The organism is Pseudomonas sp. K2I15 (genome assembly GCF_002204795.1).
Taxonomy (GTDB): Bacteria; Pseudomonadota; Gammaproteobacteria; order Pseudomonadales; family Pseudomonadaceae; genus Aquipseudomonas.
The window spans coordinates 57,672-115,342 of record NZ_NIXO01000013.1; the positions used below are offsets into that span (position 1 = coordinate 57,672).

44 protein-coding genes and 2 pseudogenes (2 of these 46 cut by a window edge) are annotated in these 57,671 nt (G+C 57.8%); 21 read left to right on the forward strand and 25 right to left on the reverse strand.

All coding sequences use genetic code 11. The features are described from left to right. The 3 genes from CEC48_RS10925 to CEC48_RS10935 all read left to right on the forward strand — a co-directional run. Positions 1-167, forward strand: partial view of a hybrid sensor histidine kinase/response regulator gene (locus tag CEC48_RS10925; protein WP_088423747.1) — the 3' end only. 1,027 nt of this gene lie to the left of the window's left edge; the window shows 167 of its 1,194 coding nt (coding positions 1,028-1,194); its start codon lies beyond the left edge, outside the window; the stop codon is at positions 165-167. 78 nt (positions 168-245) lie between these two features. After that, positions 246-623 carry a response regulator gene (locus tag CEC48_RS10930; RefSeq protein WP_010171103.1) on the forward strand — a complete coding sequence of 126 codons (378 nt, stop codon included), beginning with the start codon at positions 246-248 and terminating at the stop codon, positions 621-623. Positions 624-756: 133 nt separating this feature from the next. Beyond that, positions 757-4,878 carry a YopT-type cysteine protease domain-containing protein gene (locus CEC48_RS10935; protein WP_088423748.1) on the forward strand — a complete coding sequence of 1,374 codons (4,122 nt, stop codon included), beginning with the start codon at positions 757-759 and terminating at the stop codon, positions 4,876-4,878. A 27-nt stretch (positions 4,879-4,905) separates the two neighbouring features. On the opposite strand, the gene CEC48_RS10940 is transcribed toward CEC48_RS10935, so the two are convergent. The 4 genes from CEC48_RS10940 to CEC48_RS10955 form a co-directional block, all read right to left on the reverse strand. After that, positions 4,906-6,588: a response regulator gene (locus CEC48_RS10940; RefSeq protein WP_088423749.1), complete on the reverse strand. Its 1,683-nt coding sequence runs from the start codon at positions 6,586-6,588 to the stop codon at positions 4,906-4,908. Then, on the reverse strand, positions 6,585-8,087 hold the full coding sequence (locus CEC48_RS10945) for an ATPase domain-containing protein (RefSeq protein ID WP_088423750.1): 1,503 nt from the start codon (positions 8,085-8,087) through the stop codon (positions 6,585-6,587). The genes CEC48_RS10940 and CEC48_RS10945 overlap by 4 nt, the downstream gene beginning before the upstream one ends. A gap of 121 nt (positions 8,088-8,208) precedes the next feature. Continuing rightward, positions 8,209-9,267 carry a lipopolysaccharide assembly protein LapB gene (locus CEC48_RS10950; protein WP_088423751.1) on the reverse strand — a complete coding sequence of 353 codons (1,059 nt, stop codon included), beginning with the start codon at positions 9,265-9,267 and terminating at the stop codon, positions 8,209-8,211. 75 nt (positions 9,268-9,342) lie between these two features. Beyond that, the gene (locus CEC48_RS10955; RefSeq protein WP_088423752.1) at positions 9,343-10,233 is read right to left on the reverse strand and encodes a bestrophin family protein; all 891 of its coding nucleotides are present in this window, start codon (positions 10,231-10,233) and stop codon (positions 9,343-9,345) included. 869 nt (positions 10,234-11,102) lie between these two features. Here CEC48_RS10955 and CEC48_RS10960 point away from each other — a divergent pair. Genes CEC48_RS10960 through CEC48_RS10980 form a run of 5 tightly spaced genes read left to right on the forward strand, consistent with a single transcriptional unit; the run spans position 11,103 to position 16,658 of the window. After that, positions 11,103-12,752, forward strand: a complete 1,650-nt coding sequence (locus CEC48_RS10960; protein ID WP_088423753.1) for an AMP-binding protein — start codon at positions 11,103-11,105, stop codon at positions 12,750-12,752. 22 nt (positions 12,753-12,774) lie between these two features. Beyond that, positions 12,775-13,542, forward strand: coding sequence for an SDR family NAD(P)-dependent oxidoreductase (locus CEC48_RS10965; protein ID WP_088423754.1), 768 nt, complete (start codon positions 12,775-12,777; stop codon positions 13,540-13,542). Between the two features lie 11 nt (positions 13,543-13,553). Continuing rightward, a complete protein-coding gene (locus tag CEC48_RS10970; protein ID WP_088423755.1) occupies positions 13,554-14,738 on the forward strand; it encodes an acetyl-CoA C-acyltransferase in 1,185 nt (394 codons plus the stop codon). A 9-nt stretch (positions 14,739-14,747) separates the two neighbouring features. Next, positions 14,748-15,875, forward strand: a complete 1,128-nt coding sequence (locus CEC48_RS10975) for an acyl-CoA dehydrogenase (RefSeq protein ID WP_088423756.1) — start codon at positions 14,748-14,750, stop codon at positions 15,873-15,875. A gap of 9 nt (positions 15,876-15,884) precedes the next feature. Continuing rightward, entirely contained in the window at positions 15,885-16,658 is a 774-nt protein-coding gene (locus tag CEC48_RS10980) for an enoyl-CoA hydratase (protein ID WP_010171088.1), read from the forward strand. 141 nt (positions 16,659-16,799) lie between these two features. On the opposite strand, the gene CEC48_RS10985 is transcribed toward CEC48_RS10980, so the two are convergent. From CEC48_RS10985 to arnC, 12 genes are all read right to left on the reverse strand, one after another. Beyond that, on the reverse strand, positions 16,800-17,951 hold the full coding sequence (locus CEC48_RS10985; RefSeq protein WP_088423757.1) for an acyl-CoA dehydrogenase family protein: 1,152 nt from the start codon (positions 17,949-17,951) through the stop codon (positions 16,800-16,802). Between the two features lie 3 nt (positions 17,952-17,954). Continuing rightward, complete coding sequence (locus CEC48_RS10990; protein WP_088423758.1) at positions 17,955-19,058, reverse strand: enoyl-CoA hydratase/isomerase family protein; 1,104 nt, start codon at positions 19,056-19,058, stop codon at positions 17,955-17,957. A gap of 142 nt (positions 19,059-19,200) precedes the next feature. Beyond that, positions 19,201-19,899 (reverse strand): HPP family protein, encoded by a 699-nt coding sequence (locus CEC48_RS10995; protein ID WP_088423759.1) that lies wholly within the window; start codon positions 19,897-19,899, stop codon positions 19,201-19,203. A gap of 176 nt (positions 19,900-20,075) precedes the next feature. Beyond that, positions 20,076-20,270, reverse strand: coding sequence for a type VI secretion system contractile sheath small subunit (locus tag CEC48_RS31540; RefSeq protein WP_256579698.1), 195 nt, complete (start codon positions 20,268-20,270; stop codon positions 20,076-20,078). Between the two features lie 512 nt (positions 20,271-20,782). After that, a complete protein-coding gene (locus CEC48_RS11005; protein WP_088423760.1) occupies positions 20,783-22,405 on the reverse strand; it encodes a glycosyltransferase family 39 protein in 1,623 nt (540 codons plus the stop codon). Between the two features lie 3 nt (positions 22,406-22,408). After that, positions 22,409-23,788, reverse strand: coding sequence for a UDP-glucose/GDP-mannose dehydrogenase family protein (locus CEC48_RS11010; RefSeq protein ID WP_088423761.1), 1,380 nt, complete (start codon positions 23,786-23,788; stop codon positions 22,409-22,411). Further along, positions 23,785-24,198 carry a 4-amino-4-deoxy-L-arabinose-phosphoundecaprenol flippase subunit ArnF gene (gene arnF / locus CEC48_RS11015; protein WP_088423762.1) on the reverse strand — a complete coding sequence of 138 codons (414 nt, stop codon included), beginning with the start codon at positions 24,196-24,198 and terminating at the stop codon, positions 23,785-23,787. Before arnF ends, CEC48_RS11010 begins: the two co-directional genes overlap by 4 nt. After that, positions 24,195-24,542 (reverse strand): 4-amino-4-deoxy-L-arabinose-phosphoundecaprenol flippase subunit ArnE, encoded by a 348-nt coding sequence (arnE, locus tag CEC48_RS11020; RefSeq protein ID WP_088423763.1) that lies wholly within the window; start codon positions 24,540-24,542, stop codon positions 24,195-24,197. Before arnE ends, arnF begins: the two co-directional genes overlap by 4 nt. Beyond that, a complete protein-coding gene (gene arnT, locus CEC48_RS11025) occupies positions 24,539-26,194 on the reverse strand; it encodes a lipid IV(A) 4-amino-4-deoxy-L-arabinosyltransferase (RefSeq protein WP_088423764.1) in 1,656 nt (551 codons plus the stop codon). Before arnT ends, arnE begins: the two co-directional genes overlap by 4 nt. After that, positions 26,191-27,075, reverse strand: a complete 885-nt coding sequence (gene arnD, locus CEC48_RS11030) for a 4-deoxy-4-formamido-L-arabinose-phosphoundecaprenol deformylase (RefSeq protein WP_088423765.1) — start codon at positions 27,073-27,075, stop codon at positions 26,191-26,193. The genes arnT and arnD overlap by 4 nt, the downstream gene beginning before the upstream one ends. Continuing rightward, positions 27,075-29,066 carry a bifunctional UDP-4-amino-4-deoxy-L-arabinose formyltransferase/UDP-glucuronic acid oxidase ArnA gene (gene arnA / locus CEC48_RS11035; protein WP_088423766.1) on the reverse strand — a complete coding sequence of 664 codons (1,992 nt, stop codon included), beginning with the start codon at positions 29,064-29,066 and terminating at the stop codon, positions 27,075-27,077. The genes arnD and arnA overlap by 1 nt, the downstream gene beginning before the upstream one ends. Next, positions 29,063-30,097, reverse strand: a complete 1,035-nt coding sequence (arnC, locus tag CEC48_RS11040) for an undecaprenyl-phosphate 4-deoxy-4-formamido-L-arabinose transferase (RefSeq protein WP_088423767.1) — start codon at positions 30,095-30,097, stop codon at positions 29,063-29,065. The genes arnA and arnC overlap by 4 nt, the downstream gene beginning before the upstream one ends. Before the next feature lie 469 nt (positions 30,098-30,566). Between arnC and CEC48_RS11045 the strand changes: the two genes are divergently transcribed. From CEC48_RS11045 to CEC48_RS11055, 3 genes are all read left to right on the forward strand, one after another. Further along, positions 30,567-31,355, forward strand: coding sequence for a M949_RS01915 family surface polysaccharide biosynthesis protein (locus CEC48_RS11045; RefSeq protein ID WP_088423768.1), 789 nt, complete (start codon positions 30,567-30,569; stop codon positions 31,353-31,355). 103 nt (positions 31,356-31,458) lie between these two features. Beyond that, positions 31,459-32,373 (forward strand): tyrosine recombinase XerC, encoded by a 915-nt coding sequence (gene xerC / locus CEC48_RS11050; protein WP_088423769.1) that lies wholly within the window; start codon positions 31,459-31,461, stop codon positions 32,371-32,373. 115 nt (positions 32,374-32,488) lie between these two features. Next, the gene (locus tag CEC48_RS11055) at positions 32,489-32,713 is read left to right on the forward strand and encodes a DUF2188 domain-containing protein (protein WP_088423770.1); all 225 of its coding nucleotides are present in this window, start codon (positions 32,489-32,491) and stop codon (positions 32,711-32,713) included. A 94-nt stretch (positions 32,714-32,807) separates the two neighbouring features. Here the strand turns inward: CEC48_RS11055 and CEC48_RS11060 are convergent, their stop codons facing one another. From CEC48_RS11060 to CEC48_RS11070, 3 genes are all read right to left on the reverse strand, one after another. Continuing rightward, entirely contained in the window at positions 32,808-33,080 is a 273-nt protein-coding gene (locus tag CEC48_RS11060; protein WP_088423771.1) for a DUF2790 domain-containing protein, read from the reverse strand. Positions 33,081-33,384: 304 nt separating this feature from the next. Then, complete coding sequence (locus CEC48_RS11065) at positions 33,385-34,587, reverse strand: multidrug effflux MFS transporter (RefSeq protein WP_088423772.1); 1,203 nt, start codon at positions 34,585-34,587, stop codon at positions 33,385-33,387. A 264-nt stretch (positions 34,588-34,851) separates the two neighbouring features. Further along, the gene (locus CEC48_RS11070) at positions 34,852-35,364 is read right to left on the reverse strand and encodes a cupin domain-containing protein (protein ID WP_088423773.1); all 513 of its coding nucleotides are present in this window, start codon (positions 35,362-35,364) and stop codon (positions 34,852-34,854) included. Positions 35,365-36,065: 701 nt separating this feature from the next. Here CEC48_RS11070 and CEC48_RS11075 point away from each other — a divergent pair. Next, positions 36,066-37,235, forward strand: a complete 1,170-nt coding sequence (locus CEC48_RS11075; RefSeq protein ID WP_088423774.1) for a hypothetical protein — start codon at positions 36,066-36,068, stop codon at positions 37,233-37,235. 274 nt (positions 37,236-37,509) lie between these two features. On the opposite strand, the pseudogene CEC48_RS11080 reads toward CEC48_RS11075, so the two are convergent. Continuing rightward, positions 37,510-38,422, reverse strand: a pseudogene (locus tag CEC48_RS11080) (IS3 family transposase). Between the two features lie 189 nt (positions 38,423-38,611). Then, a complete protein-coding gene (locus CEC48_RS11085) occupies positions 38,612-38,893 on the reverse strand; it encodes a helix-turn-helix domain-containing protein (RefSeq protein ID WP_088423775.1) in 282 nt (93 codons plus the stop codon). A gap of 1,681 nt (positions 38,894-40,574) precedes the next feature. Between CEC48_RS11085 and CEC48_RS32030 the strand changes: the two genes are divergently transcribed. Further along, on the forward strand, positions 40,575-40,844 hold the full coding sequence (locus tag CEC48_RS32030) for a BPSL0761 family protein (protein ID WP_305883179.1): 270 nt from the start codon (positions 40,575-40,577) through the stop codon (positions 40,842-40,844). 1 nt (position 40,845) lies between these two features. Beyond that, a pseudogene (locus CEC48_RS32165) lies at positions 40,846-40,962 on the forward strand (hypothetical protein); the annotation flags it as partial. Between the two features lie 195 nt (positions 40,963-41,157). On the opposite strand, the gene nhaA reads toward CEC48_RS32165, so the two are convergent. Continuing rightward, positions 41,158-42,351, reverse strand: coding sequence for a Na+/H+ antiporter NhaA (gene nhaA / locus CEC48_RS11105; RefSeq protein ID WP_088423778.1), 1,194 nt, complete (start codon positions 42,349-42,351; stop codon positions 41,158-41,160). 385 nt (positions 42,352-42,736) lie between these two features. Here nhaA and CEC48_RS11110 point away from each other — a divergent pair, with 385 nt between their 5' ends. From CEC48_RS11110 to CEC48_RS11120, 3 genes are all read left to right on the forward strand, one after another. Next, positions 42,737-44,224, forward strand: coding sequence for a SulP family inorganic anion transporter (locus CEC48_RS11110; RefSeq protein ID WP_088423779.1), 1,488 nt, complete (start codon positions 42,737-42,739; stop codon positions 44,222-44,224). Positions 44,225-44,452: 228 nt separating this feature from the next. Continuing rightward, a complete protein-coding gene (locus CEC48_RS11115) occupies positions 44,453-46,120 on the forward strand; it encodes a BCCT family transporter (RefSeq protein WP_088423780.1) in 1,668 nt (555 codons plus the stop codon). A gap of 342 nt (positions 46,121-46,462) precedes the next feature. Next, on the forward strand, positions 46,463-48,082 hold the full coding sequence (locus tag CEC48_RS11120) for a methyl-accepting chemotaxis protein (protein ID WP_088423781.1): 1,620 nt from the start codon (positions 46,463-46,465) through the stop codon (positions 48,080-48,082). A gap of 282 nt (positions 48,083-48,364) precedes the next feature. Here the strand turns inward: CEC48_RS11120 and CEC48_RS11130 are convergent, their stop codons facing one another. Both CEC48_RS11130 and CEC48_RS11135 read right to left on the reverse strand, forming a co-directional pair. Further along, positions 48,365-49,087 carry a 3'-5' exonuclease gene (locus CEC48_RS11130; RefSeq protein ID WP_088423782.1) on the reverse strand — a complete coding sequence of 241 codons (723 nt, stop codon included), beginning with the start codon at positions 49,085-49,087 and terminating at the stop codon, positions 48,365-48,367. Continuing rightward, positions 49,084-50,964: a DUF294 nucleotidyltransferase-like domain-containing protein gene (locus CEC48_RS11135; RefSeq protein ID WP_088423783.1), complete on the reverse strand. Its 1,881-nt coding sequence runs from the start codon at positions 50,962-50,964 to the stop codon at positions 49,084-49,086. The genes CEC48_RS11130 and CEC48_RS11135 overlap by 4 nt, the downstream gene beginning before the upstream one ends. Positions 50,965-51,264: 300 nt before the next feature. Here CEC48_RS11135 and CEC48_RS11140 point away from each other — a divergent pair, with 300 nt between their 5' ends. Beyond that, a complete protein-coding gene (locus CEC48_RS11140) occupies positions 51,265-52,518 on the forward strand; it encodes a sodium:proton antiporter (RefSeq protein WP_088423784.1) in 1,254 nt (417 codons plus the stop codon). 107 nt (positions 52,519-52,625) lie between these two features. Beyond that, positions 52,626-53,903: a DUF2254 domain-containing protein gene (locus tag CEC48_RS11145; protein WP_088423785.1), complete on the forward strand. Its 1,278-nt coding sequence runs from the start codon at positions 52,626-52,628 to the stop codon at positions 53,901-53,903. 6 nt (positions 53,904-53,909) lie between these two features. Here CEC48_RS11145 and CEC48_RS11150 read toward each other — a convergent pair whose 3' ends face one another. After that, positions 53,910-55,232 (reverse strand): chloride channel protein, encoded by a 1,323-nt coding sequence (locus tag CEC48_RS11150; RefSeq protein ID WP_088423786.1) that lies wholly within the window; start codon positions 55,230-55,232, stop codon positions 53,910-53,912. Between the two features lie 404 nt (positions 55,233-55,636). On the opposite strand from CEC48_RS11150, the gene CEC48_RS11155 reads away from it, so the two are divergent. After that, positions 55,637-56,317, forward strand: coding sequence for a response regulator transcription factor (locus tag CEC48_RS11155; RefSeq protein WP_088423796.1), 681 nt, complete (start codon positions 55,637-55,639; stop codon positions 56,315-56,317). Next, on the forward strand, positions 56,295-57,671 hold the 5' portion of the coding sequence (locus tag CEC48_RS11160; protein ID WP_088423787.1) for a HAMP domain-containing sensor histidine kinase. 39 nt of this gene lie beyond the right edge of the window; only the first 1,377 of its 1,416 coding nucleotides appear in the window; it begins with the start codon at positions 56,295-56,297; the stop codon falls past the right edge of the window. The genes CEC48_RS11155 and CEC48_RS11160 overlap by 23 nt, the downstream gene beginning before the upstream one ends.

Genomic DNA, 57,671 nt, shown 5'->3' on the forward strand with positions numbered 1-57,671 from the left:
AGCAGTTCGAACGCGTGTCGGCCAACCACGCTGTCGCGGGCCTGGGCCTGGGGTTGTTTATCTCCGAGCAGATTATCGCGGCCCATGGGGGTAGTATCGAAGTCGAGAGCCGGATAGGCGAGGGCGCCTTGTTCCGCGTCTGCCTGCCGCTGGCGCCTGCGGCATGAAATCAATCGTGAATCCGACGCAACCTCTGCGTGACCCTATGGTCGTATCAGCAGCAATTGACCGGACAAAGGCTTCCCATGAGTGAAGATGCACAAGATGTTGTACTGATCGTCGAAGATGACGAGTCGATTATGTTTGTGTTGGGCGAGTACCTGTCGGGCCTGGGGTATCGGGTGTTGAAGGCGATCGACGGTGAGCAGGCGTTTGAAATCCTTGCCACCAAGCCGCACCTGGACCTGATGGTGACCGACTATCGCCTGCCCGGCGGCATTTCCGGTGTGCAGATCGCCGAGCCTGCGATCAAGCTGCGACCGGAATTGAAGGTGATCTTCATCAGCGGTTATCCGCAGGAAATCCTCGACTGCAACAGCCCGATCACCCGCAACGCTCCGATCCTGGCCAAGCCGTTTGATCTGGATACGTTGCAGGAGCACATTCAGCGGTTGTTGGCCTGATACACGCCCTGTAATTATCTGCCCTCGCAAAAATGGAATCGAGGGGCCTGTTCCCGGTACGAAAGGTTATCCCGCAGCAGACGAAATCGTCGCTGCGTAGCGATATCCAAACGTATCGAAGGAGTAGGACTTTTTGACCATTGCCAACGCCAGTCTGCGCCAGCCTCATGACCCTGCTGTGCAACCAGGTTCGACGTTAACCACGTCGGCCGCACCTGCGCTTCAGAGCGTCAGCGCGAATGAACCGCCGATCAACGATGCCCCCCTTGATTCACCCCGCGCCAACGCCGATCGCGAGTTGGCGCTTAATTACGCCCAGGGGTTGCGTCAGGCCACAGGGGCGCCGGGTACGCATGGATCGATCATGCTGGACATACCCCCCAATTCAACGTTCGGGCTGTGGTGGGCACAGTTGGCGCGCGCGTTCAAATCGCCGGATGTCGTGCAGTGGATGGCGCACATCGGTCTGGACCCCTCATCGGTCAGCATCGAACCGTTTACCGGTCGACTGTATGGCCGGATCAACGGAGTTCTTGATGTGCTGACGCCCGGGCCGGGGGATCGCGGTTGGTCGTCCGTCAATGGCCCTATTCAACAGGCAGTCGAAAACCTGGCCGGCAACAACCCACGGCGTATCAAACCTGCGATGACCGAGAACAGCCAGCGGGCGTCGTTTGAACAGGTCAAGGGCTTCTACTTTGAACCTAATCTGTCGGATTCTGAACGGGCTCGACGCGCGGAGGAAATTGAGCGTAACAACGCGCCTTTGGTCCTGCATGACAAGGTTTTCGGCGCACTGAATGAGGCCCGATCCGAGCAATCGCTTGATGTTCAGCAGGTCGTACTGGGCAATATCGCGCTCAAGCAGACGTTGCTGGGCAAATTGCGGGGCTTGAAGCCCAATGAAGCCCGCCAACTAACCGAAAACATGAAGCGCATTACCATGAACGTCCATCCGGATTCTTCGTATGGGCGCCAGACGGGTGTGAAAGAGGCAACCCTGGAAGATGTGCTGGAGGGCAATGGCTGGAGCCTGCCTGAAAACAGTGACCCGACGATTCAGCTACAGCTCCTTATCAACGGGCTGACCCTGCCCAAATTGCCCGAGCAACGTGATGGCAACCTCGGCGGGGCCTTGTCATGGCCAGAACCGGTGTCTGTAGAGGATCAAAAAGTCGTCTATAGCCTTATTACCCGAAACAACTTGGGCCTGCCCGGTCTGGATGGGCCGACCGAGGGGTACACGGAGCGGGGGGATAAGGGCGCGTTGGGCTACCTGACAAAAGGCCGGCACTGGACGCCTGCCCAACTCAATAACCCACGCAACGTACTTGATCAGATCCTCGAATCCGGCAAGGCGCAGGAGCTGGGGAAGGTCGTGCAAAGCAAGATGGGCGCGGTCGAGACGTACACCAGCGCCAGGGAATGGGCGTTGACCGCGATTGTGGCCACCCTGGATTCTGAGAGTATTTATTCACCGAAGCCGCACCACGTCGCCGGGTTTGACCTGTCGGCCGGCGCGAATTATGGCCAGCCCGCCAGCGTGATAAAACAAAGGCTGATTGATCATTTGGTGCGCACGCGCAAAGCGACCGCCGAAATGGCGCCTATCGCGGCAATGATATTACTTTCGCGTGTCGCGCCCGAGTTGCAGATAAAAGACACCCCGCCAAACGTGACGTACGGTTCTTTTGCCTGGGCGAGCCTCAAGGCGGCAGTGGCGCGCATTGAAGCGCTGAGCCCTGGGGCCTCGGCGCAGATGACCTTCGCTCAGGTGGTGCAGTTCGATGCCGTTGATCCTGTTCCGGATGAGGAGCGTGACATCCAGGACCAGGCGCAATTGTCGGCGGTGACCGAATGGGGAGTGGTCAATGGCACCCTGTCCAAATTCCCTCCCCATTCGCCTGCGCAGATCAAAGCCAGCCAGGACGCAATGGCGTTGCAGGGACAGGCATTGGCCGACGCCGACGACGCCCTCCAAAGCCCGCTGCCGACACAGCGCAGCGTTGCCTTGGCAGCGCTCAGGACCGAGTTTGGTGATGGTATTCCCTTTGAAGAAAAGTCGATTCGCAGCAATCGTGTGAACACCGATTCCCATAGGCTGACCCCGTCGATTGTCACGGATTCGCGTGGCACGTATTCGCTGCTGGATATCTACCTGTCGGGCAAAATCGATGAAGATACCGGCTGGCACTGGCCGAATAAAAATATCAATCTCAACAACGTGCTGGCACGCATCAAAAAGTTACCGGACCCGAAAGCAAAACACGCTGAAAAATTTGCGGGGTATAAAAGCGCTATCGAAAAAGCCTACGTGTCGATCACCAAGAACCTGATTGCCAACTTGCCGCTGGAAGATCGAAAAAATATCGAGTGGGGGGAAATAACGGCCTATAGGCAGGGGAAGGTAGAGCGTAGTGAGTCCAGCACGCACATAGGCACCCTACACAATGAACGGCCTTACCCGGTGCAGCCTGACGATAATCGAAGCCTGCTGATCAAGACCACCCGTAATGGCCAGGTGGCGTATTACGAGTTTAATCCCCAGAAAAATACCATCGCCCGCCAGGACAAGTTCAAGGACACGTTCAAAACCGGTGTTCAGGGCGAATGGGTGCTGCAACCAAGTAACGAGACGCTGCGCAAGACTTACACCAACACCTCGATCGTCGAAGTGCCTCCTGGGGAAGATGGCAAGGTCCAACAGCAGGCCGGGATCAGCTCAGCCGATAACCCTGCGTCGTTCAGCAGTGCCCGAAGTGAATACCTTGGGCAGTTGCTTTCGCGTAATGTCAGCGTGTCTCACCGGTTTGGTGAGCAAGAGGCTGCAGCGAAAGCGGTCACGACCTTTGATGAGGAGCAAGAGCAGCAAAAAATGTGGCGCGAAACCATTCTGGGGTTCATACCCGGGCTTTCAGTGATTAGGAACATAGCCAAGGGGGATTATGTCGGCGCACTGGGGGACGTCATATTTGATGGTGTGATGTATGCGGTAACGGCTGGCTTTGGCAAAGGTGCGAGCGCCTTGAAAGGCTCGCGCTTTTCTGCAGCCCGGCGTTTCGGTCAATCACTGTTCAAACGGATCACACCCAAGTTGGGCTCCTACAACGGATTTTCGAGCGGCGGTTCGCCGTTACGTACAGCTGTGCCAAGTGCACAAGCGGTAAAGGGTGCACGCTTTACCAAGGCGCAATTACAGGAGATTGCCCAGCGCACTGATTTGTATGTGGGGACGTACAAGGTACCCGGTGGCAACGCCACGGGCAGGACGGTGGCGAAGTTTGATGAAGCAACCGGCAAGTGGCTTCCTTACAACCCTGCGACCAAAAAGCCCTACGGCCGGCCCTTGGACGACTTTAAACCGATTGAATCGACCCACCTCGATATCAACTGGAACAACGTCACACGCAAGGCTGAAAACGGACCTGACGCCCTCGGTTTTCGTGACGGCTACGTCAATGGCGATCCAGGCAAGGTTCCCGGTTATTCGCCGAAGATGAAGTCTGAGCAAGTAAAAAAACTGGCAACCAACGGAAAGTTATCAGCCCGCGATATAGGCACGCTGGTCAGGCAGCGGGAACGGCTGGCGGTCCAGGCCAGCTTGAATGGCGCCAATACATTCAACAACATCGTGCGCACTGCCGGCGGACGCATCACCCCCATGCCGCAGCTGTTTTACTTGAGCCAGACTCAGCCGTTGTCGAAGGGTGAATGTGCAGCGCTTTCGCACCTCATGGCGCAGGCGATCAAGAAGGGCAAGTCTCAGGTACTGATTGATAACTTTTACAAGGCCGCGACCAACCCTACGGCGGCCTCATCCAAAAAGTTCATCGCGACCCTGACGGACCTGCAACGCAAAGTTCAGAGCCCTACCGCGTTCCATGGCGGGCCCAACGTCAAGGCTCAACCCTACACAACGGTTGCTTCAGAACTGTCGAGTGCCACGCAATCGAAGACGCTGATGTTTGGTGATGAAGGCCATGCGATGACTGCTGGCGTCGTCATCGACGGTAATGCCAAATCGTTCTTCTTTTATGAGCCCAATTATGGGGTGGCTCATTTTCCGGACGCGGACAGCTTCGAGCGTGGGGTGAGCCACATTTTTACCTCCAAGGACTTTGGGCGCAGGTATGCGACGGCGGGGGATAACCCCAAAGTACTGGAGTTCAAAATCAGCGCCCAGGACGACAGCGTCCTGCGCAATATGGGTGTTAATCCTCGAGCATTGGAAGAGCTGTATACCGTTCCATTGTGAGTGGTTGATAGGCCTGCGCCTCCCGCTTTACTGCGGGGGGCTTGCCTGAATCATCTCCCGCACCTTCGCCGTCAACAAATCAAAGGTAAACGGCTTGGTGATCATCTGCATTCCCGGGTCCAGGAATCCTCCGCGCACAGCCGCATGCTCTGCATAGCCGGTAATAAACAACACCTTCAGATCCGGGCGTACCTGCCGCCCGATTTCCGCCAGTTGCCGGCCATTCATACCCGGCAGCCCCACGTCGCTGATCAACAGGTCAATCCGCTGGCTGGACTCGATAATCGGCATGGCGCTGTCGGCATCACCGGCCTCTACAAACGCATAGCCCAATTCACTCAACACAGCGCTCACCAACACCCGCACGGCCGGGTCGTCCTCGACGATCAGCACGGTTTCGCCAGGGTTGGCAAACGGCAGTAATGCAGGGTTTAGCGGTTCATCCGTGACCATCTCGCCGATAAAACGCGGCAGGAACAGGCTGACCGTGGTGCCTTTGCCAACCACGCTGTGGATCGTCACATGGCCATGGGATTGCCGGGCAAAGCCGTAGATCATCGACAGCCCCAGGCCGGTGCCCTGGCCGATAGGCTTGGTGGTGAAGAACGGATCGAACGCCCGGCTGATCACACTGTCCGGCATGCCGCAGCCGGTGTCGCTGACGCTCAGTTCCACGTAGTCGCCAGGGGTAAGAGTGCCGTAGGCCGCCGTGAATACGCTGTCCAGGTGACGATTGGTGGTCTCCACGATCAGTTGGCCACCGTCGGGCATCGCATCCCGGGCGTTGATGGCCAGGTTGAGCAGGGCGCTTTCCAGTTGATTGGGGTCGGCTTCGGCGGTCCACAGTTTCTCGGTCAGCCGGATGTCCAGGCCAATGCTCTCATTGAGGCTGCGTTGCAGCAGTTCGCCCATGGAGCTCACCAACTGATTGATCTGCACCGGTTTTGAATCCAGCGACTGGCGGCGGGAAAACGCCAGCAGGCGGTGAGTCAGGGCGGCGGCGCGGTTGGCCGAGGTGACACCCAGGTCGATCAGGCTGTCGAGGTCTTCGGTCCGGCCCCGGGCCAAGCGGCGGCGCAGCAATTCCAGGCTGCCAATGATGCCGGTGAGCATGTTGTTGAAGTCATGGGCAATACCGCCGGTCAATTGGCCGACGGCTTCCATTTTCTGCGACTGGCGCAAGGCTTCTTCGTTATTGCGCAGCTGTGCGGTGCGTTCTTCCACCTGTTGTTCGAGGGTTTCCAGGGTGCTTTGCAGGCGCTGTTCACTCTGGCTCAGGTCGATCAAGCGATCGCGGGCTTCGTATTGCCGACGACGACCGCGCAGCGCGGTCGTCACCAGGCTGATCAGGGTGATTGGATGGAAGGGCCGTTCCAGGAAGGTGACGTTGCCCAGCAGCGTACTCAAGCGCGAGGAACCGTTCTGCCCACTGCCGCCGTGATGGGTCATCAGTACGATAGGCAGGTCTGACCACGCCGGCTGTTGGTGCAGGTGGCTGAGTATCGGTTCCAGGTCGACGCCATGCATGGCCTCGGCCGCGATGATCAGCAGTCCGGCGCCACGTTCCAGCTCCTCGCAAAGCATCTGCAAATGAGTGGCGATGATGCCGTTGAAACCAGCCTCGTTGAGCATCATCAGCGCCAGGGAGCTGTCGCGCCCCAAGGGCGCCAAAATGATCGCCCGTTCGGAGATGGCGGGTGCGCCACTCATGAACTTTCATCCTTGAGCAGCGGGTTGTCGGTGCCCATGTAGGTGGGGACGCCACGCAGCACGCCCTGGAACGCATTAAGGGGTTCGCCGATGGTCATGCCACGTCCGCCGATGCGGTATTCGCGGATCGTCGACTCGTGGCTGCCGGTGCGTTTCTTGATGATGGAGATGGCCCGGCGGACTTTGCCGAGGGCTTCGAAGTAGCGCAGCAGAATGACCGTGTCGGCGAGGTAGGTGATGTCTACCGGCGCCTGCATGTCGCCCACCAGCCCGTGCTGGGCCACGGTCATGAAGGTCGCGGCGCCACGGCGGTTGAGGTACAGCAGCAGTTCGTGCATGTGCAGGATCAGTGCGTTCTCTTCCGGCATCGCGGCCTGGTAGCCGTTGATGCTGTCGATCACCACGGTCTTGATCCCACGCTTATCCACGCAGCGCCGCACCCGGTGGGAGAACTCACCGGGGGATAGCTCCGCGGCGTCCACTTGTTCGATCAGCAGGTTGCCGGTGGCTTGCAGGGCTTCGAGGTCGATGCCCATGTTCTTCATGCGCTCGAACAGCAGCCCCAACTCTTCATCAAAAATGAACAGCGCGGCTTTTTCGCCACGGGCGACGGCCGCTGCGGCGAAGATCATCGAGATCAGCGATTTGCCGGTACCGGCAGGGCCCAGGATCAAGGTGCTGGAACCGGTCTCGATCCCGCCGCCCAGCAGTGCGTCCATCTCGCGGATGCCGCTGGTCAAGGTCTGGCGGTTGTAGCCGCCACGGTGTTCGGCCGCTACCAGACGTGGGAACACGTGCACGCCGTCTTCCATGATGGTGAAGTCGTGAAAGCCGCCGCGGTACTTCTGGCCACGGTACTTAACCACCCGCACCCGACGGCGTTCGGCGCCGTAGTTGGGGGTCAGTTCTTCCAGGCGAATCACACCGTGGGCCACGCTGTGGACGGTTTTGTCGAGGGACTCGGTGGTCAGGTCGTCCAGCAACAGTACGGTGGCTTCGTAGCGCACGAAGTAGTGCTTGATCGCCAGGATCTGCCGGCGATAGCGCAACGAGCTTTGCGCCAGCAAGCGAATTTCGGAGAGGCTGTCGATGACGACGCGGGTGGGTTTGACCCGCTCCACCACTTCGAAAATCTGCCGCGTGGCTTCACCCAGCTCAAGGTCGGAGGAATACAGCAGGCTCTGCTGGTGCTCGGCGTTGAGCAGGCTTTCCGGCGGTGTCAGTTCAAAGATATGAATGTGTTCATCCAGGTCCCAGCCGTGGGACTTGGCACCCTGGCGCAGCTCACGCTCGGTTTCCGACAGCGTGATGTACAGCGATCGCTCGCCGTTCCTGGCGCCGGCCTGGAGAAAGTGCAGGGCCACCGTGGTTTTACCGGTGCCCGGCTCACCTTCGAGCAGGAACAGATGGCTGCGCGAAAGCCCGCCGGAAAGAATGTCATCCAGACCTTCAATACCGGTGGCCGCCTTTGCTGTGAACAGCTCTTTGGATGTAGACAAGAAGTGCCCTCGGGTCACGTACAAATAGAGGGGAACGCCCGGTAGGGCGCGCCATATTTACTTGACCGTGGCGCCGAGTGGCGGTTCAACGTTTTGTATTGATTACAGCTTTTTGCTATGCCTACAGCCCTTGCTGCAACGCCGGGTCGTCCGGATTTTGCTGCTCCAGTTGGGCCAGCAGCACCTGCACATTCTGCAACTGGCCGGTTTCCTTCCAGTAATTGACCAGCAACACCCGCGCCTTGCGATTGGCCGGGTTGCGCTGGACGATTTCTTCCAACTGGCGCTGGGCGGCTTCCAGTTCCTGCTGGGCGTGCAGGGTGGTTGCCAGGTCGTAGCGGTAATCCTGATTGTTCGGCTCAAGCTCCACCGCCCGGGACAGGCTGAGCAGCGCAAAAGCGCGTTCCCCGTGGTGCAGCAGCCACATGCCCAGGGCATGTTGCAGGTAGGCCGACTCGGGATGCGCTTGCAACTGTTTAGCCAGGAGTTGGCGGGATTCGTCGACCTTGCCCTGTTTGTCCAGCAGCTCAATTTGCGCGACGACGGCTTGCAGGTTGTCCGGTTGCAGGCGCATCGCCTGTTCCAGGGCATTTTGTGCGTCGGGCAACAGCGCGCTGTGAATGTACAGGCGGGCGAGTTGAATCCAGCCTTCGGGGCTTTCAGGTTGGGCCTTGAGCAATTTCACATATTCATCGAGCACTTGCTGCAACGGGCCGAAGTACAGGCCAAGGGTGTCGGGAGAGAGCCCAAGCAAGGCATTGGCAGCCGCAAACCGTACGCTTTGCTCCGGGTCATCCAGTAGCGGCCCGAGCAACAGTGTGCGTTGGCCGCTGGGCACCAGGCCGACAATGCTGTGAATCGCCGCCTCGCGCACCATCGGCGCATCGTTGGCCAGGTCCTTGTCCGCCAGCTTCAGGGCCTGGGGGCTGGGGTAGTTGGGCAGTTCGGCATGCAGGGCAGCGCGACGTACGTCGGACAGGTCCGGGCGGCCCAGTTGTTGATACAGCACACGGGCGGCGCCGGGTTCGCCGTTATGCGCCTGTTTCAGCGCCTTGGCGTAACCGTGGGCGATGGCCGGGGGCACAACCACCGGCGGCGTACGGGTGAAATACCAGGTGATCAGCACAATAAACAACAGGGCGCACAGGCCGACGATGGAGTAACGGCGTGACTTTGACATGCAGGCGTCCGAAAGCTTGGCAGCTAGGGCAAAGCCATCAGCTTCGGTCAGGTCACCGCGAGTGTCAAACCCGCATCATGTCAGCACGAACTCAATCGGCTCAAGGGCCGGCGGCAGCGCGGTTTCACCGAGGGCAGCCAGGATCTCGCGTTCCAGGGTGCGGACGATGGCGTTGCAGGGCAGGTCGTTTTCGTCGAAGCCGAAGGGATCTTCGAGGTCGTCGCCGATTTCGTCGAGGCCGAAGAAGGTGTAGCTGACGATCGCCGTGAAGACCGGCGTCAGCCAGCCCAGCGGTTCGGCCATGGCAAACGGCAGCAGGATGCAGAACAGGTAGATGGTGCGGTGAAGCAGCAAAGTGTAGGGGAAGGGCAGCGGGGTGTGTTTGATGCGTTCGCACGAGGCCTGGACCTGGCTGAGGCCGTACAGCCGGGTTTCCAGTTGGGTGTAGCGCCAGTCGCTGATGTGGCCTTGTTCGGCCAGTTTGGAGCAGCGGGCACCGAGTTGCTGCAGGATGCTGTCGGGTTGGTTGGGGTGGTTGGCCTCGACGTTGATCCAGGGCTTGATGGCGTGCGCCTCATTTTCCAGGCGCAAGCGTGCGATCAGGCCGTGGGCGAAACCGCACAGGCTACGCAGTATGCTTTCTCGTTCGGCGGGGCTGAAGACCTGGGTTTCGCGGATCAGCGAGCGTACTTCAATGATCATCTGGCCCAGTTGTTTACGGCCTTCCCACCAGCGGTCGTAGCAGGCGTTATTGCGAAAGCTCATGAAGATTGATAGTGACAGGCCGAGCAGTGTGAAGGGTGTGGCGTTGACTTTGGAGAAGTAGGCCGGGTGCAGGGTTTCTACCAGGACGATGACGGAAGCCAGCAGGGTGACCGCCAGGCTGCGCAAGGCGATGCGCTTGGCGATTGAGCCCTTGAGGGAGAACAGGATACCGAGCAGGTTGGGTTTGGGACGGACGATCATTGGTGGGCTTCTTGGGTGGTGCAGGTTGTCAGGTTAGAAGCATGTCTGGGCTGCGTCCAATCGCTTGGGCTGACTGGGTGATTGGTGGGGTCTATCGGGGGAGCTCTTGGTGTACATACCCGCTCCACCGTGCTACTTGCGGCCATCGTGGTTAACGGGGCGCCTAAGATCAAGATCAAAAGCAGATCAAGAGCACGGCGGCCTGAAAGCCGACCTGAGTGTTAGAAGCAAGGGCAAGGTCAAGGTCCAGAGCGAAAGCAGAACTGCTTTTATGTGGGAGCGGGCTTGCTCGCGAAAAACCTGAGGACGACGCGTTGAATCAGGATGCCAGCGTCATCGTTAACGACCTTCGCGAGCAAGCCCGCTCCCACATTTGAACCGTGCCCGCTTTTGCTTTTGATTTTGCTTCACCACACTCAAGCCGGCCGGTAGGCCGCTGTGTTCTTGATCTGCTTTTGATCTTGATCTTAGGCGCCCCGTTAAACCACGCTGGCCGAACGCAGGTAGTACGGAGCGGGTAAACCGGCAGGACGCCGGTTTAGCCGCGACGGGGCAGGGACGCCCCGTCGCGGCGGCCCGCGCAGTAATACCGGAGAGAGGGCACACCGAGCCCAAGCGAGGTGCCGAGTGGTGGGGCAAGAGCGTTTTGCTTACTTTTGCGCTGTTCAAAAGTGAGCCGCTGTAAGAGCGGAACCCTAAGTGGCCGTTACCGCAGCAACGGATATACCCCCCCAAAACGCAGCCCATTGGCCAAACCAGTCAACCAAGTTGAAAGCTTTGACCATTGCCCGCCCACCGCTCTAGAGCGACTATTTCACCGGTCTACGTACCCATCCTGAAAACAAAAAAACACACAGGGATTTGAAGCGATGCGTGATTACTCGGCTGCCACCACCCAGTTCAACTACCAGCACACCGTCGACACCGCCTTGTCGGGCAACCTAGAGACGCTGAACGCCTGCGTCGAATGCTGCGACCGCCACGCATTGCCCGGCCGCATCGCACTGTTCTGGGAAGGCAAGGACGGCCGCAGCGCCACCTCCACCTTCACCCAATTACAAGACCAGGCCGCACGCTTCGCCAACTTCCTGCTGGCCCAGGGCGTCAAACGCGCAGACAAGGTAGCAGGCCTCCTGCCCCGCACCGCCGAGCTGCTGGTGGTAGTGCTCGCCACCTGGCGCATCGGCGCGGTGTATCAGCCCTTGTTCACCGCCTTTGGCCCCAAGGCCATCGAACACCGCCTGAACAGCTCCGGCGCAGCGCTGGTGGTGACTGACGCCGTAAACCGCCCCAAGCTCAATGAAGTAGCCGACTGCCCAACCATCGTTACCGTCGCCGGCCCCAACGGTGAAGGCATCGTGCGTGGCGATTTCAGCTTCTGGGCCGAGCTGCCCAACTATTCCAATGTCTGCGAACCCGTATTGCTGGGCGCCGAAGACCCGTTCCTGCTGATGTTCACCTCCGGCACCACCGGCCCGTCGAAATCCCTGGCAGTACCCCTCAAGGCGATCGTCGCGTTCCAGAGCTACACCCGCGACGCCGTAGACCTGCGCCCCGAAGACGCATTCTGGAACGTCGCCGATCCGGGCTGGGCCTACGGCATCTATTTCGGCGTGACCGGCCCGCTGTCCATGGGCCACCCGATCACCTTCTACGACGGCCCGTTCACCCTCGAAAGCACCTGCCGCGTCATCAACAAATACGGCATCACCAACCTCACGGGCTCGCCCACGGCCTACCGCTTGCTGATTGCCGGCGGCGAGCAGTTCGCCAAGTCGATCAAAGGCAAGCTGCGCATTGTCAGCAGCGCCGGCGAGCCGTTGAACCCGGAAGTGATCCGCTGGTTCGCCGACAACCTCGGCGTGACCATCCATGACCACTACGGCCAGACCGAATTGGGCATGGTGCTGTGCAACCACCACGGCCTGGAACACCCGGTGCATATTGGCTCCGCCGGGTTTGCCTCGCCGGGCCATCGCATCGTGGTATTGGACGACAACCATCAGGAACTGCCCGCCGGCCAGCCGGGCATCCTCGCCATCGACCGCGAACAATCGCCGATGTGTTGGTTCGCCGGTTACGACGGCGTCAAGACCAAAGCCTTCGTCGGCAAGTACTACCTCAGCGGCGATACCGTGGAGCTGAACCCCGACGGCAGCATCAGCTTTGTCGGGCGCAGCGATGATGTGATCACCACCTCCGGCTACCGGGTCGGGCCGTTCGATGTGGAAAGCGCCTTGATCGAGCACCCGGCGGTCGTGGAAGCCGCGGTGGTGGGCAAGCCCTGCCCGGAACGCACCGAGATCGTCAAAGCCTTTGTGGTGCTCAGCGAGCAGTACCGCGCCGAGCCAGCCCTGGCCGAGGAGCTGCGCCAGCATGTGCGCAAGCGCCTGGCCGCGCACTCGTACCCACGGGAAATCGAATTTGTCAGCGAGCTGCCCAAGACCCCGAGCGGCAAGCTGCAACGCTTCATTTTGCGTAATCAGGAAATTGCCAAGGTCCAGGCGGCCACGGCGTAATCCCTCTTTCAAGGAAACAGTGATGCAGATTGAGAACAAGGTTTTTCTGGTCAGTGGCGGCGCTTCAGGCCTCGGTGCGGCAACGGCCGAGATGCTCGTAGCGGCGGGTGCCAAGGTGATGCTGGTGGACCTGAACGCCGACGCAGTCGCCGCGCAGGCGAAAAAACTCGGCGGGCAGGCGCGCAGCGTGGTCGCGGATATCAGCCAGGAAGCCGCCGCCGAAGCGGCGGTGCAGGCTACCGTTGCTGCCTTTGGTGGTTTGCACGGGCTGGTCAACTGCGCCGGTGTGGTGCGTGGCGAGAAAATCCTTGGCAAGAATGGCCCTCATGTTCTGGCCAACTTCGCCCAGGTGATCAACGTCAACCTGATCGGCAGTTTCAACCTGCTGCGCCTGGCAGCCGCGGCCATCGCTGAAACCGAGGCGAATGCCGATGGCGAGCGCGGCGTGATCATCAACACCGCCTCGGTGGCAGCCTTTGACGGCCAGATCGGTCAGGCGGCGTATGCCGCGTCCAAAGGCGCGATCGCCAGCCTGACTCTGCCTGCCGCCCGTGAACTGGCGCGCTACGGGATTCGGGTGATGACCATCGCTCCCGGCATTTTCGAAACACCGATGATGGCCGGCATGACCCCTGAAGTGCGCGAGTCGCTGGCCGCTGGCGTTCCATTCCCGCCTCGCCTGGGCAAGCCAAGTGAGTACGCCGCGCTGGTGCGGCATATCATTGAAAACAGCATGCTCAACGGCGAGGTGATCCGTCTCGACGGTGCCTTGCGCATGGCGGCTAAATAAGGAGATTTTGCATGACTGATCCAATCGTAATTGTCAGCGCGGTACGTACCCCTATGGGCGGGTTCCAGGGCGATCTCAAAGGCCTGACCGCACCACAGCTGGGTGCTGCGGCGATTCGTGCGGCCGTCGAGCGTGCCGGTATCGCCACCGATGCCGTGGATGAAGTGCTGTTCGGTTGCGTGCTGCCCGCCGGTCTCGGCCAGGCGCCTGCGCGCCAGGCTGCCCTGGGTGCTGGCCTGGACAAATCGACCCGCTGCACCACCCTCAACAAAATGTGCGGCTCAGGCATGGAAGCCACCATCCTGGCCCATGACTCGTTGCTGGCGGGCAGCGTTGATGTCGTCATCGCCGGTGGCATGGAGAGCATGTCCAACGCCCCATACCTGCTGGATCGCGCCCGCAGCGGTTACCGCATGGGCCACGGCCGGGTGCTCGACCACATGTTCCTCGACGGCCTCGAGGACGCCTACGACAAGGGCCGCCTGATGGGCACCTTTGCCGAAGACTGCGCCGAGCACAACGGCTTTTCCCGTGAGGCTCAGGACGCGTTCGCCATTGCTTCCCTGATCCGCGCGCAACAGGCGATCACCGACGGTAACTTCATCGCCGAAATCGTGCCGGTGCAGGTGACGGTGGGCAAGGAACAGAAAACCATCACCCACGACGAGCAGCCACCCAAAGCCAAGCTCGACAAGATCGCCACGCTCAAGCCTGCCTTCCGCGAAGGCGGCACCGTGACGGCAGCCAACTCCAGCTCGATTTCTGACGGTGCGGCAGCGCTGCTGCTGATGCGCGAATCTGAAGCCCACAAGCGCGGGCTCAAGCCGCTGGCGGTGATCCATGGCCACGCAGCCTTTGCCGATGAGCCGGGCCTGTTCCCGGTAGCGCCGGTAGGTGCGATCCGCAAGCTGATGAGCAAGACCGGCTGGAACCTCGATGAGGTCGACCTGTTTGAGATCAACGAAGCCTTTGCCGTGGTCAGCCTGGTAACCATGAGCAAGCTGGAAATCCCCCACAGCAAGGTCAATATCCACGGCGGCGCCTGCGCTCTGGGCCATCCGATTGGCGCGTCCGGCGCGCGGATCCTGGTGACCCTGCTTTCGGCCCTGCGCCAGAAAGGCCTCAAGCGCGGCGTTGCGGCGATCTGCATCGGCGGCGGTGAAGCCACGGCCATGGCCGTTGAATGCCTGTACTAAGGAACATCTATGCTCCCGAATGACGAACAACTGCAAATCAGCGAAGCCGCCCGGCAATTTGCCCAGGAACGCCTCAAGCCGTTCGCCGCCGAGTGGGACCGCGAGCATCGCTTTCCCAAGGAAGCCATCGGTGAAATGGCCGAGCTGGGCTTTTTCGGCATGCTGGTCCCGGAAGAATGGGGCGGTTGCGACACCGGCTACCTGGCCTACGCCATGGCCCTGGAAGAAATCGCCGCCGGCGACGGCGCCTGCTCAACCATCATGAGCGTGCACAACTCCGTGGGCTGCGTGCCGATCCTCAAGTTCGGCAACGATCAACAGAGAGAACAGTTCCTTAAACCCCTGGCCAGCGGCGCAATGCTCGGCGCGTTTGCCTTGACCGAGCCCCAGGCCGGTTCCGACGCCAGCGGCCTGAAAACCCGTGCCCGGCTGGAGGGCGATCACTATGTGTTAAATGGCTGCAAACAGTTCATCACCTCCGGGCAAAACGCCGGGATCGTGATTGTGTTTGCGGTCACCGACCCGGCCGCCGGCAAGCGCGGCATCAGCGCGTTTATCGTGCCCACCGATTCGCCGGGCTACAGCGTGGCGCGGGTCGAGGACAAGCTCGGCCAGCACGCCTCCGACACCTGCCAGATCCTGTTTGAAGACCTGAAAGTGCCGGTGGCCAACCGTTTGGGCGAGGAGGGCGAAGGTTACCGGATCGCCCTGGCCAACCTCGAAGGCGGGCGCGTCGGCATTGCCTCGCAAGCGGTGGGCATGGCGCGGGCGGCGTTTGAAGCGGCCCGGGATTACGCCCGTGAGCGGGAAAGCTTCGGTAAACCGATCATCGAGCACCAGGCCGCGGCCTTCCGCCTGGCAGATATGGCCACGCAAATCGCCGTCGCCCGGCAGATGGTGCATTACGCTGCCGCCCTGCGTGACAGTGGCAAGCCGGCGCTGGTGGAAGCGTCCATGGCCAAGCTGTTTGCTTCGGAAATGGCCGAAAAGGTCTGTTCGCAAGCATTGCAAACCCTCGGCGGTTACGGTTACCTGAGCGACTTTCCACTGGAGCGGATCTACCGCGATGTACGGGTCTGCCAGATTTACGAAGGCACCAGCGATATTCAACGCATGGTCATCTCACGCAATCTCTGAGGAGCACATATGAGTTACGAAACCATTTTGCTGGACGTCCAGGGCCGGGTCGGGCTGATCACCCTCAATCGCCCGCAAGCGCTGAACGCCTTGAACGCGCAGTTGGTCAGTGAGCTGAACCAGGCACTGGACAGCCTGGAAGCCAACCCGGAAATCGGCTGCATCGTGCTCACTGGCTCGAAAAAAGCCTTTGCCGCCGGTGCCGACATCAAGGAAATGGCTGAGCTGACCTACCCGCAAATCTATCTGGACGACCTGTTCAGCGACAGCGACCGCGTGGCTAACCGCCGCAAGCCGATCATCGCGGCGGTCAACGGCTTCGCCCTGGGCGGCGGTTGTGAGCTGGCCTTGATGTGCGACTTCATCCTGGCCGGTGACAACGCCAAGTTTGGCCAGCCGGAAATCAACCTCGGCGTGCTGCCGGGCATGGGCGGCACCCAGCGCCTTACCCGTGCCGTGGGCAAGGCCAAGGCCATGGAAATGTGCCTGACCGGGCGGTTTATCGATGCCGTGGAAGCGGAGCGCTGCGGGATTGTCGCGCGGATAGTGCCGGCGGATGAGCTGCTGGACGAAGCCTTGAAAGTCGCGACCCTGATCGCCAGCAAATCGGTGCCCATCAGCATGATGGTCAAGGAAAGCGTCAACCGCGCGTTTGAAGTGAGCCTGTCTGAAGGCGTGCGCTTTGAGCGCCGAGTGTTCCATGCGGCGTTTGCCACACTGGATCAGAAGGAAGGCATGGCGGCGTTTGTAGCCAAGCGCGCGCCGGAGTTCAAGGACAAATAACCCGGCACCTCAATATGCTGGAGATCTAAATGTGGGAGCGGGCTTGCTCGCGAAAGCGGAGTATCAGTCGCTGAATCTATCGACTGATCCAACGCTTTCGCGAGCAAGCCCGCTCCCACAATTAGTTTTGCGCTGTGCCAGTTATAGTTCGTAGTTCTTAAGCTCTCGAGCAATCACCATCCGCTGAATCTCGCTGGTGCCCTCGTAAATCTGGGTAATCCGCGCATCCCGGTAGTAACGCTCCACCGGGTAATCCTCCAGATAGCCGTAACCCCCATGAATCTGCATCGCCGACGAGCACACCTTCTCGGCCATTTCCGAGGCAAACAGCTTGGCCTGGGAGGCTTCCGACAGACACGGTTTGCCTGCGCTGCGCAGCCTGGCGGCATGCAGGATCAACAAGCGCGCGGCATTCAGGCGGGTTTGCATGTCGGCCAGCAGGTTGGCCACGCTCTGGTGCTCAATGATCGCCTTGTCGAACTGCACCCGGTCTCGGGCATAGGCCAGCGCCGCTTCAAACGCGGCACGGGCGATCCCCAGTGCCTGGGCGGCAATCCCGATGCGGCCGCCTTCCAGGTTGGACAGGGCGATGGCCAGGCCTTTACCGCGCTCACCCAGCAGGTTGGCTTCTGGCACCGTGCATTGGTTGAGGGTGACGGCGCAGGTGTCCGAGGCACGAATGCCCATTTTGTGTTCGGTACGGTCCACCACGAATCCCGGGGTGTTGGTAGGAACGAGGAAGGCCGAGATGCCTTTTTTGCCCAGGTCCGGGTCGGTCACCGCAAACACGATCGCCAGTTTGGCGCGCTTGCCGTTACTGACAAATTGCTTGGCGCCGTTGATCACCCACTGGCCGTCGCGCAGTTCGGCACGGGTGCGCAGGTTGTGCGCTTCGGAACCGGCCTGGGGTTCGGTCAGGCAGAAGCAGCCGATGGCTTGGCCGCTGGCCAGTTCAGCCAGCCAGGTTTCCTTTTGTGCTTGTGAGCCGTAGTTGAGGATTGGCCCGCAACCTACTGAATTATGGATACTCATCAGCGCGCCGGTAGCGCCGTCACCGGCAGAAATCTCTTCCACCGCCAAGGCGTAGGCCACGTAGTCGACGTAGGTGCCGCCCCATTCCTCGGGTACGACCATACCCAGCAGCCCCAGCTCGCCCATCTTGGCGACGAGGGCGTCGTCGATCCAGCCGGCTTTTTCCCAGGCCTGGGCATGGGGTGCAATTTCACCACGGGCAAAGTCCCGAGCCATGTCGCGAATCATGACTTGTTCTTCAGTGTATTCAATGTCTTGCATGATTTAGTTCCCGTTCTGCGCGAAGTCGTGGAAGAAGCTCTCGACATGGGCGGCGTCCAGCGCCTGCAGCGTCGGAGGGTTCCAGCGAGGGGTTTTGTCCTTGTCGATCAGCAGGGCGCGCACGCCTTCGATCAGGTCACCACGGGCGAACCATTGGCGGTCCAGGTGCAGTTCCAGGGCAAAGCACTGCTCCAGCGGCAAGTGGCGCCCGCGGCGCAGCATTTGCAGGGTCACGGCCATGGCCAGGGGCGAGCGGGTTTGCATCAGGCTGGCGGTGGTCAATGCCCAGTCATGGCTGTCGGCAACGGTGACTTGCTGCAACTGCTCGACGATGCTCGCCACATCCGGCAAGGCAAAGAAGTGGTCGATGGCCGGGCGCAGGGCTATCAGTGGCGCGTCGGGCAATTGCTGCACCGCCATGCTCGCCAGCAGACCTTGCAGGTCCTTGAGCGGTGTTTCGTGCCATTCCAGGCGGTCGAGTTGGTGGTCGAGGTCGGCGACTCTGGCGCTGTCGAGGTACCAGTCTGCAAGCCCGCAGTACAGGGCGTCGGCCGCGCGAATCTGCACGCCGGTCACGCCGAGGTAGATCCCCAGTTCCCCGGGAATACGCGGCAGGAAATAGCTGCCGCCCACGTCAGGGAAATAACCGATGGCCACTTCCGGCATCGCCAGGCGGCTGCGCTCGGTGACCACGCGCAGGTCGGCGCCTTGCACCAGGCCCATGCCGCCGCCCAGGACAAAGCCGTCCATCAGCGCCAGGACCGGCTTGCGGTAATTATGAATGGCCAGGTCGAGGGCGTATTCCTCGATGAAGAAGTCTTCGTGGAGTGTGTCGCCGTTCTTGAAGCTGTCGTACAGCGAGCGAATGTCACCGCCGGCGCAGAAGGCTTTTTCACCGGCACCGCGCAACACCACGGCATGTACGTTGGGATCGTCCGCCCACGCCTGCAACTGCCGGCTGAGGCTACGGACCATGTCCAGGGTAATGGCATTCAGGCCGGCGGGGCGATTGAGGGTCAGGTGGCCTATGTGGTTGCGTACGTGCGCCAGGACCTCGTCTTGCACAATCCCGGCGCTGCTTGCCTCGGATGAAACCTGAGCAGTCATCTCTAACTCCCTGCTTTTATTGTTCTTTATCAAGATGTTCGCGGGCGAACCTTCTCGCGATCCTACCAGTGCAAATTTGCCCAGTACAAGTCGGAATCATGCAGGTCGTTTTTGCATTTTTGCCTTAGGGACCGCGCTGGCCCTAGCGCTGGAAAACTGCGCCGATGGCACGTCGCCGGGCATACCGTTCGCTGGCCTGGATCAGTTCTTCCAGCTCCTGTGGGGTTACGTCCAGGAACTGCTCGCGCTCGGCCAGTGCCAGCTTCAGGTCTTCGGCGCTGATGCCGGGGTTTTCGACGGCCGTTGGCATGAAGCTCGGCGCAGCGGGTTCACTTGTTCCCTTGGGATAACGCGTGCGCGTGGCGTTATTGTAGGCCAGGGCGCACGCCAACATGACGGCGGCCCCCAGCATGACCGCGCCCATTTCCTGCCAGCCGAGGGCGATCGAGGCGGGATCAGCCAGTACCAGGCTCATGGCCAGCCCACCCGCAGGTGGATGCAGGCAGCGCAGCCAGCAGATCAGGATGACGGTCATCCCGGCCGCCAGGCACGCGCTGCCTAACGTACGTCCCAACACCCGCGCAACCAGCAGTGCGACGACTCCGGCACACAGGTAGCTGCCAATGATCGACCAGGGTTGGGCCAGCGCACCCGAAGACACGGCAAACAGCAGCACCGCCGATGCCCCCAGCGGGCCTATCAGGTGCAAGGCCACCTCCATCCCAAACACCTGGGCACACACCCAGACACTGAACATTGTGCCCAGGGCCATGCCGATGGCGGCACGACTCCACTCGGCGGGGCGGGTATTAATGGCAGCGGGTAACCAGCGAGCGAGCATTTACAGGCGATCCATAAAAAACGGGCGAAAAAAAAGGCTTGCCTGGTTTCCCGGAAAAGCCCTTCAAAAGTTCCTGCATTTGGGGGAGGAACCTGCGCAGTGTGCCAACCGAACAAAGTTGCCGCCAATGCATATTAATGCGGGTCAAGTGCAGTATTTTTGCAGTTAAATCGCCTTTAGCCAAAGGGTATCAGGCGGGTTGGGGGCGGCAGGGGGCTGCTGATTTTGCCCAGCACCCGATCATTGGTTTCCTCATTGATGAGCAGGTTCTGTACGTTTTCCCGCAGGGAGGGGTCGTTGGCCAGCGGGCCTTTGAGCACTACCAGCGCATCGCGCAGTTCCATCAGCCGGTCGAGTTTTGGTAGTGGGATGTAACCCACATTCACCTGTTCGCGGGATAAAGGTGCTGCGGATTCGGATAAGGGGGAGCCTGCCGGAAAAGAGGGGACGGACAATCGATGGTCGGACACGGAGCATTCCTCTAAATGAAATAAACGGCAGGATGATGTGCTGTTTAAAACTTACTTATTGTTATTCCAGCTCTTTTTAAATAGGCGCAGTGCGGTGGATGTTTTTTTGTTGAGGTTCCTGCAAGAGACACAGGAGGGCCCTGCACCGAGCCTTTGGTACGCCTGAAAATACTTGGAAGGTATTAAATAATTAACTCACTAGGCAGGCGAGTCTACAGTCGGGGACTTGGAGCGGGAAGGGGGGTTGCATCGGTAGTTGCGGATAGATGCGTAGGATCTTTCTCGATAGTTACTATCCGGAAAGTTTCGAAGTTGAACGGATAAAGAAGTTTCTTACATGCACTTGGATATATAACTACGGACAGTACTGGCGCGGGATAAGCGGTCTGCGCCGCTTATCCCATTGCCCGGTATCAAGGTTGTGCGGTTTTGGTCAAGTGCAGCAGCACATAGGGGTTCTTGTCGAACTGGCCGGTCAGCACCGGTTCCAGTGAGCGAAAACGCGGGTCGCTCAAGCCTTCATAGTCCGCCTGGCTCATGATCAGCCAGGCAGGGGCCTGGATCGGTGCCAGCTCGGCAGGCAACTGGGTAAACAGCGGTACCCGGTCGCAGTCGAGGTTGACCATGAACTTGATGGCTTTCGCGTCCTTGCCCAGCGCGTGCAGCACCAGTGGCGCGCGTTCTTTCAGGATCAGCGCCTGGGCCTGCAGGGTAAAGGTGCGCGTGTCATACAGGCGGCGCTCCAACGGCTCGACCATCACGATATAGGCCAGCCACACCGCCAGTACCGCGGCGAAGGCCGGGCCCAGGTAGCGCAGGCGCCGGTTGAACAGCAACCCGAGGGTAAGCGTCTGGATGCCTATCAGGATGCCGAACACCGGATTGAGGCTGCCGATCTGCTCAGGGAAGCGATGACGCGCCACGAACAAGCCTGCGATCAGCAGCCCCGGAATGACCGTCCAAAGCGCGAGCATCAGCCAGCGCAGCCCGGCGAACAGTTTGCCGCGTGACACCTGGAACGGATACGCGGCGATGATCGCCGCCATCGGCAGCATCGGCAGCACATAGCGGGCTTTCTTCGCCTGGGGCACCGACAAGCCGATCATCACGATCAGGCCCGCTGCCAGGCAGTACAGCACCAGTTTCAGCGCCGGGCCCTTGTCTTCGCGGCCACCGGCAACAATCGCAATCAGCGCCAGTATTGCCAGTGGAAAGGCAGGTGCGTAATTGCCCATCGAGCTGGTGAAGTAATACAGCTTGCTGCTAGAGCCTTCGGTACCGTCCATGCGGCCGAGGAACTGCATGCGGATCACGTCCTGCATGAACGTTTCACCGCCGCTGAGCTTGGCCAGCAGCAACAGAAGGCCGATACACGCGGCCAGCAACGCCAGCGCCAACAGGCCAAAGCTGAACAACTGCCGCCATTGGCGATTGATCAGGTAATAGCTGCAGAGCATGCCGGTGGGAATCACCAGGCCAATCGGCCCACGGATCGCGAACCCCAGGATCAGCAGCAGGAACAGCCAGTGCAGACGTTTGCCGGCACCGAAGTGGTCATGGGCATAACCCAGGTAAAACACTGCCAGGGCCACGGCGGCCAGCATCTGGTCCAGCGACACCGCACGGGTTTCGCTGATGAAGGTACTGCTGAGCAGCATTACAGCGATGCTCAGCAGCGCCCAGCGCAGGGAGTAGGGCGCCGTCAGCCGGTAGATCAGCACCACGACCAGCGCCGAAGCGATGGCCGTCGGCAGCCAGGCCGTGAGGCTGGTCACCTGCCCCAAAGGCAACGACAGCAGCCAGGTCAGCAGCGTCGAGGTGGCCAGGTAATCGGCGTAAGGTTGCCCGTACGTCGTCGGGAAGAACCCCGGCCCATGGCGCAGCATCTCCTGGGCGAACAGCACGAAGCGCGAGTCAAAACCGATGATTGCCTGGTTCCAGTTGCCTGCGATAAACAGGACCAGTGCCAGCAGCCCCAGCACCCATGAGTGTCGGCGGATCGTCGGGCTGAGCAGGGGCGGATGAACTTTGTCCACGTCTTAGGCTTCCTCGGCCTGAGGCACCCAGTTTTGCTGGGGGATCGGCAAGCTGCAGGAATCGCCGCGGCCCATCGGGAAGTACTGGATGCCCTTGCGCGCCAGGCGTTCGCCGTCGTACAGGTTGCGGCCGTCGAAGATCACCGGGGTTTTCAGGCGTTGTTGGATCAAGTCGAAGTCCGGTGCCTTGAACTGCTGCCATTCGGTGCAAATGATCAAGGCGTCGGAGCCGCTCAAGGTCGATTCCGGGGTGCCCATCAGCATCAGGCGCGGGTCATCGCCGTAGATACGCTGGGTTTCCTGCATGGCTTCCGGGTCAAACGCACGCACATTGGCGCCGGCGGCCCACAAGGCTTCCATCAGCACCCGGCTTGGCGCATCGCGCATGTCGTCGGTGTTGGGCTTGAACGCCAGGCCCCACAAGGCGAAGGTCTTGCCCTTGAGGTTGCCCTTGAAGAACGCATTGGCGCGTTCGAACAGTTTGCTCTTCTGGCGCTGGTTGATGGCTTCCACGGCTTCCAGCAGGTCGCTGGAGCAATTGGCGGCCTTGGCGCTGTGGATCAGGGCGCGCATGTCTTTGGGGAAGCACGAACCGCCATAACCGCAGCCCGGGTAGATGAAGTGGTAACCGATACGCGAGTCGGCACCAATGCCCAGGCGCACGGCTTCGATGTCGGCACCCAGGTGTTCGGCCAATTCGGCGATCTGGTTGATAAAGCTGATCTTGGTGGCCAGCATGCAGTTGGCGGCGTACTTGGTCAGTTCGGCGCTGCGCAGGTCCATGAAGATAATGCGGTCGTGGTTGCGGTTGAACGGCGCGTACAGCTCACGCATCACGTCACGCACTTCTTCACGCTCGCAGCCGATGACGATGCGGTCGGGGCGGCGGCAGTCGGCGACGGCCGAGCCTTCCTTGAGGAATTCCGGGTTGGAGACGATATCGAATTCCAGATGGCGGCCTGCCAGGTGCAGGGCCTTTTCCATGTGGGCGCGCAAGGTGTCACCGGTGCCGACGGGCACGGTGGATTTTTCCACCAGGATCACCGGCTGTACCCGGTGACGGGCCACGGCATCGCCTACGGACAATACGTATTTCAGGTCGGCCGAGCCGTCTTCATCCGAAGGCGTGCCCACGGCGATAAATAGCACTTCGCCGTGTTCGACAGCCAGTTTTTCGTCATAGGTAAACGTCAGGCGTCCGCCTTCGAGGTTCTCCTTGACCATCGCTGCCAGGCCCGGCTCGAAAATGCTCACGTGGCCCTGTTGCAGCAACTTGACCTTGTTCTCGTCAACGTCCATGCAGATGACATCGTGACCGACTTCGGCCAATACGGTGGCCTGCACCAGACCGACGTAACCACTACCAAATACACTGATTTTCATGGGGCATTCCTGGGACTTGTGGTGCTAGCACGACGAGAGTTGATAGTCAGGACTCCGAGGATGACCAAGGCCACTCCCGCAGTTTTTGAAAGCGAAAAATGTTCGTTGAACACCGGCAGGCTGGCGGCCAGCAGGTACACCAGCGCGTAGCTGATGCTGAGCAGCGAGTAGGCGCGCCCCAGCGGCAGGTCTTTCAGCGCGCCGAGCCAGCAGAGCATCGACAGGGCATAGGCGATAATCGCGAGGATCACCACGCCCAGTGCGCCGAGGTCGATGGCGCCACTGTTAAAGGCTGCCAGCCATTCGGTAGGCAGCGGCAGGCGCGTCATACTCCAGCGCATGCCCAACTGGGCACCGCTCACCAGCGCAACACTGCCCAGGGCCAGGGCAAAACCGCGAGCGCGACTCATACCTGACGCCCCAGCAGTACCACACCGGCAATCACCATCAGCACGCCGAACCAGTGGCGGCCATCGATGTGTTCGTGGAACACAAAGCGCGCGACCAGCGTGACCAGTACAAAATTCAGGCTGAGCATCGGGTAGGCGATGCCGACTTCCAGGCGTTGCAGCACCAGCAGCCACACCAGCAAACCCAGGCCCAGGCACACCAGCGCCGACCACAGCCACGGCGAGCGCAGCTTGAGGGCCCAGCCGTCGGGCTGGTCACGCCAGCCTTCCACGGCAAACTTCTGGGACACCTGGCCCATGCAGGTCAGCAAACAGGCGGATAACAACAGCAGCAGCGTGGTCATGGCGCACTCTGCGGGAAGATCAAAATCACGATATTGCCTTGCTCGTAGCGCTTGCCGTCTTTAGGCAGCAGGTCCACTTCCTGGCGCTCGTCGTCACCCTTGACGCGCATCACCACACCCACCGAACCTTGTTTGCGCGCATCGTTCATCCATTGCTCGACATGGGCGGCATCGATTTTGCGGTAGGCGGTGTCCGGGAAGGCGATGCCGTATTTCACTTCGCCAACGGTGTTGTAAAGCATCACTTCAGGGCGTTGCAGGCGCCAGGACAAGGCCGATGCGGCACCCAGGTCGTTACTCAGCAACGCGCTGGTGGGCTGCAGTTCCTGGAGGTGATCGATGATGAACTGGTCCGGGGTCTTGTTATAAACCACCGAGTGCGGCAACGCGGCCGGTACCAGCGCCACCAGCAACCAGCTGCCAATCACCGGCGCGGCCCACATATGCAGTGGGCGGGCGGCTTGCAGCAGGTTGGCGATGATCCAGCCGAACAAGAATACGAACACCAGCACCAGGCTTAAGGTTTCCTGGCCGTGCTCATACACTGGCTTCTTCAATTGGAACCAGGTCAGGGCCAACAGCCCCAGCACACCGATGATCAGGTTCAGCCAGCCGTTGATGCGCAGTACGCGGCCACGGGCCTGGGCCAGCTTGTCGGCCAGGGTATGACCCATCAGCAACGCCAGGGGCAGCAGGCACGGCATGATGTATGACGGCAGCTTGCCCTTAGCCAGGCTGAAAAACGCCAGCGGCATCAGCAGCCACAGCAGCAGGAAGGCTATTTTGGCGCCGCGCTTTTCCAGCCACGCCTGTTTCACGGTGGACGGCAGCAACGCCATCCACGGCAGGCTGAACGCGACCAGCAGTGGCAGGTAGTACCAGAACGGCTCGGCGTGTTGCGCATCGTCGCCGGCAAAGCGCTGGATGTGCTCGTGCCAGAAGAAGAAGTTCCAGTAATCCGGCTCCTGGGCATGCACCATCAGCGCCCAGGGCAGGCTCACGAGAATCGCCACCACCACGGCCACCAGGCCATAGGTGAGCAGCTCACGGATGCGTTTTTGCCAGACCATGTAGGGCAGGGCGATCAGCACCGGCAGCAACCAGGCGAGAAAGCCCTTGGTCATGAAGCCCATACCGCAGGCGAACCCGAGCAAGGCCCACGACCACAGGCGGCCACGGGTTGTAGTGCTGTCGAAGCAGAACCACAGCGCAGCCCCGGTCAGGTTGACCCAGAAGGTGAACTGCGGGTCGAGGTTGGCGTAGCCCGCCAAGAACGCCACGCTGACGAAACTCATGTACAGCACGGCGCTGACCAGGCTCTTGCGCGGGTCGTTCCACAAACGCCGGGCCACGACGTACACCAGCAGGATGCTCAGGCCGGTGCTCAAGGCAGAAGCAAAACGCACACCGAACAGGTTCTGGCCAAAGATCGCCTGGCCCAGCGCGATCATCCAGTACCCGGCCGCAGGTTTTTCGAAGTAGCGAATCCCCATGAAGTGCGGCGAGGCCCATTTGCCGGTCAGCAGCATTTCCTGGCTGATCTGCGCATAGCGGGTCTCGTCGGGAATCCACAGCCCGTGGGTGGCCAACGGGATCAGGTAGAACACCCCGAAAGCCAGCAAGAGCAGGGGCAGGGCCCAGCGCCGGATCATGCCTTTTGCACTCCGAGCCAGCCTTCACGGCCGCTCAGTACACCGCGCACCAGTTGTTGCTGGGGCAGGGTGGTCACGTCGGCGGGCAACAGGTCGCCCAACGGTTTGAACTCGATGCCGCGCTGCCCTGCCTGGGCGAGCAACTGGCGAAAATCATTGGCCATCAGAATCCCTTCTACTTCTGCGTGGATCGTATAAACGTTGAGCTTCGACGGCTTGAAGCGGTCGAGGATGTACGCATTGAAATCCTTGGCGGCCACCACCGGGCCCACGACTTCGTCGAAGGTCGGCATGTCCACCGGAATTTGTGGCGTGCCGGCACTGCCATCCGCCAGGGTTGGCCGGAACAGGCAGGTACCACGGCAATCGCTGTTGTAACGGAAGTTGAACTGTTGCTTGGCTTGCACCACACGCTCATCGGCACGCCAGCCGGCAGCGGCTGAACAGTCGATGCGCTCACCGAGGATGTCGCTCAGGGTGTCGACGCCACGGCGGATCTGCTCGATCAGCTGTGCGTCGCTCCAGCTTCCGGTGTTGGCTTGCCAGCCGTGGTGATCCCAGGCGTGCAGGCCGACTTCATGCCCGGCAGCCTTGGCCTGGCGCATCAGATGCCCCAGGTCGCGGCCGATGGGTTTGCCCGGCCAGGCAGTGCCGGCGAGCAAAATGTCCCAGCCGTACAAACCGGCAGCATTGGAGCGCAGCATCTTCCACAAAAATTGCGGGCGGATCAGGCGCCACAAGTGGCGCCCCATGTTGTCCGGCCCGACGCTGAAGAAGAAGGTCGCCTTGACCCCGGCTTCATCAAGCGACTCCAACAACCTTGGCACCCCTTCACGGGTGCCTCGGTAGGTGTCGACGTCGATGCGTAGACCCGCCTGCATTAGCGCTTGTCCGCGATTTCGAGCATGGCTTCACGCAGGAAGAAATCCAGGGTGTTGCCGATGGTTTCACTCATCTCAACGGTTGGCTCCCAGTTCAGCAGGCGCTTGGCGTTGTCGATGCTTGGCTTGCGGTGTGCCACGTCCTGGTAACCAGTGCCGTAGAACGCCTTGCTCTCTACGTCGCGGAAACCGGCGAACGGAGGGAAGTTGGCACGCAGCGGGTGAGCTTCGAACTGACGCAGCAGTTCTTCGCCCAGCTGACGGATGCTGGCTTCGTTTTCCGGGTTGCCGATGTTGATGATCTGACCGTTGCAGTTATCGTTGTCGTTATCAATGATGCGGGCCAGGGCTTCGATGCCGTCGGCGATGTCAGTGAAGCAACGCTTCTGCTCGCCACCGTCGAACAGGCGGATTGGCGTACCTTCCACCAGGTTCAGGATCAGTTGGGTGATGGCGCGCGAACTGCCGATACGGGCCGAGTCCAGGCGGTCGAGGCGCGGGCCCATCCAGTTGAATGGACGGAACAGGGTGAACTTCAGGCCTTTGTCGCCGTAAGCCCAGATCACGCGGTCCAGCAGTTGCTTGGAGACCGAGTAGATCCAGCGCTGCTTGTTGACCGGGCCCACCACCAGGTTGGAGGTGTCTTCGTCGAAGTACTGGTCCTGGCACATGCCATACACTTCGGAGGTCGACGGGAAGATCACGCGCTTGTTGTACTTCACGCAGTAGCGAACCAGTTTCAGGTTCTCTTCGAAGTCCAGTTCAAATACGCGCAGCGGGTTGCGGGTGTATTCGATCGGGGTGGCGATGGCCACCAGCGGCAGGACCACGTCGCACTTCTTGATGTGGTACTCGATCCACTCGGAGTGAATGCTGATGTCGCCTTCCACGTAGTGGAAGTTCGGGTGGCTGCGCAGGCGCTCGATCGCGTCGGAGCCAATGTCCAGGCCGTAGATTTCGTAACGGTCGTCACGCAGCAGGCGCTCGGACAGGTGGTTACCGATAAAACCGTTCACACCCAGGATCAGTACGCGGGTACGGCGTGGCTTGCGGCCAGACTCGGCGCCGCGCAGTACGGAACCGTCCACCAGGCCCAGTTCATCAGCCAGGGACGGGCCAGCCAGGTACAGGCCGTTTTCGTTGCGCTGGCCGAACTTGACCACCAGGGAGTCTTCAGCGCAAGCGATGCGCAGCGGGTTGACGCTGATCACGCGGCCTGGGGCCAGGCCTTCGTTGCCCTTGACGACTTCAGCGCTCCAGACGATCAGCTTGTGCTCGCCTACGGCGCAGAAGGCGCCCGGGTACGGCTGGGTAACGGCACGCACCAGGTTGAACAGCTCTTCAGCCGGTTTTTTCCAGTCCAGCTTGCCGTCCGCTGCGGTACGACGACCGAAGTAAGTGGCTTTGCTTTCGTCTTGTGCGGTTTCAGTCAGCTTGCCTTGCGCCAATTGCGGCAGGGCGTCGCGCAGCAGGTTGGTGGCCGCTTCACGCAGTTTGGCGTGCAGGGTCAGGCCGGTGTCGGTGCGGTCGATCACGACTTTCTGCTGGGCCAGGATCGCGCCAGCGTCGGCACGCTTGACCATGCGGTGCAGGGTCACGCCGGTTTCGGTTTCGCCGTTGACCAGCACCCAGTTGGCGGGAGCGCGGCCACGGTATTGCGGCAGCAGGGAGCCGTGCAGGTTGAACGCGCCTTTTTTGGCGGTGGCCAGCAGGGCTTCGCTCAGCAGGTTGCGGTAGTAGAACGAGAAGATGTAGTCCGGGTTCAGCTTGGCGATGCGCTCGATCCACAGCGGGTGGTTGGCGTCTTCCGGAGCGTGCACCGGGATGCCGTTACGGGCGCACAGTTGCGCGACGGAACCGTAGAAATTGTTTTCCTTGGGGTCATCGGCATGGGTGAACACGGCAGCAATTTCGTAACCCGCATTGAGCAGGGCTTCGATGCCTGCACAGCCAATATCGTGGTAAGCGAAGACAACAGCTTTTGAATTCATGACGAAACCTGATCAGAAGGAGAAGTAGAGGTATGGGAGGAGGTCAGGCCGTCAACCGTGAAGGTTTCAGCCGGTGCTGCCGGTTGGTTGCGCAGCACTTTTTCAATAAAGAACCGTGGGCGGGCCCGCACATCGCTGTACATGCGGCCCAGGTATTCACCCAATAGGCCCATGCCGATGAACTGGCCACCGGTAAACACGAACAGTACGGCGAACAGCACGAACATGCCGTCGCCAGCCCAACCGGAGCCGAAGGCCAGGCGCAACACGATCAATGCGATCGCAAACAGCATGCCCAAGGCCGCCAGGCTGAAGCCGACGATGCTCAACAGGCGCAATGGCGTGGTGGTCATGCAGGTCAGCAGGTCGAACATCAGGCTGATCAGGCGCATCGGGCTGTATTTGGACTCGCCGTGTTCACGCTCGGCGTGATGCACCAGGATTTCCGTGGTGTGGCGCGCAAAGCTGTTGGCCAGGATCGGGATAAAGGTGCTGCGCTCGCGGCAGGCCAGCATTGCGTCGACGATGGTGCGGCGGTAAGCGCGCAGCATGCAGCCGTAGTCGCTCATGGCCACGCCGGTGGAGCGTTGCACGGCGAGGTTGATCAGGCGCGACGGCCAGCGGCGGAAGGCCGAGTCCTGGCGGTTGTTACGCACGGTGGCAACTACGTCGTAGCCCAGGGCGGCCTGTTCGACCAGGCGCGGGATTTCTTCCGGCGGGTTTTGCAGGTCGGCGTCCAGGGTAATCACCACGTCGCCGCGGCAATGCTCGAAGCCGGCCATGATCGCGGCGTGCTGGCCGTAGTTGCGGTTGAGGATCACCGCGACCACGTTGCTGCCTTCGAGCGCGGCGGCGTCTTCCAGCAATTGCGCAGAGTTGTCGCGGCTGCCGTCGTCCACCAGGACGATTTCGTATTCATAAGCCAACTGTTTGCAGGCGGCCATGGTGCGGCGGAGCAATTCAGGCAGGCTTTCTTGTTCGTTGTAGACCGGGATAACGATCGACACGCAATGAATAGGGTAGGGTTTCAAAGATTCATTACCTCGGGGGTTAGAGCAACTTGGAGCGTAAAGACAGCAGGTATCGATGGCCTCGGATGACGCACATCCGATCAAGGATAACGTTGATTTATGGCATTCTTTCGGCAGTCCTGACAGGTCACAGTGGGTCTTCCATGGCTTACGTGAGTAAAGACCAAAATGCTCAAAGGTAAAGCGGAATCAACGAGTTAACCTGCAAAATACAGTTCGGCCTCAAGTGGTGCCGCCAAGATTAAGCGCAAAAATGTATAACGAATATGAAACGGAGATGAAAAAGTCGTTTTTTTGGCAGGTAGACAGCTAGGGTTCAGGTAAACAGCAGGAACACGCACAACGCCGTCTTCGCCGAGCGTGGCTGGGGAGTAACCTTTTCCCACGCACTAGATCATTCCTTAAGAATCTTCTCTGCAATGCCGTGCAAGTGCCGGTAAAGTAAGCCATCTCTTGCCAGGGCAGTCGGATGAATAGCGTGCAGCGTTTACGGCCAATGTTGATGGTGTTGTTGATGACGGTGGCCTGGGCCATAAGTGTGCAGGCCGATGACGGTGTGGCACTGACGGCTGTCGACCAGTTGCCCGATGGCGTAGAAGTGCGGGGTAAACAGGTCGGCGCCTACACGTGGAGCGATAAACAGGGCAAGAACCTGTTGGTGCTGGCCGAGCAGGTCAGCGAGCGCGACGACGACGGCGCGCAGTCGGCCTTTGTGTACGCTGCCCAGTACCTGATCGACGGTGACCGGCCCGAGCGGCTGTGGATGCTCTACGACGATGTGCAGCATTGCGAATTCGATGCCGGCGCGCACTTCAACGCCGACGCCACCAGGGTCACCGACCTGCTGGGCGATGGTATCAGCCAGGTCACGGTAGGCTATGGCCGCACCTGCACCAGCGATGTCAGCCCCAATGATTTCAAGCTGATCATGCACGTCGGCAAGTCGCAGAAGTACCGCCTGCGCGGCATCGACCGCTATGGCGCCAGTTGGTGGGATGAAGACGCCGGCGCGCTGCAAGGCATGCCGTTGCCCAAGGATTGCAGCATTGCAGCCCAGCAGGCGCTGGGCAGCCAGTTCAAGGAGCAGGGCACCGAGTTGCCGCTTCCCGGCTGTTATGGCGACGAAGAGGACTTTGCCAAGGCGCCCAAACCGTACCTGGACTTCATGCGCCAGCACTGGTTTGCCTTGATGCAGAAGCAGGACACCGACTGGAGCCAGCAGCAGACGCCAGCCCCGGCAGAAGACGATCAGGAATAGCCCCATGGGTTGACCTGCGCTAGACTCGGCGCTTGCCAATTCACTAAATATGTCCACTAAACAGATGGTTAGTCGACGTATTTAATCCAAAGGCTGATCTACCTTGACTGAGTCTACCCGCAACCCGCTGACCCTCTACCTCACCCGCCTGGCGCCCTCCAGCCAGTTGACCATGCGCTACGTGCTGCAAGACGCCGCCGATCGCCTGGGCTTTGAAGACATCAACCTCGAAGACATCGACTGGCACCTGCTGCAACCCGAGCAGGTCATGGCCCTGGTGGCGGTGCTGCGTGAAGACGGTTATGCGCCGAACACCTCGTCGCTGTACGTCAACGCGGTGCGCGGGGTGATGAACGAAGCCTGGCGCATGAGCCTGATCAGCCAGGATCACCTGCTGAAGATGCGTTCGGTCAAGGCCATGGCCGGCACGCGGCTGAGCCAGGGCCGCAACCTGCGGCGCACGCTGATTCGTGAGTTGATGGACGTGTGCGCCGCTGACCCGCGGCCCCAGGGCCTGCGGGATTCGGCGGTGATCGGGATCCTGTACGGCTCGGGCATGCGCAAGTCGGAGTCGGTGAACATCGAGTTGGGTCACGTCAACTTTGACGAGCGCAGCCTGCAGGTCACCGGCAAGGGCAACAAACAACTGATCAAGTACGCACCGGCCTGGGCGTTTGCCAAGCTGGACGCGTGGCTGGAGTTTCGCCGCAGTCAGCTGAAACCGGGTGAGCAGGACGACACCTTCCTGTTCAACCGCATTCGCCGAGGCAGCCATATCACCCGGGAACGCATCACCAAACACGCGATTTACTACATCGCACGCCAGCGTGGCGAACAGGTCGGCGTGAAGATCATGCCCCATGATTTCCGGCGTTCGTTTATCACCCGGGTGATTGAAGAATACGACTTGTCCATCGCCCAGAAACTGGCGCACCACACCAATATCCAGACCACCGCCAATTACGATGTGCGCGACGACAATGAGCGGCGCCGGGCGGTGGATCGCTTTGACCTGTAGGGCCGCCTGTAACCTGGGCGGTCAACTGCCTTGAACTCTGCCCGGCACCTGCGCTCGCAATACTAGGGCGCGGGTTTTGCCGCGTGCCGTGTTCATTCAGTCAAGGGAGCAGACCATGGATACCTACAACATCAACAAGACTGGCACCGGTTGGGCACTGACCAAGCAGGGCTCGGCACGGCCGTCGAAAACGGCGGAGACCAAAGAGGCGATCGTTGAGCTGGCCAAGGAGTTTCTCAGCGATAAAACCGCGTCGTTGCGGATTCACAGCATGGATGGGCGGATCCAGGAAGAAAGAACCTACCCCCACAAGGCTGACCCGACTCGGTCTCCAGGTTAACCGAGTAACAAATGTGGGGCTTAGAGAATCGGCTTGCCCTTGGGCGTTGCACATTCCGTCCAGGCGCTGTGGGAAGGATAAGGTGCGCAACCTGTCAGCCGTGCTGGCAGGCATCACCCAGGCGCATATAGTCCAGCTCATGGCGCACCCCATGGCTATCGACGTAGACCATATGTCCCTTGACCGGACCGCACTCGGTGGATGACTCGGTGCTGACGCGCACCACCTTGGCGATATCCAGGTCCTGGGAATAGTCGTACACGTCGCTGGCAGGTGCGGTGGCACTCACGGCAGGCGCTGGGGTTTCGCCCTGGGCGACGGCGAGTGTGCTGAACAGGCCCAGCACGGCGATAAGCAGGTAACGCATGAGAACCTCCGACACCACGACGGTGGTGGCTTGACTGTGGGGTTCATTCTACAAAGCGCTTGCCGCGGGGATGAACGCCTGCGGGCCAATAGAAGACATCAGCCAAATCGATGGCGTGGTTTGTTTGGCTGCGCGTGATGTTTGAGGTCAGCGTCGGTTCCATACGATTCAAGAAATCGTAAGGGGGCGGTTGATTGTGCGCAAAAGCTCGAAAGTCCCGGAGACCAGGGTAGAGCAGGGGCCCGATTGCGAGGTGTGGCCACCGTGCGAGTAAGCGTCAGCTAACGGGACCTGCCCAAAGCTGCTATGACGCGGTGCCTGCCAGGTGCGGTGGCAAACGGTTGAGCGTCCACCATGCAGTGAAGAGTGCGGCCAGCGCGCTGATGGCGATACCGATCAACATCGGCGCCGGTGTGTGGTCGGCAAACACACCTACCACCGCCATGCACACGGCGGCGGTTATCATCTGGATCGCGCCCAGCAGCGCTGATGCAGAACCTGCCACCGCGCCGTGATCTTCCAGCGATAACACCCCGGCTGCTGGCAATAGCAGGCCGAGGAAACCAAAGCCGATAAACAGCAGCGTCATCATCAACGGCAAGCTGTTGCCCCACAGCGTGGTGAGTGCCAGCAAGGACATGACTGTTGCCACGCCCAGCACCGACCAGCGAATCAGCGGCGCCAGGCCGAAGCGTGCGCTCAGGCGTGCGGTCAGTTGGCTGAGGGCGAAAAACGACGCAGCGTTGAGGGCGAAGCACAGGCTGAATTGGGTCGGCGTAAGCCCGTAATACTCGATGTAAACGAACGGCGCGCTGCCGATAAATACGAAGAATGTCGCCAAGCCAAAACCGCCCACCACCGACAACCCGGTAAATACCGGATCGCGCAGCAATGCGCCGTAGCTGCCGAACGCATTGCCCAGGGTTTTGCCCAGGCGCCGTTCGGCGGGATGGGTTTCCGGCAGTTGCACGGCAGTCATGATCAGGCACAGCACCGCGGCCACGGCCAGCACCAAAAACACTTCACGCCAGCTCCACACCGCGATGATCAGGCTGCCAGCCAACGGCGCCAGGATCGGTGAAATACTCACCACCAGCATCAGCAGCGCCATCAGCCGTGCGGCTTCATGGCCGGTGTACAAGTCACGGACAATCGCCCGGGGAATTACCATCCCGGCGCAGGCGCCAAACGCCTGCAACGCCCGGAAGCCAATCAGTACCTCAATGGAGGGGGCGAGGGCGCAACCAATGCTGCCCACGATGAAAATCACCAGGCCGGCATAAATCGGCGGCTTGCGACCGAACACGTCGCTGATCGGGCCGTAGAACAACTGGCACACACCGATGATCAAGAAGAACACCGTCAGGCTCATTTGCACCGCGGCAGGCGATGCATGCAGGCTGGCGCCCAGCGTCGGCAAGGCCGGCAGGTAGATGTCGATGGCAAACGGGCCGACGGCGGTGATCAAGCCCAGCAGCAGGGCGAGGTGGGCGATGCTTCGAGACATGGAGGTTCCGGACGGCGATAAAAAAGAGGGGCCAGCTTAGTGATCGCCCCCGGTGCATACAAGCCGGTGTTTACAGACTCGCTACACACTTATGGGGCGCGGAGTGTCGCGGGCAATCCATGACGGCACCGTTAAGTAATAAGTTATTGATTTAACTCAACTAAATGGATATTTAGTCGAGTTAAACCAGATGAGTCGGAACGCTCGGTATGTCAGGGGCGAGCAGGGTGTGAGTGCTTTGGACGCTTTTACAGGGGCCGAGCCTTACGCTTGCGTCACTTTTTCGATCAGCGCCCTATGTTCGGGAAACTGCGCGGTGAGCTTTTGCCGGTTGCTCATTTCCATATCTGCGTAATCAAACCCCGGTGAAACCGCTTCACTGATCAGGCCATAACCCGAAGCCCCATTCATAAGCCGCGAAGCTTTCCAGATGCCACCGGGCACATGCAGCTGTAAAAGCTGGCCGTTACTCACGTCGCTGCCCATCACAACGGTTTGCAGGGTGCCATCTGGAAAAATAAGGTTGTACTCAAGCGCATCGCCCAGGTGGTAGTAATGCACGATATCGGAGTGGTTTAGATGAAAGTAGCCAATAGGCGAATCTTGGGTCAGCAGATAATAAATGGACGACATCAAATGACGTTGACCACCATGCTCGGTTTCGGCCGGGACTTGCCGACCGGATTGAAAGGTTCTGCGGTAGTAACCGCCTTCCTCGTGTTCCTCCAAGCCGAGCGCCGCGATCAGGTCCGGGGCATTCTGCAGGCTACGTTTCATTCCATTTCCCTTGCGTGATGATGCTCAATAGCTGACTTAGTTTCCCCCGGCGATCTGGCGCGGGTGCCGTCTGGAGTATTCAGCAATTTGTAGAGAGACGTTACCGCGATGAACTTCAGATTCGTAACGGCGTTTATCTAGCGAGTAATGGCCAGAGCACTGGGTGAAAAGTGGCAGCAGAGAGACCCTGGACGCGCATAGAGAATTACGCATAATGTATATTATGTTAAATGATGTATCTACGCTTCAATCAAACGGTGAGCAACCATGTGGCGATAATCACAAAATGATAATTAATCAATTTAAAAATCGTACCGTAGAATCAGGAGCTTACGCTCGTTTCCTAATGGCTCGGCATCGACACGTTAAGTCATTGAGATGAAAATCAGATCTGTCACTCGTTCCTAGACATATACCAATGATGACTGCTCTTCTTACATGTCTCCTGAAAATGAGGAAAATCAAGGGGTTGCCAGTTTTTTAGAGCAACAACATTCCAAATAAGTAGGTTAAAAATCGCTATGAAACAATGACATACGCAGATCCGAGGTATTTAAAAATAATGCCAGACTTCCCGCTGTGAATAAAAACTCACAAAAACAGGGGCTTGCAGATGCTAATACGTTTTTAAAATAAATAATCTGAAATTTACTGATGATCTCCTACCCTTATCAATACATGGGTTTCGGGAGATGGTTATCATGAGCTTGCCTACCCCCCTTTTTTCAGGGGCCACTAGTATTGCATTAGGTGAGGTGATTTATTACGGGCAGCATCCAGGTGTAGAGAGGTATTTGGCTGGATTCGATTCGAACCTAAATACATTCAAACACGCGAACATGGCGCGAGAGTTCATTGCTGCCCGTACCGGTGTGCAGAGTGACGGAGAAAATTTGTCAGGTTTTGGGTCTGCTCGAAGTATTGTAGAGCGTTTATTACTGTGGTCATGGATTATTCTGGAAAAGTCTATAGACGTAGTAGACAAAGACGAATTTCGGGCATTCTTAGAATTCAACTCAGTGCCACCCTCCGATTGGGTAAGTGACTTCGCACGCCAGCGATTTAAGTGGGTTGATGGCGTCGGCTACATTGCTAACCCAGCATGGCGGCCATTTTCCAAGCCCGCCAATGGGACTGGGATGCGTACGATGAGCATGTTCAAGCTCATAGTCTCCTTCTGTACGTCTTTCTATGATTTCCTTATCCATAAAGGGATTTGCCAGTTTAATCCGGCGCGGAATTTCGAACGGCTTCCCCTTCAAACTTTAAGTGTCGAAGCTAGGGCAATTGACCGCGGACTGACGGTTTGGCATGTGGATCAAATTCTCAGAATTGGCGCTAATCTGACTTGTGGTCGCCATGAGCGGGCCTTATTCATAGTTGCCATGATGAGATACCTGCTAGTGCCAATTCGGTGGATCGCGAAAGACTTAAGAAGAACTCCTTCCTTCAACCTCTTAAGACATACCACCTCCGGTGTTCAGTATCTAGTTGACGGTCTACGGGGTGTCCAAGCAGTGACTGCCCCAAACACATTCATCTCATATCTAGAAAGGTATCGCGCAAGTCGTGATCTGCCTAGGAAGGCTCCTGACGATGAGGATGAGCCGTTGCTGGTGACCTCCCATGGTCGACCTGGTTTGACGCAACGTCAAATCAGAAACTTGGTTAATGAGCTTGTGACGCTAACGGTTAACCAGCTGGAAATTGAGGGTGCGGATAATCAGGAAATAATTTCCCTAAAGACATCGTGCTTGGACTCTATACGAATTGCGAGCATCAGTGGCAGCCTTCAAGAGTTTGGTATATATGAAACTCAAAAGAAATTAGGTTCTGAAGTCTTCAGTTCGATTCTCCGTAAAGGACTCTGACTGGTTATGTGATCTAGACGCTTTGACACAGCTGCATTAGGGGTTAACGATCTTTTGCTCATCACTCGCGCGTAGGCGTGGAGTCAAGGGGCTTGTTTCGCAGGGCGCTTCTAATTCGTGATTCATTGAAGACATGCTGCCGCCCTACTCCTGAATCCCAATTTCCTCCTTTGAGGATTGTCGGAAATTCGAGAGCTGGCGCGCACCCCCTTCGCCTGGAAGACTTGGGTCGCAGAGGGTCTTATATACAGGTGATTGAATCGCCCCGGATTCTCTAGACACCTTGCAAGCTCATTGCGTAACGCTTTTCAAACTCTACCGGTGACAGCTGATTGTTGAAACCATGGCGGCGTTTTACGTTGTTGCCTCGGCGACTCATGCTGGCAACCAAATTGTTTGCCTTCAAAAAGCTGCGCCAATCGGAGCTGCTGTACTGGCTGCGTTGGTCGGAATGAACCATCACCTCTTGCTTCGGTTTACGCCTCCAAACCGCCATCAACAACGCATCAATAGCCAAATCACTGGTCATCTGCGACTTCATTGATCAGCCAACGACCTGCCGAGAAAACAGATCCAGTACCACCGCCAAATACAACCAGCCTTCATACGTACCAATGTACGTGATGTCGTTTACCCAAACCGGTGGGTTCCACAACATCGAACTGGCGCTTCAGCAAATTGGGTGAGACGACCGCTGGCTTACCGCCGTACTTTCCAGGGCAGCGTCGATAACCTGTCTGAGAACGCCGACCGTCAAGACGCATCAGCCTCGCCACACGATGACGACCACAATCCTCACCGACCTCGCGCAGATCGTCGTGGATTTTGCGATAGCCATAAACGCCACCGCTCTCCAGCCAGGAATGCTTGATCAAACCCAGCAGTCGCTTGTCGTCTTTGGCGCTTACAGATTGCGGCTCTGGGATGGACTTTCAGCGTCAGGCAAAGCCGTCGAATCGAATAGTCGCCCGCGCGCTGCTTGATAAAGGCGTACTTCAGCCGCACTCCTTGGCAAAGTACGCGGCGGCCTTTTTTAATATGTCTCGATCTTCAGTGACGCGCTTGAGTTCCGCTCGCAGACGACGTAGCTCAGCGTGCTGATCATCCTCAGCGACAGGCAGCTTCTTTTCGGTCACTTGATTGACTGCTTGGATTTTGAATTCTTCGGGGTAACGCGGGTTGCTCATGGCACCTCCTGATTGGCCTCAGTTTAAGGCATGGAGGTGTCTACGAAACCCGGGGCGATTCACTCCTCTGCGTATCCTTGAAATCTTTAAGATCGTCCGTGCTCGTGCTGATGCACGCGACTTCCAGCAGTTCGACTCCTTGGGCTGCTGTGTGGCTCCTCTCCCCCCTCATTATGACCCCACCGCCTCTCACTTAGAAGCCGCTTCCATTTCTTCCTGCACCTGTCTGATTAGGGAGGCTAGATTAACGGTTGGGTCGAGGATCAGGAAAGTCTCGATTATCAGAGTGAGAGGATGAACACCAGTGCGCTCGGCCAATGCAGCTGCTTTGTCAATGGTAACGTTTTTCAGTCCGCGCTCTAGCGTGCTGATATAGGTCCTACTGCTGATGTCGTGGAAATCTTCCTGCGTCAAGCCCCGACGAACCCGGGCATTTCGAAGCGCAATCCCGAACGCCTGCTTCACTTCCATGACCGTTCCTCGCAAAAGGAACGATGAAGCCTTTTTGCTCACTATAGGGCTACAATCTATAGTGTTCATTTCGGTAGAATTGCGTTGAGTCGATGCCAATCTGCAAGGGAAATTTCTTGGAGCTGTCGCGGGCTTTTTTTCTATCCGTCGCAAGCAGTGCATTTTCCAAAACCGATGCCTTCTACCAGTCAGGGTGCCCTAATTGATTTTTGTTTATGACCCCGCCCAGCGTGAGGTACGGAATTGCACTCACGGAGAAATAGAGGGACTATGCTTTGTTGCCACTATCATCTCCCTGCACACAGGGCAGACCAATCGTGCAGCCATACTCAACTGTGCTTACGAATTACAGTACTACCTAGCTGCAGTCACGGACGTAGAGGTTAGGCATGTTCACATGATGTGCCCACCGTCCATCAGCGGTCGCACTCACTGGACTTTAGAGGAGCTAGAGAGCGTTACCGTCTTCAACGGCATCTCTACTGATCAAAGCGCGGTCGTTTACCGAACTGCTTCAGCCAGTTACAAGCTGGGTGACCTGGATCTTCGTCGGAAAAAGAAATCACGGGTGTTGTATTGCCCCAGGCACCTTCAACAACAGAACTTTCAGCTATCAGAGAACTATTCGGCAACATCCAATACCCAGCTTTTTGGACCCTTAGGGAGACAGTAAGAAACATGAGGTTCCACCAACCGCTCTATGAGTACTTTGCATGTTCAGGCCTGCTGGCTGCTACAGGTCATCCAAGATAGATGAGCTTGCTATACCGTCGTAGTCACCGCTGGTGCAACGACTCCGACCTGAATGACCTCCTCGGCTAGCGCGCTGACTAGACAGCGCTGGCTGAATAACCGCATAGATACCAAACATGGAGATGGTGTGGTTTCACAGAGCACTCGTTCGCATCAGACTTCGCCAGGCGGTCGCATGCGATTCAAGCACCGATCTGCATCGAATTTGACCACAGCGCTTCCAGAGTGAGGAAATTTCTCCAACGCACAACAAGCCTGCCGCGCACCGAGTGTTCGGCAAATCAAGACGAGTTACTCGCTTTCTGCGTTGGAGATAGTCTCCAGCAGTGCTTGATGCACCTAGTATTATAATGACTTTTGAAGCTCAAAAAGGGGGGAGGATGAAGGGGCGACGAAAAGTAAAGAAACTCAAGTGGAAAATGAAAGCAGATTTTGAAGAGCATGCTCAGGCCTTGCTTCGGAACAGATCTGATGAACAGAACAGGTTTCTGGACTGCGCCCTGTTAGACGGACGCGAACTAGAACCGGTTGGAAGGCTCGCCGGCTGATCCACGCATCTAGGGATAGCGATTCAGTAAGAAATACCATGGATCTTTTGACCCTTACCAAGTCAATGGATGTTTTCAAACACGCAACCGAGGAGTGCTGATGGTGGGCGATGTTGGCTATTTGTCGGGTTTTGGTGGCTTCACTCCGGGCATGGCTAACGTGTTCTGCACAGGAATCCGTTGCGTAGCATAAAGCCGGATTGATTTCGTCCAAGCATTCACGCATGGGGGGCCTTAGCCTAAGGAACCGAGTAGCCTGATCTCTGTGTGGCCGATACGGCACGTCGACTAACTGTAGGTCAAGACACCATGGGGAACGCTCGCCAAGCGTAAGCACCTAATTACGGCAGCACGATGACTCTGAGGGCCTAAACATGACCATGCCGATTGAACGTACCCGGGCAGTCATCCAAACGGGGGAGTTTCTGCTTGAGCTCTCCCAAGACTTATCGATGCCAGAAAGGGTACGCCGTGACGCCAAATTCCTCCTGCGTCACTATCCGTCTCAGTTTCAGGTGCTGCTGGCAGGACGGATTGAAGAAGCGTCAGATACTGACGTGTCCCCGATGGGCCCAGTCTTCAGCTCCGCAATCGATAGCAGCTACCACAGCCCGTTCGTTTGCGCTGCAGCCGACAAAGCTTCCAGATGACATGCTGGGATCGCGCCATCAAAGCCGTGACTGCCGCTCGAAAGGTTGTGTTTTTACCGGCGCCGGCATGTCTGCTGAAAGTGGAATTCCGACCTCCCGCGACAAACGCACAGGCCTTTGAGAAAGGAACGATCCTGAGCGGTTGGAAACGGCCCAGGCTTTCCGAACATCCTCTCGCTATTTCTGTTGGCTCTGCCGAGAAGCTATCTCGGGTTGCTCAAGCGTTCTAAATATCCTGATGATGCCTGAACCCGTAGGCGCGACTGGATGCTCATCCCACCATGCAGCTATCAACGGACAGATGAGCTCAGGATTAACGTTTTACCTTCAAAAGAACAGCAACACCGAGGACAGCGGAAAGAATAGAGCCCATAAGCACTCCAACCTTCACCTCATCGACCAGATGCGGGTTATCCGGGAAGGCCAGCGCCCCGATGAAGAGGCTCATTGTGAAACCAATGCCGCACAGCAGCGCTACACCGTACAGCTGAGACCAATCACATTGCTCAGGCAGCTTGGCCAGCCCTGTGCGAATAGCCAGCGCAGCCAAACCAAACACGCCAATTTGCTTGCCTAGCAATAGCCCAAGCGTTACTCCCAGAGGTACCTGGTCGATAAGGTTATTAGGCGAGATACCAGCAAGAGAGACACCCGCATTGGCAAAACCGAATATGGGCACAACGGCGAAAGCGACCCACGGGTGCAGCTTTTCTTCCAAGTGGATGAGCGGCGATTTGCACTCGCTGCTCGCCGCCCGCATCGGAATGCACAGTGCGAGAATGACACCGGCCAAGGTCGCGTGAATACCAGACTGAAGCATAAAGAACCACAGCAGACCGCCCGCTATCAGGTAAGGCCAGAGCCGAGTCACACCGAATCGGTTGAGCATCACCAGGAACACAATAACGCCCAGTGAGGCCAGCAACATACTGACCGACAAGCCGCTGGTGTAAAACAGAGCGATGATGAGCACGGCACCCAGGTCATCAAGAATCGCAAGCGCAGACAGAAAGATTTTCAACGAGGTGGGCACACGTTTACCTAGCAGCGACAGTACGCCCAAGGCAAACGCAATATCGGTCGCAGCCGGAATAGCCCACCCTCCCAAAGTTTTGGCGTTACCCCAGTTGACCGCAATATAGATCAAAGCAGGTACAAGCATACCGCCTAACGCGGCGAATCCTGGAAGAGCGCGCTGGCTCCAGCTCGATAACTGGCCGACCAACATTTCGCGCTTGATCTCCAACCCCACCAGCATGAAAAAGACCGCCATCAGTCCATCATTGATCCAGTGCTCAATCGAGAGGCCAACGACTTTTACATGCAGTGACGAGAAGTAAATGTCTGCCAACGGAGAGTTAGCAACGAGGAGTGCTATCAAAGCAGCGGCCATGAGTATCAGGCCACCCGCTGATTCCGCGGCCAGGAAACGGGAGAAAAAAGCACGCGTGGCGGGAGATTCACGATGGCCGTGGGTTTTATCCGGACGTGAGGATTTCAAGCTCATAGGCACAGTCACTCCGCGCGGCGGCCCGACCTGCGCTGAATTAAACCTGCCCTCCCGCGTTTTGCGGTGACACCCGCGGGATATTCTACATGATAGGTTCCTGCAAGACCGCCTATCGGTTGTACGAGTGCGCTACGGCCGGTTATTATCCTGTGGTCTGTATACGACACGCCGAAGGATTTACCTTGCCACGCTCGAACTGGCTGCCTACGCCGCCATAGCGCTCCGCCCCCTCGCACGCCCCTGACCGCCTCCTAGCTGCGGTCGTATTTTGCTGCGCCAGCTTTTTTGGCCGCGGCCATTCCACAACTCAATTGAAGACACAAGCACACACGGCTCAGTGCTAACCGCTGCGCGGGACGTGGTGCCTGCCATGGGTAAATAAATGTTTGAAAAGATCAAAGTTGCTTGGCTGTCAAATATCCGAGCCGATGTCCTCGCGGGCCTCGTTGTTGCACTGGCGCTTATTCCAGAGGCTATTGCCTTTTCTATTATTGCCGGCGTCGACCCCAAGGTTGGCCTTTATGCCTCTTTCTGTATCTGCACTGTGATCTCGTTTGTTGGGGGGCGTGCGGCGATGATCTCGGCGGCCACCGGCGCCATGGCGTTGCTCATGGTAAACCTGGTCAAGGATCATGGCCTTCAGTACCTCCTCGCCGCCTCGCTGACGTGCGGCGTACTTCAAATAATCGCGGGCTATCTGCGGCTGGGCAAGCTGATGCGCTTCGTATCGCGATCAGTCGTCACAGGATTCGTTAACGCCTTGGCGATCCTGATTTTCATGGCGCAGCTTCCAGAACTCACCGGGGTAACCTGGCCCGTTTACGCCATGACTGCTGGCGGACTGGCGATTATTTACCTTTTCCCAAGGCTGCCGGGCGTAGGAAAACTGCTCCCCTCGCCGCTCTTATGCATCATCGTGCTGACTGCGATTTCGATCTACATGGGCCTGAATTTACATACGGTGGGCGACATGGGCTCGCTGCCTGATAGTCTGCCGATATTCTTGTGGCCAAGCGTGCCACTAAACCTTGAAACACTGATGATCGTACTGCCTTACTCTGCCGCGCTGGCAGTGGTCGGTTTGCTGGAGTCGATGATGACGGCAACCATCGTCGACGACCTGACAGACACGAGCAGCGACAAGAATCGTGAATGCAAAGGCCAGGGCATCGCCAACATCACCAGCAGTCTCATTGGCGGCATGGCGGGCTGCGCGATGATCGGGCAGTCGATGATCAACGTTAAATCTGGCGGACGAACCCGCTTGTCTACGCTGAGTGCAGGAGCTTCACTGCTGATCATGATGATCTTCATGGGCGACTGGCTCGCCCGCATACCGATGGCCGCGTTAGTCGCCGTGATGATCATGGTCTCCATCAGCACCTTCAGTTGGGACTCCATCCGCAATCTCAAAGACTATCCGCTCTCAACGAACATCGTGATGTTGGTCACGGTGGTCGTGGTCGTCGTGACCCATAACCTGGCCTACGGCGTTGTCGCAGGCACCTTGCTGGCCGCCATGTTCTTCGCCAACAAGATCGGACATTACCTGGAGGTCACTTCTCAGCATGACCCCGCACATGCCCATCGCACTTACTACGTCACAGGCCAGGTGTTTTTTGGCTCAGCAGACAGGTTCACTCATTCGTTCGATCTTAAGGAACGACTGGAGACCCTGACCATCGATCTTCGAGAGGCCCACTTTTGGGATATTACTTCAGTCGCTGCGCTCGACAAGGTAGTGCTGAAGCTGCGCCGAGAAGGGATTCACGTAGATGTCATCGGGATGAACCAAGCTACGTCCACGATCGTGGATCGCTTTGGCGTTCACGACAAACCCGCTGGCATAAATAAGTTGAGGGGGCATTAATCTGGCCCGCGCAAACCTGTTCATTGCACTCAATCGAATAGATTGCAGCCCAAAAAGACGTCATGTGACGGTGACATATTCGATCGAAGGGCTATGCAACCGGCAGGTTTTGCCGGGTTTGTTCTCAAAGCTTGTTAGGATAAAGGCGCTTACATCTCGTTTTACCATAGGAACAGCGGGGATAATGACAACTGCGCGTTAAAACGCGCCAACAACAAGGAGATTCTCATGGTTGAAAAGCCTACGGATGATCGGCCTAACACCCCTCACGTCCCCAGTGAGGACGGTATTCCTGCTCCTAGTGGAGCTGCCAACCTTATCGACACTGACTACGTCATCGGTCAAGACAATATCAAAGGAGAGTTTTCGTTCTCGCTCGATATCCACGGCAAAGTATTTATCATTTCAGCCGCCACAATTTTACTGTTCGTGATTCTGACATTGGCACTGCAGAATGAGGTAGAACCCCTCTTCAGCGCCATCCGGAACTGGTTGACTAGTCACCTCGCCTGGCTCTTCATGAGCATTGCGAACGTTTTTGTGGTGCTGTGCATTGCGTTGATTTTCTCCCCATTGGGAAAGGTGCGTTTGGGCGGCAGAGATGCCAAACCAGACCACTCCTACGTCGGATGGTTTTCAATGCTGTTTGCCGCGGGCATGGGCATTGGCTTGATGTTTTATGGCGTCGCCGAACCCATGTCGCATTACGCGGCGTCCATGGGAGGCGTGACAGTCGATGCGAGCGGCGTGCGTACGGACTGGGCGCCGTTGGGCGGTGCAGCAGGCGATATGAAAGCATCCGCCGACTTGGCAATGGCCGCTACGATCTTTCATTGGGGACTTCATCCCTGGGCGATCTATGCGATTGTGGCGTTGTCCCTGGCGTTGTTTTCTTACAACAAGGGCTTACCGCTTTCGATACGCTCGATTTTCTATCCACTGTTGGGTGAGCGCGTTTGGGGCTGGCCGGGGCATATCATCGATATCCTGGCGGTATTCGCCACGCTATTCGGGTTGGCAACCTCTCTGGGCATTGGTGCAGAACAGGCTGCCGCGGGGATTGAATATCTCTTCGGGATACAATCGACGAATCTCAGTAAAGTCGTGCTGATCGTTGGCATTACCTTGATCGCGCTGTGGTCAGTCCTTTCCGGTTTGGACAAGGGCGTCAAAATGCTTTCCCAGATCAATATGGGACTCGCATTGCTCTTACTGGTGTTTATCATCGTAGTGGGACCGACCTTGGCCATCTTCACAGGGTTCTTCAAGAACCTGGTGACGTATGTTGAATACCTGCCGGCACTGTCGAATCCATTCGGCCGCACTGACACCCAATTCACCCAAGGCTGGACTGCCTTCTACTGGGCGTGGTGGATCAGTTGGTCGCCGTTTGTAGGCATGTTTATCGCGCGCGTCAGTCGTGGTCGAACGGTCAGAGAGTTTCTGATCTCGGTCTTGCTCGTTCCCTCAGTGGTGTCTGTGCTGTGGATGACAACGTTCGGCGGAACGGCCATTGACCAAACGACCTTACAGGGCCTGGTGGGCGTCAAGGACGCTGTGCTGGAGCTGAAGTTGTTCGCCATGCTGGGAGAGCTGCCGCTTAAAGAGATCACCTCCTTCCTGGGCATCGTTCTGGTCATTGTGTTTTTTATTACATCCTCGGACTCAGGCTCCTTGGTAATCGATACGATCACCGCCGGCGGCAAGGTGGATGCGCCTGTGCCTCAACGAGTGTTCTGGGCAGTCATCGAGGGCGTGATTGCGATTGCCCTTCTGTTGGGTGGGGGGCTGGTGGCACTGCAGGCAATGGCAGTATCCACAGGTTTACCTTTCGCAATCGTTCTAATGCTCGGGTGTATATCGCTGGTGAAAGGACTGATGTCGGAGCCTCGTTAGCAAATCGGGTTTTCGCTGTCAGCGCACAGCAAACAACCCCTGACGCCATCGCCTGGAGCGATGGCGTCAGCCTGAGCGGCCGACATTTACGACGAAAAAACCCTCTCCGTAAGAATTTGGTACATGCCTGCATGACCGTTCACGTTCCGGTTTCCAGCAGAATTCCATATTTGAAACTCAAACGTAGATAAGCACTGTCGCACTGGATATCAGCAAATGCATCACCGGATGCGCGCAGGCGACTTAGCAGAGCAGTTAAAAGCGAGAGGCCTGATTAAGTTTATTAACGTCAGGTCGATAGTCTAGATACCTAGATCATTCCCTCGCAGTCAGGAAGCTCGCATGCACCTTAGAAATCTCAACGTAGCTCCACGCGCTTCCTTGTTTTTTGCGTCAATCATTATGTTGGTCTTTGTGCTCGGCGCAGTTGCTGCTGTGCAGATGGGCAAGCTGCGGGACGCCGAAAAAGATGTCGAAACCAATTGGCTTCCAAGTGTCCGACAAACGGCACTGATGAACGTTGGAGTAATGCGGCTCAGACTTGAAACTCAACGTGCACTCGCTGACCCTCAAGCACTTCAATCGACGGTTGCGTCCTTCGCAGGTTACCGGAGGGCTTTCGCGGATGCGGTTCTGAATTATGAACCGCTAATCGCTAACAACGACGAACGCACGCGTTATCTAGTAGTGAAAGCATCCGCCGATGCGTATGCCAAACAGTTGGATATCCTAGAACCTTTGATGGCGCGCGGTGACATATCTGCCGCTGTCAACCTGGTGAGTACAGGTATCCGGCCGTTGACTAATAGGATGGAGGGTGAAATCAAAGCTCTGACCGACTTCAACAACGACGGCGCCACAGCGGCTGGGCAATACGCAACCAATACTTACTCCAACGGTATCTGGGTAATCATTGGCCTTATTTCAGTTGTCGTAGTCCTAACTGTGGCGTTGGCAACACTTCTGACCAAGAGCATTACGACCCCAATCGGTGCAGCGTTATCTGTGGCAGAACGCATCGCCGGCAGTGATCTCTCCAAAGAAGTGCACGTCAGCGGGAAGGATGAAGCCGGACGCCTGTTAAATGCGCTGGCCCAAATGCAAGAGAACCTTCGCAGAACCATCATGCAAATCGGCGACTCATCTACACAGCTGGCCTCCGCCGCAGAAGAAATGACAGCGGTCACTGAGGAATCCAGTCGAGGTCTCATCTCCCAAAATGATGAGGTCAACCAAGCTGCCACTGCGGTAACTGAGATGAGTGCGGCGGTTGATGAGGTGGCCCGTAATGCGGAGTCGGCCTCGGAAGAGTCGCGTCGCACCCAGGGCTTTACTGAGACCGGTTTAGAGCGAGTCTCTCAAACGTTGAAGTCGATTCAAAAACTCAGCGGCAATGTTGAAGCCACGAGTGACAAGATTCAGGTTTTGTCACAGCGGGCTCAAAGCATCAACAAAGTCGTCGAAGTGATTCGTGCAATCGCAGAGCAAACTAACCTTCTGGCGTTGAACGCAGCGATTGAAGCTGCCAGGGCTGGTGAGCAAGGTCGCGGCTTTGCAGTCGTTGCTGACGAGGTCAGGGCGTTGGCGCACAGAACGCAGTCTTCCACTCAAGAGATCGAACAGATGATCTCCGCAATGCAGAGCGATTCAGCTGAAGCAGTCGAAGCCATGAGTAAAAGCAAAGAGCTAGCAACTCAATCCCTCGATGTGGCACAGGAGGCCAGCAGTTCACTGGATCAGATCGCCAAGGCCATTACGCAGATTAATGAGCGAAATATGTTGATCGCAACTGCGTCTGAAGAACAGGCCCATGTTGCCCGAGAAGTTGATCGTAATCTCGTCAGCATTCGAGAGCTTGCCGTGCAGAGTTCTGCAGGCGCCAGTCAAACAGCCAGCGCATGCGGGGAAATGTCAAAGCTGGCGGTTGATCTTAATAAGATGGTGAATCGCTTCGTTGTTTGAAAAAAATGACGCAGGACACGCGATGTGTGCCTGGCGCGATGAGGGCTCTCAAACGGATAATGAGACACGCTGAGTGCTTGACTGGAAGTCTTTTGAAAGCTCAATCAACGAGGTAATGGCAGCCCGCGCTTGCAGGCTATTCCTCCCGCACATCGATCCGGTTACGGCCGATGCCTGAGCCAGGATGTCACAAGCATTCACCATACGGAGTACCGCTAGTGAATCAATGCCCACAGGAATATCGGTCGGACAGGCGCTAACGTTTCACTATCAAGCGGTGACTCAGTTCCATAACTCGCCAACAGGCGTTGACGCTGAGTAATAAGTCGCTACCTGCGCCTGCAAAAGTTCTGCGGTTGCCAGGGCATCGGTTAATGCATGGTGAGCGTGATAAGCCGGAAGACCAAGGCGCGCCCGGCTATCCGCCAGCCTTATGGACGGTTGTGAGCGCCCCATAAGTCGGGCGAACCATCCACGTTTTTGCCTATGTAGTCGGGCTTCCAGTTGCATCGTATCAATGACCGGGAACTCAAACCCCTCCCCTAAATGCCTACGCACTGCCTGATCCAAAAAGGCTCGCTCAATATTCCGATAATGGACGACCATCACCTTGCCTGCCATGGCGTCCAGCAATGGGGCCAGTACCTGCTCAAAGGTGGGAGCATCTGAAATTTCAGCATGGGTTATGTGATGAAACGTCACCGACTTTTCATTCAGCTCGGACGCTGGTTTTATCACCCAGTAAAGCGAACTCCCACAATAAATGCGCTGCAGCGTGAACGGCATTACCCCGATGCTCACAATACTGTCAGCCTGTGCATCAAGGCCGGTGGTTTCCACGTCCATGGCCAGCAGTTGCAAGCTGTCAATGGAGGTCTGTGCCGAGACCGCGCCGGCTTGATAGAACTGTCGCAAGCGGCTGTTAACGGCATTGTCTGCCAGGGTCTCGAACCTGGAAGACCACTCCAGCACTTTATGATTGGGCTGCGCTTTCACGTGTTTCATGACGACAGGCGACCCTTTGACGGATAACGGAAGCGCAAGAAATTCTGGCCATTACTCAAGACCTGAAACGCCTCTTTGAGATTATGTCGTTCACTGTTGGAAAAGCGTTCCGGCTCAACATAATTATTGAGCGCCGCTCCCTGCTCCAGTGCGTCAACCTGATGTCGAATTCGCACCATCGACAGGAACTCCAGCGCGTATCGGAGTTGCTTTAATGCTTCAGGCGGAATGACGTTGCTGTTCGCGATGGCGTCCATACGATCAAATGAATTCTGCGCGGTACTGCCACACGCGAGCGCGTGGATGCGGATCAGGTCTGTAAGCGGTGCGGTACCTCGCCCCTTCAGGTTGATGATCCGTTTGTGCTGTCCGTCTGTCTCAACCACAAAGGTCCGGAAAAAGCCCAATGGCGGCGTCCGGTTAAGGGCAATTCGAGCCATGGCACTTAGAAAAACAGGATGTGCGCTGGATTTTCGAGCACACAGAACTTTCAGTTCCTGCACAAGCTCGAGCTCGCCAAACACACCATCCAGATCGAAAAAAATACAACTATTGAGCAACGTCTTGGGGTTTGGCTTTTCGATCCACTGATCAAAATAACTTCGCCATACCTTCAACGGCTGACGCCACTGATCGTTCGTCGCCATGATTCCGCCTTTGCAATAGCTGTAACCGCATGCGGCCAGGCCATCACTCACAAACGTCGCCAACGCTCGGAAGTAAGCATCGTGCTGGATTGGATCGAAGCGGTCGTCGAGCACCAGGGCATTATCCTGGTCCGTCACCAACAACTGCTCATCACGCGCCATGGAACCCAACACCATAAAGCAGTAAGGCACCGGAGGCGGCCCTAGTTTTTTCTCTGCGAGCTCCAGCAAACGCTGGGTAAAGGCCCGGCCAATACCGGAAATCGCGCTACCAATCATGTGCGCCGTCGCGCCGTCACGCACCATGCGGATGTAGGTTCCGCGCAGGTCACGCAGAAGCGATTTAAGGCCGTCGACCGAAGTCTGGTTAGAGATTCGGTTTACCAGGTACAAACTGCTGTGTGACTCGTAGCGGATGATATCCGACAGGTTGATCAGCCCAATCGGATGGCCATGATGGACCACCGGCAGATGGTGAATATTACGGCGCAACATCACCAGCATCGCTTCAAACACTGAGTCGTCTGCGCCTATCGTTACCGGCTCGGCCGTCATGATGTCTCGGGCAGCCGTTTCGTCAGCGTTTCGGCCGGCCGCGACAACACGTGTGCGAAGGTCCCGATCCGTCACGATCCCTTGGATTTCAGCCGCCTGCAAGCCCGCTGATGACATCACTAGAACGCAAGAAACGCTTTGTTCTGTCATGATTTTTGCCGCATCGCCGACGCAGGTATCCGACGAGACCCACACCAAGGGCCGAGAGATAAGTCCTCGGCATTTGAGCTGAATAAGCTCACTGGCACGCCCCTGCGCCTCAACGGCAGTCTTAAGCCTGGAGTGCCCCTCAGCTTCAACGAAGTCGGCGAAAGCATCATGCTGCGCGCAAAGGTCAGCGAACACGTCGGCGGGTATGTAATAGATCAGGCTATCTTCCAAGGCCCGGGCGGGAAAACGTACCTTGTTACTGCGCAATAAACCGGCCTGACCGAAGAGGTCGCCTTCGACAAGTCGGTTGTAGAGCTCGCCATTGCGCCGGTAAATCTCCACCGCACCGCTACGCACATAGTGCAAGTCATGAATGATCGCGCCCGCTTCAAGGATGTCGCTGCCGGCCTTGAAATAACTCACTTCTACCCGCCGAGCGATGGCGTCTACCGATTCCTTTGGCAGCGTATCAAATGGAGCAAAACGATAGAGGTGGTCGCTGATCTCCTGTAACTCGATTTGCATGAAACCTCGAAATGCTGAAAAGAATTAAAGTTACGAGCGCCCTACATCGCAAAGGGCAGTGGCCTTTCTGTGTCGCCCACCACATCACATCCCGATACGAGGATCAAGCGCCACGTCTGATCTACGCTATGAGTGGCAACAACTGCTGCGTAACGGCGGGCCGTCATATTTATAATCCCGGCAGGCGCGGCATTCACTGAATGCACAGCGCTGACGGCGGTTATTTCTGAACGGTCAGAAGCATTTGCGATCTGCATTGCCGAGGGTGCTTTCCTCATCCTGTTTTATTGGAGCGGGTCAATGCTGGACATTATTGCGATCTTCCTTTGCATCACGGCAGTACTTGCCTATCTCAATCGGCGCTACGTCGGCCTGCCATCCGCCATCGGTGTGATGGGCATTGCCTTGGGCCTGTCACTATTGAATATGGCATTCGATGCGCTGGGCTTTCATGCCTTGCATACCCTTGAGCAGTCGCTGGTGGAGTCCATCGACTTTTCCGAACTGCTGATGCAAGGCATGTTGTCATTGCTGCTCTTTGCTGGGGCGTTGCATGTGGACCTAGCGGAGCTGCGGGCCTACAAATGGCAGGTTGCATCCTTGGCGGTAGTAGGGACAACGCTCTCAACATTGTTCATCGGCTTCGGGCTCTGGGCGTTGTTGTCCCTCACAGAACTGCAGCTACCGTTGTCTTATTGCATGGTGTTTGGCGCGCTGATCTCCCCCACCGACCCCATCGCCGTGATGGGTATTCTGAAATCTGCCGGCGCGCCCCATAGCGTGGAACTGGTCATTTCCGGTGAGTCACTGTTCAACGACGGCGTGAGTGTCGTGCTGTTTTCGCTGATCGTTGCAATGATCGCCAGCGGGGAGACACCGTCGGTTATCGGTGCATCGCATCTGTTACTCAAGGAAGCCGGAGGCGGTGCTCTGTTAGGCGCCTGCGTGGGCTATATCACTTACAGAATGCTCAAGAGTATCGATAGCTATCAGGAGGAAGTGCTCATCACCCTGGCCGCGGTTCTCGGCGCCTATGCACTCGCCACTCAGTTCCATGTTTCCGGCCCATTGGCGATGGTGGTGATGGGACTGATTGTGGGTAACCAAGGGCGCTCCCATGCGATGTCCGAGCAGACTGAAAAAAACCTGGATATGTTCTGGGAACTGATCGATGAAATACTCAATGCGGTGCTGTTTGTATTGATCGGGTTGGAAGTCGTTCTGATCCAGTTCTCCAACCCATTGCTCACCACGGGCCTGCTGGTCATATTGCTGACCTTGTTATCACGATTGTTGACTGTAGGGGTTCCCATCGCGGTATTGGGTAAACGCTTCCGCCTACCGGAAGGTGCCTGGAGTGTGATGACCTGGGGCGGCCTGCGTGGCGGGATATCGGTAGCATTGGCGTTGTCGCTGCCCTCAGGGGCGGCTCGCGATATCGTGGTTTCCCTGACGTACCTGGTGGTCGTTTTTTCTATCCTGATCCAAGGCATGTCGATTGGTAAATTGGTCAGGCGAGTCATTCCGTGTGTGGCAACCAAATACGAGGGATGAACCCTCGGCCCGACAAAACACTCAATTAAGGATAATCAACTCACCGCCTTCGTTTCCCTGAATCCTTACGGTGGGTCCCGTCGTGTTATTTGCAGAAGGTATAAAAAATGCTCGCACGCTGGCGCTGGGTGCTACACCAAATGACCAAACGGCTGTGGTTCAGGGCGAGCCTGTTTTCCTTGCTGGGTATTGCGACCGCGTTACTCGCCGTTTTCTGCAAGGACTACATTCCCGAGTCGTTGCCCGCCCGCATTGGTGCCGACGCCGTCGATAAGATATTGGGCATCATTGCCTCAAGCATGCTCGCGGTGACGACCTTTTCGTTAAGCACGATGGTCAGCGCCTATGGTGCGGCGAGCAGCGGTGTGACGCCCCGGGCCACCACCCTGGTGATGGAAGACACCACGACACAAAATGCCCTGGCCACCTTTATCGGCTCCTTCCTGTTCAGCCTAGTTGGGATCATTGCGCTGAGTACCGGCGCCTACGGTAAACAAGGGAGGGTTTTGCTATTCGCGGTAACCATTGTCGTGGTCATTCTGATTGTCTACACGCTGCTGCGCTGGATCGATCATTTGTCCAAGCTTGGGCGGGTGGGAGAAACTATTGACCGTGTCGAGCAGGCAGCCATTGATGCCATTAACAATCGAGTCCAATGGCCGCATTTGGGGGCAGCCGCCTACCCTTGCGAGTCAGTGATCCCCAGTTCTGCGCTGATCATCACAAGCCTCCACACGGGGTACGTCCAGCATATTGACGTTCAGGCGTTAGGCGCGATCGCCAACACAGACGAGATACAGATATTTATGGACGTCTTGCCGGGAAGCTTTGTGCATATCGGCATGCCGCTCGCAAGAACCGTTAGCTTGAGCAAGGCACGCGGGGAGGAACTGGCGTCGAGCAACGAAAAAATCATTGCTACCCTGGCTATCGGCGTGCGTCGAACGTTCGAACACGACCCCCGGTTCGGCTTGTCAGTGTTGTCGGAGATCGCCTCCCGCGCCTTGTCGCCGGCCGTCAATGACCCCGGCACCGCCATTGACGTCATTGGGCGCGGCGTCAGAAGCCTGACATGTTGGGGTACACCTAAAGAACCCGCCGCGAAAATCGACGCTGACTGCCAGCACGTTTACCTGCGCGGTTTGACCGTGGATGACCTGTTCGATGACTTCTTCGCACCGATTGCCAGAGATGGCGCGGGTCTAGTGGAAGTCGACCTGCGCATGATGAAGGCCCTTGTAAGCCTGGCACAGATAAACCCGGCGATGTTCAGGGGTGCCTGTACCCGGCACGCAGAACTGCTGCTCAAGCACGCGAACACTGCACTTGTACTCGAAGAGGACCGGCACAAGCTCAGAGCAGCGGCGCGACCGCTGCTGCACTGACCCAATCTACGTGTTGGCTTTTTGCGCGGCGGCGCCACTGCCGTCCGATTGCAGAAAGCCACGCGCCAACTGCTGATAGAGCTCGGGGCCCATCCTGGCACTGACTGCTTTGGCAATCAGTGCAACAGCCATCAGACTAATAACCATGCCATGGCTGTCGATCATCTCCATCACGATGATTGCAGAGGTGATCGGCGATTGCGTGACTGCTGCCAGAAACCCCACCATGCACAGTGCAATGATGGGCTGTGCCGCCAAGGCGAAGTATTCAGCGACATTGGCACCGACAGCGGCGCCTACCGCCAAAGAGGGGGCAAAAATACCGCCCGGTATGCCGGAAAAATAAGTCACAACGGTCGCAAGAAAACGCGTAATCGGCGCGTGCCACGGCAAACCAACATCGGACACGATGATCTGGGAGGTGATCCCGTAACCGCTGCCAAAGGACATCCCACCGCTGAGCCCACCGAGAATCGCCACGATCATGCCGCAGCCACCTGCGAACCAGACTGGATGCAGGCGGCGCCATTCCCAGACGACAAAACTGCGATAGCGCTGTGGCCATAGGAGCATCCGACTGAACAATCCCCCCATAACACCACAGCCAATACCAATCGCCAGTATCGGAAGAACGATATCGAAATTGGCCTCTTGTACGTCGAAGTGCCCGAAATAGTTGTAGTTGCCCTGCAAGGCTATCGCGACCATACCCGACAAAATGATCGTGCTGAGCAACACCCCGCTGGTGCGGGTTTCCAACTTGCGCCCAAGCTCCTCCACTGCAAAGGCCACACCGGCCAAGGGCGTGTTGAAGGCAGCAGCAATACCCGCCGCGCCACCGGCCAGGATGAGGTCTTCAGGGCGAATTATGCGTGCGTTGGGCAGGTAACGGTGAAAGAAATGCATGATCGAGGCGGCGACTTGCACCGAAGGGCCTTCACGCCCCGCTGAAAAACCACCGGTCAGGGCCAGGGTTCCGAGCCCTATCTTGGCGAAGGCCAGACGCAACGATACCAACTTGTTCACGGGCTTGCCCTGGTGGGCCAACCGCGTAGCCGCGATCACCTGGGGAATACCGCTACCTTGAGCCCCTGTAAAAAAACGCGAAGTCATCCACACCACAAACATGCCGACCAGCGGCGTGTAGATAAACGGCAGCCACGGCCGGGCGGCGGCCTGTTGGGCGAACTGCATCAGCGCTAGGTCAGCCAACCGGGCGAACATCACTACCAGCAACCCTGCGAGGGTAGCAGCGACCCAGAGTGTCACCCGAGTACGCCATCGGATCGAGGCAAAACGACGACGTATCAGCAATATCGGTTTGATCACCCGAGCGGATTCCCGTTGTTGAGGTTCAATAACATGCAAAAACAAGATTAACGGGTTAAACGGTCACGTCCAACCGGCAGTGACCAGATAACTATAGCTATTCACTCCCGGCTCAGGAGCCCCACCACGTCGATTTTGTTTTGTGAGTAAGCCAATTTGTGTGGGCGCACACCAAGGCGAATGTCAGCAAGAAGAAAGCCAGATAGGTTGTCACTATTTACCCTCATGTCAGTCAGCTCGTTCGGCTGTTATTACGAATATATCCGTGCAGGCGAGATGACCGGGTTAAGGTGGGTTAAGAAATAGTTAGTATTCGCGCGCAACTTGGAGCAATAAGGTTCGCTTGCACTGGATGCCGGCATTGAGTCGGGAGCGCCGAAAAACACGCACAAATGGGGGAAGTCATGAGTAATGCGTTGGTCATTGAAGATGATCAGGTCACGGCCGAAATCATCGTCGCTGAACTCCAACGCCACGGTTTCAGCTCAAAGTGGGCTGCCACTGGACGCGAGGGATTGGCCTTGGCGATTGCAGGCGGCTACGACGCCATTACGCTGGATCGCATGCTGCCGGACTTTGACGGGCTGACGATTGTCAGCACCTTGCGCAGTCTTGGGATTCAGACGCCGGTCCTTATGATCAGCGCTCTTTCGGACGTGGATGAGCGCGTTCTGGGACTTCGTGCGGGCGGCGATGACTACCTGACCAAGCCCTTTTCGGCGGTCGAGATGATCGCGCGCCTTGACGCATTGCTCAGACGCTCCGCCGCAGACCCCAGCAATCCACACCTCAGTTGCGGCAACCTGCGACTGGACTTGGTGGAGCACAAGCTGACGCGCAATGACGAAGACATCCAGTTGCTGCCCACCGAGTTCAAACTGCTCAACTTCCTGATGCGCAGTGCCGGCCAACTGGTCACTCGTACCATGCTGTTTGAAGGCGTCTGGGGCTATCACTTCGATCCCGGGACAAACATCATTGATGTGCACATCGGACGACTGCGTAAAAAGCTGGAAAGCGACAAAGATTCACCTGTGATCCATACAATACGCGGTGCCGGCTATGTCCTCGCTACCAAAAAATGAGGAATGGCGCTCGTCCGGTAGTCGATTGATCGGGTTTTACGCGGTGTTCTTCGTGGCGTGGGGAGCACTCTTTACCGGTGTACTGTACTGGGAAATCTCCCACTATCTGGGCACGGTTGCCGAGCGTACGTTGTTGCAACGCGCCCACTATTATCAAAAGGTCGACGACTCGAACCTGCTTGCTGAGTTGGCGGCGAGTGAGGCTTACTCGACCCCCGGGATCGACGCCTACGGTTTATTTGGACCCGATGGCACCCATGTCGCCGGCGACCTGCTGAAACTGCGCTCCAACCTACCCGACGACGGCCAGGTTCACTACCTTGAGCGCGGCCTGAGCATTGCGTTACCCAGCACCGAAACCCGAAGCAGCTATGCCTTGCTGGCACGGCGCCCTGACGGACATATCCTGATTTTGGCACGTGACGGCGGGTCGATTTCCGCCGTGGGTGGCATTATTGAGCAGGCCCTGATGTGGGGGTTGTCATTAACACTTATCCCCGGTTTGATTGGCTGGCGCTTACTGCGACGTCGCCCATTGCGTCGTGTCAAACGCCTGCAGCTGTGCACCAAAAGTATCGTTTCGGGCAACTTGGCTGAGCGTTTGCCGTTGTCAGCAAGCCGCGATGAACTGGATATGCTGGCCAACGCCGTCAATACGATGCTTGATCACATAGAGCAGTTGATGCATGAGGTGAAAAGCGTCTGCGACGGTATTGCCCATGATTTGCGCACACCCTTGACACGCTTACGCGCACGGCTCTATCAGCTCCAGCAGTTACCGCTGGCCCTAGAACATAAGCAGACCTTGAATCAGGCGTTTGAGGAGAGCGAGTCGATCATGGTGCGCTTTCAAGGACTGCTGCGGGTCGCTGAGCTTGAGGATATTCGTCGCCGCTCTGCCTTTGCGCCCTTCCCGATCATGACGTTGTTGAAACAGGCGCATGAGTTTTACGAACCGATGGCACTGGACCGCGCCCAAACGCTTTCGCTGGACATTCCCAGCGATTGTCCCCAGGTGTATGGCGACTCTTCGTTACTGTTCGAAGCGCTGGTCAATCTGCTCGATAACGCCATTAAATTTACCCCGGAGGGCGGCCTTATCAAATTGCGGGGGAGCATCAAGGACTCAACTGTCATTATTGAAGTAGTGGACGATGGTACCGGCATTCCTGAAGCGGACCGTACGCATGTCATTCGCCGGCTCTATCGCGGCGAGGGAAGCCAGATAAACCCAGGCCACGGCCTAGGCCTGTCGTTAGTCGCCGCCATAGTGAAATTGCACGGATACACACTGGATATCCACCCCGGTGCCTCGGGCAGGGGAACACGCGTATTGATTCACTGCACGATGTTC

Excerpts from the sequence above, each read along its gene's own strand:
- CEC48_RS11135 (WP_088423783.1), bottom strand. The coding sequence starts at position 50,964 with ATGCAAATCGAGTTACAGGAGATCAGCGACCACCTCTATCGTTTTGCT.
- CEC48_RS10940 (WP_088423749.1), bottom strand. The coding sequence starts at position 6,588 with ATGAGTGGCGCACCCGCCATCTCCGAACGGGCGATCATTTTGGCGCCC.
- arnF (WP_088423762.1), bottom strand. The coding sequence starts at position 24,198 with ATGAGTCGCGCTCGCGGTTTTGCCCTGGCCCTGGGCAGTGTTGCGCTG.
- CEC48_RS11155 (WP_088423796.1), top strand. The coding sequence starts at position 55,637 with ATGAGTAATGCGTTGGTCATTGAAGATGATCAGGTCACGGCCGAAATC.
- CEC48_RS11145 (WP_088423785.1), top strand. The coding sequence starts at position 52,626 with ATGCTCGCACGCTGGCGCTGGGTGCTACACCAAATGACCAAACGGCTG.
- CEC48_RS11070 (WP_088423773.1), bottom strand. The coding sequence starts at position 35,364 with ATGAAACGTAGCCTGCAGAATGCCCCGGACCTGATCGCGGCGCTCGGC.
- CEC48_RS11085 (WP_088423775.1), bottom strand. The coding sequence starts at position 38,893 with ATGGAAGTGAAGCAGGCGTTCGGGATTGCGCTTCGAAATGCCCGGGTT.
- CEC48_RS10995 (WP_088423759.1), bottom strand. The coding sequence starts at position 19,899 with ATGCTCGCTCGCTGGTTACCCGCTGCCATTAATACCCGCCCCGCCGAG.
- CEC48_RS11110 (WP_088423779.1), top strand. The coding sequence starts at position 42,737 with ATGTTTGAAAAGATCAAAGTTGCTTGGCTGTCAAATATCCGAGCCGAT.
- CEC48_RS11065 (WP_088423772.1), bottom strand. The coding sequence starts at position 34,587 with ATGTCTCGAAGCATCGCCCACCTCGCCCTGCTGCTGGGCTTGATCACC.
- CEC48_RS10975 (WP_088423756.1), top strand. The coding sequence starts at position 14,748 with ATGCTCCCGAATGACGAACAACTGCAAATCAGCGAAGCCGCCCGGCAA.
- CEC48_RS10970 (WP_088423755.1), top strand. The coding sequence starts at position 13,554 with ATGACTGATCCAATCGTAATTGTCAGCGCGGTACGTACCCCTATGGGC.
- CEC48_RS10965 (WP_088423754.1), top strand. The coding sequence starts at position 12,775 with ATGCAGATTGAGAACAAGGTTTTTCTGGTCAGTGGCGGCGCTTCAGGC.
- arnT (WP_088423764.1), bottom strand. The coding sequence starts at position 26,194 with ATGATCCGGCGCTGGGCCCTGCCCCTGCTCTTGCTGGCTTTCGGGGTG.
- CEC48_RS11130 (WP_088423782.1), bottom strand. The coding sequence starts at position 49,087 with ATGAAACACGTGAAAGCGCAGCCCAATCATAAAGTGCTGGAGTGGTCT.
- CEC48_RS11075 (WP_088423774.1), top strand. The coding sequence starts at position 36,066 with ATGAGCTTGCCTACCCCCCTTTTTTCAGGGGCCACTAGTATTGCATTA.
- nhaA (WP_088423778.1), bottom strand. The coding sequence starts at position 42,351 with ATGAGCTTGAAATCCTCACGTCCGGATAAAACCCACGGCCATCGTGAA.
- CEC48_RS11045 (WP_088423768.1), top strand. The coding sequence starts at position 30,567 with ATGAATAGCGTGCAGCGTTTACGGCCAATGTTGATGGTGTTGTTGATG.
- CEC48_RS10990 (WP_088423758.1), bottom strand. The coding sequence starts at position 19,058 with ATGACTGCTCAGGTTTCATCCGAGGCAAGCAGCGCCGGGATTGTGCAA.
- CEC48_RS11010 (WP_088423761.1), bottom strand. The coding sequence starts at position 23,788 with ATGAAAATCAGTGTATTTGGTAGTGGTTACGTCGGTCTGGTGCAGGCC.
- CEC48_RS10960 (WP_088423753.1), top strand. The coding sequence starts at position 11,103 with ATGCGTGATTACTCGGCTGCCACCACCCAGTTCAACTACCAGCACACC.
- arnE (WP_088423763.1), bottom strand. The coding sequence starts at position 24,542 with ATGACCACGCTGCTGCTGTTGTTATCCGCCTGTTTGCTGACCTGCATG.
- CEC48_RS11120 (WP_088423781.1), top strand. The coding sequence starts at position 46,463 with ATGCACCTTAGAAATCTCAACGTAGCTCCACGCGCTTCCTTGTTTTTT.
- CEC48_RS11060 (WP_088423771.1), bottom strand. The coding sequence starts at position 33,080 with ATGCGTTACCTGCTTATCGCCGTGCTGGGCCTGTTCAGCACACTCGCC.
- CEC48_RS10985 (WP_088423757.1), bottom strand. The coding sequence starts at position 17,951 with ATGCAAGACATTGAATACACTGAAGAACAAGTCATGATTCGCGACATG.
- CEC48_RS10950 (WP_088423751.1), bottom strand. The coding sequence starts at position 9,267 with ATGTCAAAGTCACGCCGTTACTCCATCGTCGGCCTGTGCGCCCTGTTG.
- CEC48_RS11115 (WP_088423780.1), top strand. The coding sequence starts at position 44,453 with ATGGTTGAAAAGCCTACGGATGATCGGCCTAACACCCCTCACGTCCCC.
- CEC48_RS10930 (WP_010171103.1), top strand. The coding sequence starts at position 246 with ATGAGTGAAGATGCACAAGATGTTGTACTGATCGTCGAAGATGACGAG.
- CEC48_RS10980 (WP_010171088.1), top strand. The coding sequence starts at position 15,885 with ATGAGTTACGAAACCATTTTGCTGGACGTCCAGGGCCGGGTCGGGCTG.
- CEC48_RS11140 (WP_088423784.1), top strand. The coding sequence starts at position 51,265 with ATGCTGGACATTATTGCGATCTTCCTTTGCATCACGGCAGTACTTGCC.
- arnA (WP_088423766.1), bottom strand. The coding sequence starts at position 29,066 with ATGAATTCAAAAGCTGTTGTCTTCGCTTACCACGATATTGGCTGTGCA.
- CEC48_RS32030 (WP_305883179.1), top strand. The coding sequence starts at position 40,575 with ATGCCGATTGAACGTACCCGGGCAGTCATCCAAACGGGGGAGTTTCTG.
- arnD (WP_088423765.1), bottom strand. The coding sequence starts at position 27,075 with ATGCAGGCGGGTCTACGCATCGACGTCGACACCTACCGAGGCACCCGT.
- CEC48_RS11055 (WP_088423770.1), top strand. The coding sequence starts at position 32,489 with ATGGATACCTACAACATCAACAAGACTGGCACCGGTTGGGCACTGACC.
- CEC48_RS10955 (WP_088423752.1), bottom strand. The coding sequence starts at position 10,233 with ATGATCGTCCGTCCCAAACCCAACCTGCTCGGTATCCTGTTCTCCCTC.